Annotated in this window: 68 protein-coding genes, 1 rRNA gene and 1 other annotated feature (2 of these 70 running past the window's edge); of the genes, 67 read left to right on the top strand and 2 right to left on the bottom strand. The window is 51.8% G+C overall.

Annotated elements, in window-relative coordinates; genetic code table 11:
* The 10 genes from RGB73_RS01235 to pssA all read left to right on the top strand — a co-directional run.
* Window positions 1–1,069 (top strand): 23S ribosomal RNA (locus RGB73_RS01235); it begins 1,860 nt to the left of the window's first position.
* A gap of 275 nt (window positions 1,070–1,344) precedes the next feature.
* Entirely contained in the window at window positions 1,345–2,478 is a 1,134-nt protein-coding gene (locus tag RGB73_RS01240; protein ID WP_310768030.1) for an MGDG synthase family glycosyltransferase, read from the top strand.
* Between the two features lie 44 nt (window positions 2,479–2,522).
* Window positions 2,523–3,209, top strand: a complete 687-nt coding sequence (locus RGB73_RS01245; RefSeq protein ID WP_310768033.1) for an HAD family hydrolase — start codon at window positions 2,523–2,525, stop codon at window positions 3,207–3,209.
* A 165-nt stretch (window positions 3,210–3,374) separates the two neighbouring features.
* A complete protein-coding gene (locus RGB73_RS01250) occupies window positions 3,375–3,839 on the top strand; it encodes a CtsR family transcriptional regulator (RefSeq protein ID WP_310768036.1) in 465 nt (154 codons plus the stop codon).
* Window positions 3,840–3,868: 29 nt separating this feature from the next.
* Entirely contained in the window at window positions 3,869–4,387 is a 519-nt protein-coding gene (locus tag RGB73_RS01255) for a protein-arginine kinase activator protein McsA (RefSeq protein WP_310768038.1), read from the top strand.
* Window positions 4,388–4,405: 18 nt separating this feature from the next.
* A complete protein-coding gene (locus tag RGB73_RS01260; RefSeq protein WP_310768040.1) occupies window positions 4,406–5,485 on the top strand; it encodes a protein-arginine kinase McsB in 1,080 nt (359 codons plus the stop codon).
* 64 nt (window positions 5,486–5,549) lie between these two features.
* Window positions 5,550–8,000, top strand: a complete 2,451-nt coding sequence (locus RGB73_RS01265; protein ID WP_310768042.1) for an ATP-dependent Clp protease ATP-binding subunit — start codon at window positions 5,550–5,552, stop codon at window positions 7,998–8,000.
* 105 nt (window positions 8,001–8,105) lie between these two features.
* Window positions 8,106–9,473 carry a DNA repair protein RadA gene (radA, locus tag RGB73_RS01270; RefSeq protein WP_310768044.1) on the top strand — a complete coding sequence of 456 codons (1,368 nt, stop codon included), beginning with the start codon at window positions 8,106–8,108 and terminating at the stop codon, window positions 9,471–9,473.
* Window positions 9,474–9,482: 9 nt separating this feature from the next.
* Window positions 9,483–10,559, top strand: a complete 1,077-nt coding sequence (disA, locus tag RGB73_RS01275) for a DNA integrity scanning diadenylate cyclase DisA (protein WP_310768046.1) — start codon at window positions 9,483–9,485, stop codon at window positions 10,557–10,559.
* Window positions 10,560–10,675: 116 nt separating this feature from the next.
* Window positions 10,676–11,404, top strand: a complete 729-nt coding sequence (gene pssA, locus RGB73_RS01280; protein WP_310768048.1) for a CDP-diacylglycerol--serine O-phosphatidyltransferase — start codon at window positions 10,676–10,678, stop codon at window positions 11,402–11,404.
* Between the two features lie 103 nt (window positions 11,405–11,507).
* Here pssA and RGB73_RS01285 read toward each other — a convergent pair whose 3' ends face one another.
* Entirely contained in the window at window positions 11,508–11,903 is a 396-nt protein-coding gene (locus RGB73_RS01285; RefSeq protein WP_310768050.1) for a nucleoside triphosphate pyrophosphohydrolase family protein, read from the bottom strand.
* Window positions 11,904–12,188: 285 nt separating this feature from the next.
* Here RGB73_RS01285 and RGB73_RS01290 point away from each other — a divergent pair, with 285 nt between their 5' ends.
* The 26 genes from RGB73_RS01290 (at window position 12,189) to RGB73_RS01415 (ending at window position 39,022) form a co-directional block, all read left to right on the top strand.
* The gene (locus RGB73_RS01290) at window positions 12,189–13,277 is read left to right on the top strand and encodes a PIN/TRAM domain-containing protein (protein ID WP_310768052.1); all 1,089 of its coding nucleotides are present in this window, start codon (window positions 12,189–12,191) and stop codon (window positions 13,275–13,277) included.
* Window positions 13,278–13,299: 22 nt separating this feature from the next.
* Window positions 13,300–13,986, top strand: coding sequence for a 2-C-methyl-D-erythritol 4-phosphate cytidylyltransferase (gene ispD / locus RGB73_RS01295; protein WP_310768053.1), 687 nt, complete (start codon window positions 13,300–13,302; stop codon window positions 13,984–13,986).
* A 2-nt stretch (window positions 13,987–13,988) separates the two neighbouring features.
* Window positions 13,989–14,462 (top strand): 2-C-methyl-D-erythritol 2,4-cyclodiphosphate synthase, encoded by a 474-nt coding sequence (gene ispF, locus RGB73_RS01300; RefSeq protein WP_310768054.1) that lies wholly within the window; start codon window positions 13,989–13,991, stop codon window positions 14,460–14,462.
* A gap of 68 nt (window positions 14,463–14,530) precedes the next feature.
* Window positions 14,531–15,997, top strand: coding sequence for a glutamate--tRNA ligase (gene gltX, locus RGB73_RS01305; protein WP_310768055.1), 1,467 nt, complete (start codon window positions 14,531–14,533; stop codon window positions 15,995–15,997).
* 423 nt (window positions 15,998–16,420) lie between these two features.
* Entirely contained in the window at window positions 16,421–17,116 is a 696-nt protein-coding gene (gene cysE, locus RGB73_RS01310) for a serine O-acetyltransferase (RefSeq protein ID WP_310774044.1), read from the top strand.
* Complete coding sequence (cysS, locus tag RGB73_RS01315) at window positions 17,097–18,503, top strand: cysteine--tRNA ligase (RefSeq protein WP_310768057.1); 1,407 nt, start codon at window positions 17,097–17,099, stop codon at window positions 18,501–18,503. The genes cysE and cysS overlap by 20 nt, the downstream gene beginning before the upstream one ends.
* A 17-nt stretch (window positions 18,504–18,520) precedes the next feature.
* Entirely contained in the window at window positions 18,521–18,925 is a 405-nt protein-coding gene (locus tag RGB73_RS01320) for a Mini-ribonuclease 3 (RefSeq protein WP_310768059.1), read from the top strand.
* Window positions 18,926–18,928: 3 nt separating this feature from the next.
* Window positions 18,929–19,684, top strand: coding sequence for a 23S rRNA (guanosine(2251)-2'-O)-methyltransferase RlmB (rlmB, locus tag RGB73_RS01325; protein WP_310768061.1), 756 nt, complete (start codon window positions 18,929–18,931; stop codon window positions 19,682–19,684).
* Window positions 19,685–19,686: 2 nt separating this feature from the next.
* Window positions 19,687–20,211 carry an NYN domain-containing protein gene (locus RGB73_RS01330; protein WP_310768063.1) on the top strand — a complete coding sequence of 175 codons (525 nt, stop codon included), beginning with the start codon at window positions 19,687–19,689 and terminating at the stop codon, window positions 20,209–20,211.
* An 81-nt stretch (window positions 20,212–20,292) separates the two neighbouring features.
* Window positions 20,293–20,943 (top strand): RNA polymerase sporulation sigma factor SigH, encoded by a 651-nt coding sequence (sigH, locus tag RGB73_RS01335; RefSeq protein WP_310768065.1) that lies wholly within the window; start codon window positions 20,293–20,295, stop codon window positions 20,941–20,943.
* A 297-nt stretch (window positions 20,944–21,240) separates the two neighbouring features.
* Window positions 21,241–21,390, top strand: coding sequence for a 50S ribosomal protein L33 (gene rpmG, locus RGB73_RS01340; protein WP_003392018.1), 150 nt, complete (start codon window positions 21,241–21,243; stop codon window positions 21,388–21,390).
* Window positions 21,390–21,638, top strand: a complete 249-nt coding sequence (gene secE / locus RGB73_RS01345) for a preprotein translocase subunit SecE (protein ID WP_310768086.1) — start codon at window positions 21,390–21,392, stop codon at window positions 21,636–21,638. The genes rpmG and secE overlap by 1 nt, the downstream gene beginning before the upstream one ends.
* Before the next feature lie 45 nt (window positions 21,639–21,683).
* Window positions 21,684–22,220: a transcription termination/antitermination protein NusG gene (gene nusG / locus RGB73_RS01350; protein WP_122906789.1), complete on the top strand. Its 537-nt coding sequence runs from the start codon at window positions 21,684–21,686 to the stop codon at window positions 22,218–22,220.
* A 179-nt stretch (window positions 22,221–22,399) separates the two neighbouring features.
* Window positions 22,400–22,825: a 50S ribosomal protein L11 gene (gene rplK / locus RGB73_RS01355; RefSeq protein WP_023558754.1), complete on the top strand. Its 426-nt coding sequence runs from the start codon at window positions 22,400–22,402 to the stop codon at window positions 22,823–22,825.
* Between the two features lie 88 nt (window positions 22,826–22,913).
* Window positions 22,914–23,597: a 50S ribosomal protein L1 gene (gene rplA, locus RGB73_RS01360; RefSeq protein WP_310768090.1), complete on the top strand. Its 684-nt coding sequence runs from the start codon at window positions 22,914–22,916 to the stop codon at window positions 23,595–23,597.
* Window positions 23,598–23,639: 42 nt separating this feature from the next.
* Window positions 23,640–23,799, top strand: a sequence feature (ribosomal protein L10 leader region).
* Between the two features lie 24 nt (window positions 23,800–23,823).
* Complete coding sequence (gene rplJ, locus RGB73_RS01365) at window positions 23,824–24,339, top strand: 50S ribosomal protein L10 (RefSeq protein WP_310768092.1); 516 nt, start codon at window positions 23,824–23,826, stop codon at window positions 24,337–24,339.
* Between the two features lie 57 nt (window positions 24,340–24,396).
* Window positions 24,397–24,759: a 50S ribosomal protein L7/L12 gene (rplL, locus tag RGB73_RS01370; RefSeq protein ID WP_310768094.1), complete on the top strand. Its 363-nt coding sequence runs from the start codon at window positions 24,397–24,399 to the stop codon at window positions 24,757–24,759.
* Between the two features lie 119 nt (window positions 24,760–24,878).
* Window positions 24,879–25,475, top strand: coding sequence for a class I SAM-dependent methyltransferase (locus RGB73_RS01375; RefSeq protein ID WP_310768096.1), 597 nt, complete (start codon window positions 24,879–24,881; stop codon window positions 25,473–25,475).
* A 309-nt stretch (window positions 25,476–25,784) separates the two neighbouring features.
* Window positions 25,785–29,324, top strand: a complete 3,540-nt coding sequence (rpoB, locus tag RGB73_RS01380) for a DNA-directed RNA polymerase subunit beta (protein WP_310768098.1) — start codon at window positions 25,785–25,787, stop codon at window positions 29,322–29,324.
* A 29-nt stretch (window positions 29,325–29,353) separates the two neighbouring features.
* The gene (rpoC, locus tag RGB73_RS01385) at window positions 29,354–32,980 is read left to right on the top strand and encodes a DNA-directed RNA polymerase subunit beta' (protein WP_310768100.1); all 3,627 of its coding nucleotides are present in this window, start codon (window positions 29,354–29,356) and stop codon (window positions 32,978–32,980) included.
* Between the two features lie 139 nt (window positions 32,981–33,119).
* A complete protein-coding gene (locus RGB73_RS01390) occupies window positions 33,120–33,374 on the top strand; it encodes a 50S ribosomal protein L7ae-like protein (RefSeq protein WP_310768103.1) in 255 nt (84 codons plus the stop codon).
* A gap of 120 nt (window positions 33,375–33,494) precedes the next feature.
* Window positions 33,495–33,938, top strand: a complete 444-nt coding sequence (gene rpsL / locus RGB73_RS01395) for a 30S ribosomal protein S12 (protein ID WP_005828873.1) — start codon at window positions 33,495–33,497, stop codon at window positions 33,936–33,938.
* Window positions 33,939–33,992: 54 nt separating this feature from the next.
* On the top strand, window positions 33,993–34,463 hold the full coding sequence (gene rpsG, locus RGB73_RS01400) for a 30S ribosomal protein S7 (RefSeq protein WP_310768106.1): 471 nt from the start codon (window positions 33,993–33,995) through the stop codon (window positions 34,461–34,463).
* 71 nt (window positions 34,464–34,534) lie between these two features.
* Window positions 34,535–36,613, top strand: coding sequence for an elongation factor G (gene fusA / locus RGB73_RS01405; protein WP_310768108.1), 2,079 nt, complete (start codon window positions 34,535–34,537; stop codon window positions 36,611–36,613).
* 121 nt (window positions 36,614–36,734) lie between these two features.
* Window positions 36,735–37,925, top strand: a complete 1,191-nt coding sequence (gene tuf / locus RGB73_RS01410; RefSeq protein WP_310768110.1) for an elongation factor Tu — start codon at window positions 36,735–36,737, stop codon at window positions 37,923–37,925.
* 161 nt (window positions 37,926–38,086) lie between these two features.
* On the top strand, window positions 38,087–39,022 hold the full coding sequence (locus tag RGB73_RS01415) for a DMT family transporter (protein WP_310768112.1): 936 nt from the start codon (window positions 38,087–38,089) through the stop codon (window positions 39,020–39,022).
* A gap of 12 nt (window positions 39,023–39,034) precedes the next feature.
* On the opposite strand, the gene RGB73_RS01420 is transcribed toward RGB73_RS01415, so the two are convergent.
* Complete coding sequence (locus RGB73_RS01420; protein ID WP_310768114.1) at window positions 39,035–39,433, bottom strand: globin domain-containing protein; 399 nt, start codon at window positions 39,431–39,433, stop codon at window positions 39,035–39,037.
* 355 nt (window positions 39,434–39,788) lie between these two features.
* Between RGB73_RS01420 and rpsJ the strand changes: the two genes are divergently transcribed.
* From rpsJ to RGB73_RS01575, 31 genes are all read left to right on the top strand, one after another.
* Complete coding sequence (gene rpsJ / locus RGB73_RS01425) at window positions 39,789–40,097, top strand: 30S ribosomal protein S10 (protein ID WP_005828858.1); 309 nt, start codon at window positions 39,789–39,791, stop codon at window positions 40,095–40,097.
* A 151-nt stretch (window positions 40,098–40,248) separates the two neighbouring features.
* Window positions 40,249–40,878 (top strand): 50S ribosomal protein L3, encoded by a 630-nt coding sequence (rplC, locus tag RGB73_RS01430; protein ID WP_310768117.1) that lies wholly within the window; start codon window positions 40,249–40,251, stop codon window positions 40,876–40,878.
* A gap of 20 nt (window positions 40,879–40,898) precedes the next feature.
* Complete coding sequence (gene rplD, locus RGB73_RS01435) at window positions 40,899–41,522, top strand: 50S ribosomal protein L4 (protein ID WP_310768120.1); 624 nt, start codon at window positions 40,899–40,901, stop codon at window positions 41,520–41,522.
* Entirely contained in the window at window positions 41,522–41,812 is a 291-nt protein-coding gene (gene rplW, locus RGB73_RS01440; RefSeq protein ID WP_310768122.1) for a 50S ribosomal protein L23, read from the top strand. Before rplD ends, rplW begins: the two co-directional genes overlap by 1 nt.
* A 32-nt stretch (window positions 41,813–41,844) precedes the next feature.
* On the top strand, window positions 41,845–42,675 hold the full coding sequence (gene rplB / locus RGB73_RS01445; RefSeq protein ID WP_310768123.1) for a 50S ribosomal protein L2: 831 nt from the start codon (window positions 41,845–41,847) through the stop codon (window positions 42,673–42,675).
* 49 nt (window positions 42,676–42,724) lie between these two features.
* Window positions 42,725–43,006 (top strand): 30S ribosomal protein S19, encoded by a 282-nt coding sequence (rpsS, locus tag RGB73_RS01450; protein WP_092276993.1) that lies wholly within the window; start codon window positions 42,725–42,727, stop codon window positions 43,004–43,006.
* A gap of 29 nt (window positions 43,007–43,035) precedes the next feature.
* Window positions 43,036–43,368, top strand: coding sequence for a 50S ribosomal protein L22 (rplV, locus tag RGB73_RS01455; protein WP_310768126.1), 333 nt, complete (start codon window positions 43,036–43,038; stop codon window positions 43,366–43,368).
* A gap of 13 nt (window positions 43,369–43,381) precedes the next feature.
* Complete coding sequence (gene rpsC / locus RGB73_RS01460) at window positions 43,382–44,044, top strand: 30S ribosomal protein S3 (RefSeq protein ID WP_310768128.1); 663 nt, start codon at window positions 43,382–43,384, stop codon at window positions 44,042–44,044.
* A gap of 2 nt (window positions 44,045–44,046) precedes the next feature.
* Window positions 44,047–44,481, top strand: coding sequence for a 50S ribosomal protein L16 (rplP, locus tag RGB73_RS01465; RefSeq protein ID WP_007787078.1), 435 nt, complete (start codon window positions 44,047–44,049; stop codon window positions 44,479–44,481).
* The gene (gene rpmC / locus RGB73_RS01470; RefSeq protein WP_092276999.1) at window positions 44,471–44,668 is read left to right on the top strand and encodes a 50S ribosomal protein L29; all 198 of its coding nucleotides are present in this window, start codon (window positions 44,471–44,473) and stop codon (window positions 44,666–44,668) included. The genes rplP and rpmC overlap by 11 nt, the downstream gene beginning before the upstream one ends.
* Window positions 44,669–44,690: 22 nt before the next feature.
* On the top strand, window positions 44,691–44,957 hold the full coding sequence (rpsQ, locus tag RGB73_RS01475; protein ID WP_310768132.1) for a 30S ribosomal protein S17: 267 nt from the start codon (window positions 44,691–44,693) through the stop codon (window positions 44,955–44,957).
* 41 nt (window positions 44,958–44,998) lie between these two features.
* Entirely contained in the window at window positions 44,999–45,367 is a 369-nt protein-coding gene (gene rplN, locus RGB73_RS01480; protein ID WP_310768134.1) for a 50S ribosomal protein L14, read from the top strand.
* 49 nt (window positions 45,368–45,416) lie between these two features.
* A complete protein-coding gene (gene rplX / locus RGB73_RS01485; RefSeq protein WP_310768136.1) occupies window positions 45,417–45,731 on the top strand; it encodes a 50S ribosomal protein L24 in 315 nt (104 codons plus the stop codon).
* A 27-nt stretch (window positions 45,732–45,758) separates the two neighbouring features.
* Window positions 45,759–46,301, top strand: a complete 543-nt coding sequence (gene rplE, locus RGB73_RS01490; protein WP_310768138.1) for a 50S ribosomal protein L5 — start codon at window positions 45,759–45,761, stop codon at window positions 46,299–46,301.
* A gap of 24 nt (window positions 46,302–46,325) precedes the next feature.
* Window positions 46,326–46,511, top strand: coding sequence for a type Z 30S ribosomal protein S14 (locus tag RGB73_RS01495; RefSeq protein WP_005828830.1), 186 nt, complete (start codon window positions 46,326–46,328; stop codon window positions 46,509–46,511).
* 27 nt (window positions 46,512–46,538) lie between these two features.
* Window positions 46,539–46,937, top strand: coding sequence for a 30S ribosomal protein S8 (gene rpsH, locus RGB73_RS01500; RefSeq protein ID WP_310768141.1), 399 nt, complete (start codon window positions 46,539–46,541; stop codon window positions 46,935–46,937).
* Window positions 46,938–46,975: 38 nt separating this feature from the next.
* Window positions 46,976–47,512 (top strand): 50S ribosomal protein L6, encoded by a 537-nt coding sequence (gene rplF, locus RGB73_RS01505; protein ID WP_310768143.1) that lies wholly within the window; start codon window positions 46,976–46,978, stop codon window positions 47,510–47,512.
* 33 nt (window positions 47,513–47,545) lie between these two features.
* Window positions 47,546–47,908 carry a 50S ribosomal protein L18 gene (gene rplR, locus RGB73_RS01510; protein ID WP_310768145.1) on the top strand — a complete coding sequence of 121 codons (363 nt, stop codon included), beginning with the start codon at window positions 47,546–47,548 and terminating at the stop codon, window positions 47,906–47,908.
* 18 nt (window positions 47,909–47,926) lie between these two features.
* Window positions 47,927–48,424 (top strand): 30S ribosomal protein S5, encoded by a 498-nt coding sequence (gene rpsE, locus RGB73_RS01515; protein WP_055746222.1) that lies wholly within the window; start codon window positions 47,927–47,929, stop codon window positions 48,422–48,424.
* A gap of 16 nt (window positions 48,425–48,440) precedes the next feature.
* On the top strand, window positions 48,441–48,620 hold the full coding sequence (gene rpmD / locus RGB73_RS01520) for a 50S ribosomal protein L30 (RefSeq protein WP_310768149.1): 180 nt from the start codon (window positions 48,441–48,443) through the stop codon (window positions 48,618–48,620).
* 32 nt (window positions 48,621–48,652) lie between these two features.
* The gene (rplO, locus tag RGB73_RS01525) at window positions 48,653–49,093 is read left to right on the top strand and encodes a 50S ribosomal protein L15 (RefSeq protein WP_310768151.1); all 441 of its coding nucleotides are present in this window, start codon (window positions 48,653–48,655) and stop codon (window positions 49,091–49,093) included.
* Window positions 49,093–50,388, top strand: a complete 1,296-nt coding sequence (secY, locus tag RGB73_RS01530; protein ID WP_310768153.1) for a preprotein translocase subunit SecY — start codon at window positions 49,093–49,095, stop codon at window positions 50,386–50,388. Before rplO ends, secY begins: the two co-directional genes overlap by 1 nt.
* Before the next feature lie 61 nt (window positions 50,389–50,449).
* Window positions 50,450–51,094 (top strand): adenylate kinase, encoded by a 645-nt coding sequence (locus RGB73_RS01535; RefSeq protein WP_310768155.1) that lies wholly within the window; start codon window positions 50,450–50,452, stop codon window positions 51,092–51,094.
* A gap of 7 nt (window positions 51,095–51,101) precedes the next feature.
* The gene (map, locus tag RGB73_RS01540) at window positions 51,102–51,848 is read left to right on the top strand and encodes a type I methionyl aminopeptidase (RefSeq protein WP_310768157.1); all 747 of its coding nucleotides are present in this window, start codon (window positions 51,102–51,104) and stop codon (window positions 51,846–51,848) included.
* Window positions 51,849–51,962: 114 nt separating this feature from the next.
* Window positions 51,963–52,181: a translation initiation factor IF-1 gene (gene infA / locus RGB73_RS01545; protein ID WP_023558720.1), complete on the top strand. Its 219-nt coding sequence runs from the start codon at window positions 51,963–51,965 to the stop codon at window positions 52,179–52,181.
* A 34-nt stretch (window positions 52,182–52,215) separates the two neighbouring features.
* Window positions 52,216–52,329 carry a 50S ribosomal protein L36 gene (rpmJ, locus tag RGB73_RS01550; RefSeq protein WP_003333770.1) on the top strand — a complete coding sequence of 38 codons (114 nt, stop codon included), beginning with the start codon at window positions 52,216–52,218 and terminating at the stop codon, window positions 52,327–52,329.
* A gap of 21 nt (window positions 52,330–52,350) precedes the next feature.
* Complete coding sequence (rpsM, locus tag RGB73_RS01555) at window positions 52,351–52,719, top strand: 30S ribosomal protein S13 (RefSeq protein WP_092277034.1); 369 nt, start codon at window positions 52,351–52,353, stop codon at window positions 52,717–52,719.
* 16 nt (window positions 52,720–52,735) lie between these two features.
* Window positions 52,736–53,137: a 30S ribosomal protein S11 gene (rpsK, locus tag RGB73_RS01560; protein WP_310768415.1), complete on the top strand. Its 402-nt coding sequence runs from the start codon at window positions 52,736–52,738 to the stop codon at window positions 53,135–53,137.
* A gap of 156 nt (window positions 53,138–53,293) precedes the next feature.
* Window positions 53,294–54,238, top strand: coding sequence for a DNA-directed RNA polymerase subunit alpha (locus RGB73_RS01565; RefSeq protein ID WP_049742248.1), 945 nt, complete (start codon window positions 53,294–53,296; stop codon window positions 54,236–54,238).
* Between the two features lie 128 nt (window positions 54,239–54,366).
* Window positions 54,367–54,726 carry a 50S ribosomal protein L17 gene (gene rplQ, locus RGB73_RS01570; protein WP_310768418.1) on the top strand — a complete coding sequence of 120 codons (360 nt, stop codon included), beginning with the start codon at window positions 54,367–54,369 and terminating at the stop codon, window positions 54,724–54,726.
* Between the two features lie 200 nt (window positions 54,727–54,926).
* On the top strand, window positions 54,927–55,548 hold the 5' portion of the coding sequence (locus RGB73_RS01575; RefSeq protein WP_310768420.1) for an energy-coupling factor transporter ATPase. It continues 230 nt past the right edge of the window; the window shows 622 of its 852 coding nt (coding positions 1–622); it begins with the start codon at window positions 54,927–54,929; its stop codon lies off the right edge, out of view.

Below are 55,548 nucleotides of genomic sequence, written 5' to 3' on the forward strand. Positions count from 1 at the left end.
CCTGCCCGGTGCTGGAAGGTTAAGGGGATGAGTTAGCGCAAGCGAAGCTTTGAACCGAAGCCCCAGTAAACGGCGGCCGTAACTATAACGGTCCTAAGGTAGCGAAATTCCTTGTCGGGTAAGTTCCGACCCGCACGAAAGGCGTAACGACTTGGGCGCTGTCTCGGCAAGAGACCCGGTGAAATCATAATACCTGTGAAGATGCAGGTTACCCGCGACAAGACGGAAAGACCCCATGGAGCTTTACTGTAGCCTGGTATTGGAACTTTGTGCATCATGTACAGGATAGGTGGGAAGCTGAGAAGCAGGGGCGCCAGCCTCTGTGGAGCTGTCGGTGGGATACCACCCTTGATGTACGGAGTTTCTAACTCGTCGCCCTGATCGGGCGAGAGGACCATGCCAGGTGGGCAGTTTGACTGGGGCGGTCGCCTCCCAAAAGGTAACGGAGGCGCCCAAAGGTTCCCTCAGAATGGTCGGAAATCATTCGTAGAGTGTAAAGGCAGAAGGGAGCTTGACTGCGAGACCTACAAGTCGAGCAGGGACGAAAGTCGGGCTTAGTGATCCGGTGGTTCCGCATGGAAGGGCCATCGCTCAACGGATAAAAGCTACCCTGGGGATAACAGGCTTATCTCCCCCAAGAGTCCACATCGACGGGGAGGTTTGGCACCTCGATGTCGGCTCATCGCATCCTGGGGCTGAAGTAGGTCCCAAGGGTTGGGCTGTTCGCCCATTAAAGCGGTACGCGAGCTGGGTTCAGAACGTCGTGAGACAGTTCGGTCCCTATCTGTCGCGGGCGCAGGAAGTTTGAGGAGAGCTGTCCTTAGTACGAGAGGACCGGGATGGACGCACCGCTGGTGCACCAGTTGTCACGCCAGTGGCACAGCTGGGTAGCTATGTGCGGACGGGATAAGCGCTGAAAGCATCTAAGCGTGAAGCCCCCTCCAAGATGAGACTTCCCACAGCGTTAAGCTGGTAAGACCCCTCATAGACGATGAGGTTGATAGGTTCGGTGTGGAAGCGCGGCAACGCGTGGAGCTGACGAATACTAATCGGTCGAGGGCTTATCCACACAATCTTGGCAATCATGCAGATCCAGTTTTGATGGAATGAAATAAGCCTCTTTACCGCAAAATGGTAAGGAGGCTTTTTTGTTGGAATCTTCTTTTGGCGAGGAGGCTCACACGATTGGGTGTCCTCGCTTTCACGCTGTTTATGTCGAGAAGTTAGTGCGAATGACCGACAAGTTCCCCCTTGCAGAGCCGAGAGAGGGTAGACTAACATGAGAAGGTACCTGATTCGTTAAGGTAGTATGGGCAAGGTATGGTTTATGAAGGAGAATAAGCAATGAAGAAAATCCTGATCTTTTCAGCTTCGATCGGTAACGGTCATAATCAGGCAGCCAGAGCTATGCAGGAAAGCCTGGCCGAAAATGGCTACACGTCGATGATCATCGATACGTTGGAGTACATCAGCCCGACGTTTCACAAGATCTTGCTGGAAAGCTACATGAACTTGTTGAGGTTGTCACCCAAAATGTGGGGGAGGATCTACCACAATACGGAAAAAAGCAGATTTTTTGATATGAATGTGCTCATGAATAAATTATTGGCAAACAAGCTGAAGAAACTGATCAATAGTGTCCAGCCGGATGCGTTTATCGCGACCCATCCGTTTGCCAGCTGCATGCTTTCTGTCTTGAAGGGCAGAAATGATTGGAAAGAGCCGATCTACACGATTATTACAGACTACACGATCCATCCGTCGTGGATTAATCATCACATCAATTATTATTTCATCGGTCACGAGCAGCTTTACTATCTCGTGGATCTGTATCGGCAAGACCACCAGAAATTCATTCCGATGGGCATTCCGATTATGCGGAAGTTCCGGCTTCCTCTGGATGCCGAACAAATCAGGCAAAAGCTCGGTCTGAAACCCGAGCAAAAAAGCATGATTCTCTCAGGAGGCGGGCTGGGGCTCGGATCGATGGAAAAGGTGCTGGACGGCTTGGAGCAAATGGACATCCCCCTCAAAGTCTTTATCATGACCGGAACCAATGAAAAGCTGTACCGCAAAGTCAGCAGCCGCACCTATCGTCATGAAGTCGTTCCGTTGAAGTTCATCAACAATTTCCATGAGTACCTCGAGACGGCGGACCTGATCGTTACCAAGTCGGGGGGCCTGACCTCAGCAGAGGTGATGAGCAAACGGGTGCCAATGATCATTTACAACCCCCTGCCGGGGCAGGAAGAGCGAAACAGCCACTTTTTGCTGAACAATGGCTGCGCCGTACATGCGAATTTGTCCGAGCAATTGATTTACTTTATCGAAGAATTGCTGTACAGTACATCAAAAGTAGACTACATGCGACGAATGGCGCAAAAAATAGCGAAACCTGACGCTGCCCAGCGCATCGCCGAATTTATTCGAGATGACATGAGCATGATGCAGAGCCAGGAAGGGCTGCAGCTGCCTTGACCTGGCTGGCAGCAGGTCGTCAGAATGGAAGGAAGTGCGGAAGCATGAGCATCCCATACGCGGTCTTGTTTGATATGGACGGCACCTTGCTGCAGACCGAAAAGCTGTCGACGCCGGCTTTTCGCCGGACCTTCGAGAAGCTGCGCGACAGGGGGCTGTGGGACGGGCCGATGCCAAACGAAAGCGAGATTACCAACGTCTTGGGCATGACCATCGATCAAGTATGGAAAAAGCTGTTGCCAGGGGCCAGCGAAGCCGCCATCGAGGCAGCCGATACATATTTGCTGGAAAATGAAATTCAGCTGATCCGCGAGAGGGTAACAGACCTGTACCCAGGTGTCATCCAGACCCTGCAAGAGCTGCATGACAGGGGAATCCCCCTGTTTATCGCCAGCAACGGCCAGGAGGACTACATCGATGCCCTCTGCGACGAATACGGACTGAGACCGCTTATGACCGACCTGTATTCGGCTGGCCGTTTTCGCACGCGGAGCAAAAACGATCTGGTCGCCAAATTGCTTGCAGATTATCAGGTGGAGACAGCCGTCATGGTTGGCGATCGCCACTCGGATGTGGAGGCGGGGAAGAAAAACGGGTTGTTCACCATCGGCTGCGACTTTGGCTTTGCGAACCCAGGCGAGCTCGATCAAGCCGATGTCGTCATCACGAAATTCCCCCAAGTACTCGACCATTTACCAAAAATCGACACCAATAGGCAACGTCAAACATAAACCATTTCCGTCAGGGAGTGGTTTTTTGTCTGGTTTCAAGCGTCTGCATTTTGCCCACAATAGAAGTGTATTCACCACTTGCACGTACCGGCCAAACCCATTATAATTAAAGTCAAAGATAGTCAAAGTCAATAGTCAAACACAGTGAGAATAGGAGGCGATTACTTGCGTAACATCTCGGACATCATCGAACAACACTTGAAAAGCATCTTAACCGAGAGCCCAAACGGTGCGATCGAGATACAGCGAAGTGAGCTTGCCGACCTTTTTCAATGTGTGCCGTCTCAGATCAACTACGTCATCAATACCCGTTTTACCGTTCAAAAAGGGTATATCGTGGAAAGCAAGCGCGGCGGCGGTGGCTACATCCGTATCCGCAAAGTGCAAATTGTCAGCAAGGCACGCTTGCAGGAGCTTTTGACCGAGGAGCTGATTGGCGAGACTATCACACAGAGTGTGGGCAATGCTATCGTTGAACGTTTGTTGGAGGAAGGCTTGGTGAACAATCGGGAAGCCACCTTGATGAAGATCGCTACCTCGCGTGCGGTTTTGACTGTCGATACGGAAGTGAGGGACCGTTTGCGGGCGAATATTCTCAAGCAGATGATCGCTGCCATTTTGTTGAAGTAATGACGCCAAGCGCTAGGAGGGACGATGTGGTGAACTGTGAGGAATGCGGAAAACGACCGGCTACACTTCATCTGACGAAAATCGTCAATGGCGAAAAAACCGAATACCATATTTGTGAGCACTGCGCTCAGGAAAAAGGGGACGTCTTTACCGGCTTCCACAATTTCAGCATCAACAATCTCCTTTCCGGATTGTTAAAGTTTGATCCGATGCAAAAAAGCGTGAAGGAATCGACCTCGACCAAACCGCTGCGCTGCGAAACCTGCGGATTGACCTACGCCCAGTTCAGCAAAAGCGGGCGATTCGGTTGCAGCGATTGCTACACGTTTTTGGGAGATCGGCTGGATCCGCTCTTCCGCCGCATTCACGGCAATACGCAGCATATCGGCAAAGTGCCGGAGCGCACGGGAGGCCAGCTCAAAATCCGCAAAGAGCTGGAGCAGCTGAAGCAGGCCCTGCAGAAGTACGTGGCCAGCGAAGAGTTTGAAAAGGCTGCAGAAATGCGCGACCGAATCCGAGCGCTGGAACAAAAAATGGCCCAATCGTAACAAGGGGAGGTTAGCTGGATGTCGCAACAGCAGTTTATGCAGAACCCGTGGAGCAATTGGATGAAAGGGGAAGGACCTGATTCCGACATCGTCATCAGCACGCGGTTACGCATTGCTCGTAACCTGCGCCAGCACCCTTTTCCGTTGCTTGCGACAGACTCCCAGGGTGAGGAAGTCGTCCGTAAAGTAACGGAAGTGGCCGAGTCGGAAGCCTTGCGCAAACGACATCACCTGCAAGTCATTCACATGGATCAAGTGAACCCTCTGGAGAAGCGGGTCCTGGTGGAAAAGCACCTGATCAGCCCGCACCTGGCGGAGGAGTCGCGCAAAGGGGCGGTTCTGCTTAGTCCAGACGAGTCCGTGAGCATTATGGTGAATGAAGAAGACCACATCCGGATACAGGTTCTGCTGCCAGGGTTTCGGTTGAACGAAGCCTGGGAAATCGGAACAAAAATAGATGACATTTTTGAGAAGCACCTGAACTACGCGTTCGACGAGACACGAGGATACCTGACCAGCTGTCCGACCAACGTCGGTACAGGCATACGCGCTTCGGTCATGCTCCACCTTCCCGCATTGGTCATGACCCAGCAGATTAGCCGGATCCTCCAGGCGATCAATCAAGTCGGACTGGTCGTTCGGGGGATTTACGGGGAAGGCAGCGAAGCGCTTGGCAATCTGTTTCAACTGTCCAATCAGGTCACGCTGGGGATGTCTGAGACAGACATTCTCTCCAACCTGTACGGCGTCGCCAGACAGATCATCGAGCAAGAACGCGTAGCTCGCGCCTACTTGCTCGAACATACCCGTGTCACATTGGAGGACCGCATTTTCCGCTCGTACGGTATCTTGATGTACGCCCGGACGGTGGAATCCAAGGAAGCCGCACAGCGATTGTCCGACGTGCGGCTGGGAATCGATCTCGGCGTCATTTCGGACGTTTCCCCGCTGGTGCTGAACGAACTGCTCGTCACCACCCAGCCCGGTTTTTTGCAGCAGCATGCGGGACAAAAGCTGACACCGGATCAGCGGGACGAACGCAGAGCGCGGTTGATACGGGAACGCATCGCCGACACCGAGCGGCCTGCCGGCACATAAAAATAGGCAACACGCAACAGTTAACCCATAGAGAATAAACACGGTTACCTTGGAGGTGTACGATATGATGTTTGGACGTTTTACAGAACGAGCACAAAAAGTATTGGCGCTTGCCCTGGAAGAAGCGGTGCGACTCGGCCACAAAGACATCGGGACGGAGCACGTGCTGCTTGGATTGATTCGGGAAGGCGAAGGGATTGCGGCGAAAGCCCTGCAGTCGCTTGGGCTTGGTCTCGACAAAATTCAAAGCGAAGTGGAGTCGTTGATCGGACGCGGAACCGAGCAGTCCGGCAGTAATTACACACCAAACTATACACCTCGCGCCAAAAAGGTCATTGAACTCTCCATGGACGAGGCCCGCAAGCTGGGCCATACGTATGTGGGCACGGAGCACATCCTGCTGGGTCTGATCCGGGAAGGGGAAGGCATCGCGGCCAGAATCATGAACAACCTGGGCGTCAGCCTGAACAAGGCCCGTCAACAAGTTCTGCAGCTGCTCGGCAGCTCGGAGATGATGGCTTCCCATCAACCATCCGGAGGCAATCCGGCAGCGAACACGCCGACTCTCGACGGTTTGGCCCGAGACCTGACTGCGATCGCCCGCGACGGCGGACTGGATCCAGTCATCGGCCGCCAAAAGGAGATCGAGCGCGTGATTCAGGTGCTGAGCAGACGCACCAAGAACAACCCGGTGCTCATCGGGGAGCCTGGTGTGGGAAAAACGGCGATCGCCGAAGGATTGGCACAAAAAATCGTAAACAACGAAATTCCCGAGACGCTGCGCGACAAGCGCGTGATGACGCTCGATATGGGAACGGTCGTAGCCGGGACCAAGTATCGCGGCGAGTTCGAGGACCGTTTGAAAAAAATCATGGATGAAATCCGCCAGGCAGGAAACATCATCCTGTTCATCGACGAGCTTCACACCCTGATCGGTGCAGGAGGAGCGGAAGGCGCAATCGACGCTTCCAACATCCTGAAGCCGGCGCTCGCCCGCGGAGAGCTTCAGTGCGTTGGTGCTACCACCCTGGACGAATACCGCAAGTACATCGAAAAAGACGCCGCCCTGGAGCGCCGCTTCCAGCCGATCCAGGTCGATGAGCCGACAGCCGAAGACGCCGTCAAAATTTTGCACGGTCTGCGTGATCGCTACGAAGCTCATCACCGCGTCAAAATTACGGATGAGGCGATTGAGCAGGCAGTAAAACTGTCTGACCGCTATATTACAGACCGTTTCCTTCCTGACAAGGCGATTGACCTGGTCGACGAGGCAGCATCCAAAGTGCGCCTGCAATCGTTCACCGTTCCGCCGAATCTCAAAGAACTGGAAGGCCGTCTGGAAGAAGTACGCAAGGAAAAGGATGCGGCAGTGCAATCGCAGGAGTTCGAAGAGGCAGCCGCCCTGCGCGATCAGGAACAAAAGCTGCGTGAAGAGCTGGATAAAACGAAAAAAGACTGGAAAGAACGCCAAGGCCAGTTGAACATGGAAGTCACACCGGAAGATATCGCCCAGGTGGTGGCGAGCTGGACCGGAATTCCAGTCCTCAAGCTCAAGGAAGAAGAAGCGGAACGCCTGCTGAAAATGGAGGATATCCTCCACAGCCGCGTCATCGGGCAGGAAGAAGCCGTCAAGTCGGTCTCCCGTGCCGTGCGCCGCGCTCGTGCCGGCCTCAAGGATCCGAAGCGCCCTGTCGGTTCGTTCATCTTCCTCGGCCCTACCGGTGTCGGGAAAACCGAGTTGGCCCGCGCTGTGGCCGAGACGCTCTTCGGCGATGAAGATGCGATGATCCGCGTCGACATGTCCGAGTATATGGAGAAGCACTCGACGGCACGTCTGGTCGGAGCCCCTCCAGGATATGTCGGCTACGACGAGGGCGGCCAGCTGACCGAAAAAGTGCGCCGCAAGCCGTACTCCGTCATCCTTCTCGACGAGATCGAAAAAGCGCATCCGGATGTCTTCAACATCTTGCTGCAAGTCCTCGACGACGGTCGGTTGACCGATTCCAAGGGACGCACGGTCGACTTCCGCAACACGGTGGTCATCATGACTTCCAACGTCGGGGCGAGCATGATCAAGAAAAACACGACATTGGGCTTTACCACCGGCGATACCGAGAGAAAGTATCAGGACATGAAGGACAAAGTGATGGATGAGCTGAAGAAGAGCTTCCGCCCTGAATTCCTGAACCGGATCGACGAAGTGATCGTGTTCCACTCCCTGGAACAAGAACACATCGAACAAATCGTATCGCTCATGACCGATGAGCTGCGCAAGCGACTGAGAGAACAAAGCATTGATTTCCAATTGACCGACGAAGCCAAGAAAGTATTGGCCAAAGAGGGCTTCGATCCGGCCTACGGTGCACGTCCTCTGCGCAGAGCGATCCAACGCCACATCGAGGATCGCCTGTCCGAGGAGCTGCTGAAAGGCAATATCAGCAAGGGCGATACCGTCAATATCGACGCCGTTGAAGGCCAATTGGTCGTCAAACGACTGGAAAAATCGAAACGATAGCAAGCCGCGGGCGACGCAAGAATGCCTCCTAAACAGGAGGTATTCTTTTTTTGTACGCCCATGTATGATAAAAATAGAGGATATTATCCAAACGAGGGTGCGACTATGTCAAAGTATAAAACGAAATACGCGTGTCAAGAATGTGGCTATGAATCGCCAAAATGGATGGGCAAATGTCCGGGCTGCAACAGCTGGAACACCATGGTCGAAGAGGTGACGGTGAAGTCGGCTCATCGCCATGAAGGGATGAGCGGAGGACAAAGGCAGTCCGCGATGCCTTTGACTGATGTGGCCAGCGAGGAAGAGCCGAGGATGGACACGACCATCGCAGAATTGAATCGAGTTCTGGGCGGCGGTCTGGTGCCCGGCTCGCTTATTTTAGTCGGCGGCGACCCGGGAATCGGAAAGTCGACGCTGCTGCTGCAGACTTCCTTTGCTTTGGCGCATCAAGGAGCGAAAGTTCTGTATGTTTCCGGGGAGGAATCAGCAAAGCAGATCAAACTGCGTGCGGACCGCCTCGGCACCAAGACGCCTCCGATGTTTGTTCTTGCAGAAAATGATTTGGATTTGATTGAGCAGCATATTAATCAGATAGACCCTCATGTTTTGATTATCGACTCGATCCAGACCGTATTCCACCCCGCCGTCCAATCGGCTGCAGGCAGCGTGGCCCAAGTCAGGGAGGCCACGGCACAGCTGATGAGGATCGCCAAAGGAAAGGGGATCGGCACCTTTATTGTGGGGCACGTTACCAAGGAAGGATCCATCGCCGGGCCGCGCATGCTCGAGCATATGGTGGATGCCGTCCTGTACTTTGAAGGGGAGCGTCACAATACGTTCCGGATATTGCGCGCGGTCAAAAATCGATTTGGTTCGACAAACGAGATTGGCATATTTGAAATGAAAGACCGCGGGCTGGAGGAAGTGTCCAATCCGTCCGAAATCTTTTTGGCGGAGCGTCCCTTTGGCGTGGCCGGATCGACGGTAGTGGCCAGCATGGAAGGCACCCGTCCGGTCTTGGTCGAGCTGCAGGCGCTCGTGGCGCCGACGAGCTTCGTAACTCCGCGCCGGATGGCGACAGGAGTGGATCACCAGCGGGTAGCGATGATCATGGCCGTTCTGGAAAAAAGAATGGGCATGATGCTGCAAAACCAGGATGCTTACGTCAATGTGGCGGGAGGCGTTCGCCTGGATGAGCCAGCCGTAGATCTGGCCATCGCGGTGAGCATTGCGAGCAGCTTTCGCGATCACGCGACCAATCCGCACGACGTGGTCATCGGCGAAATCGGATTGACCGGTGAAGTGCGCGGGGTGTCCCGCATCGAACAGCGCGTCCGGGAAGCGCACAAGCTAGGCTTCAAGCGGGTGATCATCCCGGAAAAAAACATTCGCGGGCTGGACGCTCCGGACGATATCCAGGTAATCGGCGTATCCAATATCGGAGAGGCATTGAACGAGGTGATAAGGGGGTAGGAGCCGAGTATGCAAGACAACAGTAAAAAAAATCCGCAGTTCAGCGATGTGCTTCGCATGGTCGCTCCCGGCACCCCGCTGCGGGAAGGGCTGGAAAATGTCTTGCGGGCAAAGACGGGTGGACTGATCGTAGTCGGCTATGGTCCGGAAATGAAGCATATCGTCGATGGAGGTTTTTCCATCAATTGCGACTTCTCCCCAGCGCATTTGTATGAATTGGCCAAGATGGATGGGGCGATCATAATAAGTGAGGACGCCAAACGCATTTTGTACGCCAATACGCAACTCTTCCCCCCTGCCTCCATCGCCTCCAGCGAGACGGGTACGCGCCATCGGACGGCGCAGCGAACGGCGATCCAGACCAATTCCTTGGTGATCGCCATCTCCCAGCGGCGAAATGTCATCACGTTGTATCAGGGGCATTTCCGCTATGTGCTCAACGAAATTAGCGTCATCTTGGCCAAAGCCAACCAGGCTGTGTCCACATTGGAAAAATACAAGGCCGTACTGGACCAGACCCTGACCAATTTGGGGGCTCTCGAATTCGAGGAGCTGGTCACCTTGTACGAAGTGACCTCGGTGCTGCAACGTGTCGAAATGGTGCTGAGAATCAAGTCGGAAGTGTCCAAGTACATATGCGAACTGGGAGTGGAAGGCAGGCTGGTCAGCATGCAGCTGGAGGAGCTGGTCTCCAACATTGAAGAGGAGGCCCGCATGCTCATCCGCGATTATTGTCGAGATCCCGCACATTCACCCGATCAGGTGCTGCGCGATATGAAAAAGCTGAGCTCGGACGAGATGCTGGAAATCCATTCGTTTTTGCGGGTGCTCGGCTATCCCTCGAACGCCAGCATGCTGGAAGAATCCGTTTCTCCCAGAGGGTACCGCATCCTGCAAAAGATCCCAAGGCTGCCGATCACGATTATCGCCAACCTCGTCGGGTATTTCCACAACCTGCCGCGGATCATGATGGCGACGATCGAGGAATTGGACGAAGTGGAAGGGATCGGAGAGGTACGTGCACGGGCTATCAAGGACGGTCTGAAACGAATTCAGGAGCAAGTGTTCATTGACAGGCACATTTAAAGTAGAATAGGATTAAGGCATTATTTGTATTAAACATTTGCCTAGGGGACCCGGATGCGCATAGCAGGGTCAACAGGACACTCGTCTCCTTCGCAAAAGAAATCAGGAGGTAGTCTATGTTCGTGAAATCGTTACCGAACATACTAACCGTAAGCAACTTGTTTCTGGGAGTACTGGCAATCATTCTGGCGTTTCGGGGCGACGCCTTCGTGGACTACGCAGCGATCACCGTGATCATCGGGATGCTGGCAGACGGTCTGGACGGGCGAGTAGCGCGTATGCTGAATGCGCAAAGCGAGTTCGGAAAAGAGCTCGACTCTCTCTCCGACGTCATTACATTTGGCGTTGCGCCTGCTTTTATCATGTACGTCGTCGTTTTGAATGATTTCAACTGGCTGGGCATCTTGATTACTGCGATCTTCCCGATTTGCGGGGCGCTTCGGTTGGCTCGCTTCAATGTACAGGCCGGCGTTCCCGGCTATTTCATCGGGCTGCCGATCACGGCTGCAGGCGGTGTGCTTGCGACGCTGGCGCTTTATCATCAGGTGTTCAATACGGTATTGCTGGCAGTGAGCATGCTGGTGCTGGCGTTTTTGATGGTGTCGAAGGTCAAGTATCCCAACTTCAAAAAAGTGGGGATTCCCAAGTCGGCTTACTGGATTACACCGATCATCATCGCCATCGTGGTAGTAGTGGCGATCCAGTACCCGCAGCAATTTCCGAAAATCGTCTTTTTGCCGCTTGCCTTTTATGCCCTGTATGGAATAAAAAAAAACGTTGACTTTCTCGTCAAAAAATTTCGCAAGGACAAAAACAAAGAAGAGGAATCGGTTCCCTTCGAATAACGGATGGCAGCAAAAAACCCGCTGGAGCATAGCGGGTTTTTCTATTTCGGTGTATTTTTCCCTGCAACTTTTCGCGGGGTTCGTTCGTATTACGAAGTGGAGCCTAGGAAAGGTTGAAGACACCCAGGGTGTTTAACCGATTGGACTCTTTTTGCAGGACGTCTTCGAGCTTGATATCCGTGATGTTGCACAGAGCGGTGAGATAAAACAGGTTTTTTCCCAGCTCTGCTGTCACTACATCGCGGCAATGCTCGCACAAAGGTCCGTTGAAGTGAGTATCCAGTTGCAATTTGTTTTCTTCCAGGTTTTTGTTGGCATCGTACGTCTGTTTTTTCGCGACTACCTCGACACAACCGCACTCGGTAATGGCTTTGGTCAATGAGCGGTTGATGCGGGATGCAGTTTCCTGAACTTTGGACATGACGTCGAGCACGCTTCGATGTCTGATCAAGAGTTCCGAGACTTGCGCCTGGAAGCCGTCTACACTGCTTTTGTCCATATGGTTCACCTCTGCTTTAGGCTGTTGATATCGTCACAATTTTCGAACATTGTGTTACAGTCATTATAAGAAGGGGCCGGCTCCCTGTCAATTTTCGATCGGTAGGAAACGAATGTTCGAGGTTGACGACAAATTGACAACTATGTTAAAATTTTTGGCTATTTGACATGGTGATTTAAATTTTGCTATATTGGGGGAAATGGTGATGGATAGTTTTCGCCATTTGGCAAGAAACAGGGTTTTACTTATAGGCTTCTGTCTATATTAATAAAAGGAGGTGAAGGCATGGTACGCCGCATAGGAAAAATATTTTTCGTACTCATTGGCGGAGGATTGGGATACCAGTATGGTGCTGACTTGTTCTCTCTGCTCAACAAGCTGTTGAATTTCGGGGAAATAGCAGGGACGCAGTACATCGGTGCGGTTCTCGGTGCCATCGTGTTCTTCTTTTTATCCAATTGGCTCATGGATTATATTTTGAGAGTGATTCGCTGGGGAGAAGAGACACTGGTCAAAATGCCAATTGTGGATGTCATGTTCGGAGCGATGGGGTTGATTAGTGGTCTTATTGTTGCCTTTTTATTATTCCTGCCCATCAGTAAAATTCCGATCCCTTTTATAGGAGATCTGTTGCCGTTGGTCGTGTCCGGTTTGCTCGGTTACCTGGGGTTCCAGGTCGGATTCCGCAAGCGGGATGAAATCATGTCCGTGTTTTCCATCGGACGCAAGGATAAGAAAAAAGACAATGCCACTGCTGCCACCAATGTGGAGAACAAGATTCTCGATACGAGCGTGATCATCGACGGGCGCATCGCAGACATTTGCCGCACGGGCTTTTTGGAAGGCGTGCTGGTGATTCCGGGATTTGTGCTCGAGGAGCTGCAGCATATCGCCGATTCTTCCGACGTGCTGAAGCGCAATCGGGGACGTCGTGGATTGGATATTTTGAACAAGATCCAAAAAGAGATGAAAGTCAAAGTCCAGATCTGGGAAGGCGACTTTGAGGAAGTCTCGGAAGTGGACAGCAAGCTGATCAAGCTGGCCAAGGTCATGAACGGAAAAGTCGTCACGAATGACTTCAACCTGAACAAGGTGTGCGAGCTGCAGGGCGTCTCCGTTCTGAATATCAACGACCTGGCAAACGCCGTGAAGCCGGTAGTCCTGCCTGGAGAAGAAATGAACGTCCAGGTGATCAAGGATGGCAAGGAGCACGGTCAAGGGGTCGCTTATCTGGATGACGGCACCATGATCGTGGTGGAAGGCGGACGCGAATACATCGGCAATGACGTCGACGTACTCGTGACCAGCGTCCTGCAGACATCGGCCGGACGAATGATCTTCGCCAAGCCGAAGCTGTTGGAAAAAGCACTGTAAAGAGACAGGAGAGAGACAAATCGTGGGGACGGGAGTCGTGATCGTCGCCGCCGGATCCGGGAAACGGATGGGCGGAGAGCGAAACAAACTGTGGTTGCCGTTGGCGGGCGAGCCGATTTTGGCCCATACCGTGCGCGTGTTCGCCACGCACGAGAAGATTGACGAGATCGTGCTGGTGGTGAGCAGACAGGACCACGCCGACGTGCTCGCATGGCTCGACCGGGAGAACATTCGCCTGACGGTCGTCCTGGGAGGCGCCGAGCGGCAGGACAGCGTGAGAAACGGTCTGTCCGCCCTCTCTGATGACTGTTCCTACGTTCTCGTACACGATGCCGCGCGTCCTTTCGTGACACGCGAGCAGATTAGCGGTATGATCGGGCAGGTCCAGCACGACCAGGCGACGATCATGGCCGTACCGGTCAAAGATACGATAAAAGTGGTGGGGCCGACGGGAATCGTCGAGTCGACCCCGGCACGTGAAAGCTTGTGGGCTGTCCAAACCCCACAAGCTTTTCGTATGTCTTTGCTGCGAGAAGCGCATCGGGCAGCGGCGGAAGCGGGCAAGGTGGGCACGGATGATGCCATGCTTGTTGAGTGGCTGGGTCATTCCGTGACAGTCATGCAGGGGAGCTATGAGAACATAAAGATCACCACCCCTGATGATCTGTGGTTCGGTGAAGAGATCATGCGGAAGCGAAAGGGAGAGTAGACATGCGTATTGGACAAGGGTTTGATGTGCATCAATTGGTGGAAGGGCGTCCGTGCATCATCGGCGGCGTGACTATTCCGTATGAAAAAGGGCTGCTGGGTCATTCCGATGCCGATGTGCTGCTGCATGCGATCAGCGACGCGATACTGGGAGCGATCGGAGAGGGCGATATCGGCAAGCATTTTCCGGACACGGATCCGGCTTTCAAGGACGCGGATAGCCTGAAGCTCCTCCAGCATGTCTGGGGTCTCGTAAAGGAACGGGGATACCGCTTGGGGAACATGGATGCGACGATCATTGCACAAGCGCCGAAAATGGCTCCGTACATCCCGCAAATGCGCGAAGTGATCGCACGTGTGCTGGAAGCGGACGAGCTCTCGCAAGTCAACGTCAAGGCGACGACGACAGAAAAGCTGGGATTCCCGGGACGCGGCGAAGGAATCGCGGCACAGGCAGTCTGCTTGCTTGTCAAGTAAAGAGGCAAGGTGTAACATAAGGCATTAGAAACATTTTTTCGTTTACATTCATAAGGATGGTGCTACCCATGGCGAAAGAAATCCGCACGCGATATGCTCCCAGTCCTACCGGGCATTTACATATCGGCGGTGCTCGTACAGCGCTTTTCAACTACTTGTTTGCCAAACATCACGGCGGTTCGTTCATCGTTCGGATTGAAGATACGGACCAAACACGCAACAAGGAAAATGCTGACGAAGAGCAAATGAAGAACCTGAAGTGGTTGGGTGTCGAGTGGGAAGAAGGCACGGATGTCGGCGGACCTTATGCGCCTTACCGCCAAATGGAGCGCCTGGACATCTACCGTAAATATATCGATCAATTGCTGGCAGAAGGCAAGGCGTACTACTGCTATGCAACCAAAGAAGAACTGGATGCGGAGCGGGAAGAACAGCTCGCTCGCGGCGAAACGCCTCGCATTCTAGAAAAGCATCGACACGTGACCGAGGAGCAGCGGGCACAGTTCGAGGCGGAAGGGCGCGTGCCATCTATCCACTTCCTCGTCCCGGATGATCGGGAATACGTGGTGGACGACATGATTCGCGGACAGGTGACATTCCATTCCAATGAGATGGGCGACTTTGTCATTTGTCGTCCGGACGGGATCCCTACCTACAACTTTGCTGTCGTGATCGACGACTACCTGATGAAGATCAGCCACGTCATTCGCGGGGAAGAGCACCTGTCGAATACGCCTCGTCAATTGATGATCTACGAAGCGTTCGGGTGGGAGCCGCCGCAATTCGCGCACTTGGCTCTGATCCTGAACCAAGAAGGCAAAAAGATGTCGAAGCGCGACGAGAGCATTCTCCAATTTATCGAGCAGTATCGCGACCTCGGATTTTTGCCGGAAGCGATTGTGAACTTCCTCGTGCTGTTGGGCTGGTCCCCAGGCGGAGAGGAAGAGATTTTCCTCATGGACGATCTCATCAAGCTGTTCTCGATGGAGCGCGTCAACAAGTCTCCGGCTGTATTCGATGCGACGAAGATGAACTGGATGAACAACTTCTATCTGAAGCGCCAGCCATTGGATATGATCACGGATATGTGCATCCCGCACCTGCAAAAGGCTGGATTCATCGAGGAGCCGCTGTCCGATGCGAAAAGAGACTGGGTTCGCAGCATTGTGGGACTGTACCAGGAACAAATGTCGTATTGTGCGCAAATCGTTCCGTTGGCAGCTCTTTTCTTCCTCGACGAAGTGGTGTACGATGAGGAAGCGAGAATGGTTTTGAAAGAGCCGCAATTGCCGGAAGTTCTCACGTCGTTCGTGACACACCTGACGGCACAGGACGAATATAATGTAGAAGCAATCAAAGCGGCACTGAAATCGGTCCAAAAAGAAACAGGGCACAAAGGCAAAGCGCTGTTCATGCCGGTTCGTGTGGCAGCGACGGGGCAGGCCCACGGGCGTGATCTTGCGGAGACGCTGTACCTGCTCGGCAAAGACAAAGTGCTGAGCCGCACCAAGCAAGTGTTGGCCAACGGCGAGTAAGCCATCCGAAGTGCACTGAAACGAAATAGAAGCATGCGAAGATCAGGAGAAGTACGGAGGGATACACGTCCGACAGAGAGGGTGGAAAGGTGAGAGCCACCCGGCGTGCCCCGTCCGGAAATGCGCCTGTGAGCAATGAGCTGAACGTGCCGGTCCGCTTAGGGCGGCATCAGTAGGCGAATCGGCTGCCCGCCGTTATCGGGCCTGTGAGCGAGATCGCCTCTGCCGCCGTGTCTGTGGACTTTGGCTGGAGCCGATCGAAAGCAGAGTGGAACCACGGTAAAAAGCCGTCTCTGTCCCTTCCCATGCGGAGGGGGCAGGGACGTTTTTTATTACAGATAGGAATTTATAAAATTCCTATCCAGTTTAAGGGCAACCGCGGCTCCGCCAAAAAGCTTGGCGTAGCCAGGTTTTCTAATACGAATCAGAGAAAGAGTCAGGAGGTGCCGCCCAATGTTTGCACAATTAAAAGATGACATTCAAGTCGTATTTGAGCGAGACCCGGCAGCGCGCAGTACTTTGGAGGTTGTCATGACGTATTCCGGTTTGCACGCCATTTGGGGGCACCGGATTGCCCACAAGCTGTGGAAAGCGAATTGGTGTACGCTCGCGCGGGCTGTTTCTCAGCTGTTCCGCTTTTTCACGGGGATTGAGATCCATCCTGGCGCGAAAATCGGCAGAGGCTTGTTTATCGATCACGGAATGGGCGTCGTGATCGGGGAGACGTGTGAAATCGGCGACAACGTCACCATTTACCAGGGGGTGACTCTGGGTGGTACGGGCAAGGAAAAAGGGAAGCGGCATCCCACGATCGGCAACGATGTGATTATCGCGACAGGGGCAAAAGTGTTGGGTTCCTTCAAGATTGGCGATAATTCAAAGATAGGGGCAGGCGCTGTCGTATTGCAGGAAGTGCCGCCCAACTCGACGGTAGTCGGAATCAAGGCGCGCATCGTCATTCAGGACGGCAAACGCGTCAAGCACGATCTGGATCATGTGAATCTGCCGGACCCGGTTGCGGATACGATTCGCTATATGCAGCGGGAAATCGATCACCTGCGCAAGGAATTGGATCAATTGAGGGAGGATAAAAAGAACAATGGGCATTCAGTTGACTAATACGCTGACCAGACGGAAGGAACCGTTTGTGACGTTGGAGCCGGGCAAGGTAAAAATGTACGTGTGCGGTCCGACCGTGTACAATTACATTCATATTGGCAATTCCCGTCCGGCTATTGTTTTCGACACGCTTCGCCGTTATCTGCAATATCGCGGCTACCAGGTGACCTTCGTGCAAAACATAACCGATGTGGATGACAAACTGATCCGGGTAGCCAACGAGGAAGGGACGACGGTCAAGGAAGTGGCGGACCGCTACACGGCAGCCTTTAACGAGGACTTGCGCTCCCTGAACGTAATGCCGCCGGATATTCAGCCGCGCGTCATGCAGACCATCCCGGAGATCATCGAATTCGTGGAAGGCTTGATCGCCAAGGGTTATGCGTACGAGAGCGAAGGAGACGTCTACTTCCGCACGGGCCGTTTTTCCGAATACGGAAAGCTCTCGCACCAGCCGCTCGATGACTTGCAGGCAGGCGCAAGGGTGGAAATCAACGAGAAGAAGGAGCATCCGCTCGACTTTGCCTTGTGGAAAGCTGCGAAGCCGGGAGAAGTAGCCTGGGACAGTCCGTGGGGAGAAGGGCGTCCGGGCTGGCACATCGAATGCTCGGCCATGGCGCTGAAGTTTCTCGGCGAGCAAATCGACATTCACGCAGGCGGAACGGATCTGGTGTTTCCGCATCATGAAAACGAAATCGCGCAGTCGGAGTGCTATACGGGCAAGGTGTTCGCGCGCTACTGGCTGCACAACGGCATGCTCAACATCAACAACGAAAAGATGTCCAAATCACTGGGCAACTTCCTTCTGGCCCGGGATTTGGTGCAAAAATTCGGCGGCCAGCTGATTCGCTTCTTCATGTTGCTGGGCCATTACCGCAACCCGATCAACTTCAGCGACGATCTTCTGGAGCAGGCGGCCAATGGACTGGATCGCATCAAGACGGCCTACAGCAACTTGACGCACCGCTTGAGCACCTCCCGGAACGAAGAGCCAAATGGCCAGGCGGCAGAGCAGGCGAAAATCATCAGCGATCTGAGGGACAGATTCATCACTGAAATGGATGACGACCTCAATACGGCGAACGCAATCACGGTTTTGTTCGATGTGGTCAAGGAAGCGAATCTGTACATGCGCCACGAAAATGTAGGGACGCAGGAAATTCAGGCGTACAAAGACCTGCTGCTCGAGCTGACAGGCGTGCTCGGACTCGTTTTGGAGCAAGAGGAAGAGCTGCTGGACAGCGAGATTGATGCGCTGATTGCGGAGCGGACGGAAGCGCGGAAGGCGCGCAACTTTGCACGCTCCGACGAAATCCGCGACCTGCTGGCGGCAAAAGGAATCGTGCTGGAAGACACTCCACAGGGTGTTCGCTGGCGCCGAAAATAAGGGGCCGAAGAGAAGAGATGCAAAAAGAAGAATTGACCCGAGATCCCAATCAAACCAATCCACTGGTGCTTGCCTTTCTCGGTGACGCTACGTACGCCCACTGCGTCCGGTATCATTTGATCGCCAAGGGGCTGGTGAAGCCAAACCAGCTCCACAAAGCGGCAAACCGCTACGTCTCGGCCAAGGCGCAGGCAAACATACTGCTTACGCTCCTGCCGACACTGCCGGAGGACGAGGTCAACGTGGTGAAGCGGGGGAGAAACGCCAAGTCCGGGTCTTCCGCCAAAAACGCGGATATTATCGACTATCGTCACGCGACGGCTTTCGAAGCACTTATCGGGTACCTGTACCTGAGCGGGAAGGAAGAGAGGATTGCGGAAATCGTCCAGCAAGCTTTTGCGATTGTGGAAGGAGAATCATAAAAAATGAGTGAAGAGTGGATTGTCGGGAAAAACCCGGTTATCGAGGCGCTCCGGTCAGGGCGCACCATAAACAAGATCTGGATAGCAGAAGGAACGAACAAAAACTTGATGGCCCCTGTTTTTGCTCTGGCGAAGGAACAGGGGGTCATCGTGACCATGGCCAATCGCAAAAAGCTGGATCAACTCGTTTCCACTGACAACCACCAAGGGGTAGTGGCTTCGGTAGCTGCTTACGACTACGTGGAGGTGGACGATATCCTGAAGCGGGCGGAGGAAAAAAACCAGCCTCCGTTTCTTTTGCTGCTGGACGAGCTGGAAGACCCGCACAACCTCGGCTCCATCATGCGGACGGCTGACGCGGTAGGTGCCCATGGCGTCGTCATTCCCAAAAGGCGCTCGGTGAGTCTGACGGCGACGGTAGCTAAGGCATCGGCCGGCGCCATCAATTATGTGCCGGTCGCGAGGGTCACCAATCTGGTCCGCACGATGGAAGAGTTGAAAGAACGCGGGGTGTGGATTGCGGGGACGGATGCGAGCGCCAAGCAGGATTTCCGGCAAGGGGATTACACGATGCCGCTCGCGATTGTCATCGGCAGCGAGGGAAAAGGCATGAGCCGGCTGGTCCGGGAAAATTGCGATTTTCTGTACAGCCTGCCGATGGCGGGTAACGTCACGTCGCTCAACGCGTCTGTGGCGGCCGCCCTGTTGATGTACGAAGTATACCGTTCCAGGAGTCCACTGCCTACGCGGGTGAAATAAGGATGGCTCAAAGAAAAGCCAAGCAGCTGTTGATCGTGGATGGCTACAATATCATCGGGGCCTGGCCTGACCTGCGCCTCTTGAAAGAGCAGGATCGCATGGACGAGGCGCGTGATCTGCTGGTTTCCAAAATGGCCGAATACCAGAGCTTCACGGGAACGAAGGTCATCATCGTATTCGATGCCTACAATGTCCCGGGAATCGGTCGGCAAGTCGAGGACTATCAGGTCGAGATCTACTTTACGAAGAAAAAGGAGACGGCTGACGAGAAAATCGAGCAGCTCGTCTCCGAATTTCAGAAGAAAAATCGACAGATCTACGTAGCGACTTCCGACTATACCTCCCAGCGTGTCATTTTCGGCCAGGGAGCACTGCGGAAATCCGCGCGGGAGTTGTTGCTTGACATGGAAGTGGCAGGAAAGGAAATCAAGCAGCAAGTCGACAAAACGAAGGAAGAACGCTTCTCCAAGCGCATTGTACTGGATGATGAAATAGCGAAAATATTCGAAAAATGGAGAAGGGAATAACCTGGATTCGGTTGACGCTTTTTTACGGCACATGTATAATAACGCTATCTATGGAGAAACCGGTTGGCGGAGGGATCATTTGTGAGTGTTGACCTCAAGGAGCTAATGCATGCCCAATATGAACTAATGACCGACGAAGAAGTAGTCGACCTGGTTCGCGACAATGACGCCGAGGCTTTGGAGTACTTGATCAACAAGTACAAAAACTTTGTGCGTGCCAAAGCGAGATCCTATTTTCTTATTGGGGCTGACCGCGAAGATATTGTTCAGGAAGGGATGATCGGCCTGTACAAGTCGATTCGCGACTTCCGAGGGGACAAGCTCACTTCATTCAAGGCATTTGCCGAATTGTGCATCACTCGTCAAATCATTACAGCGATTAAGACAGCTACGAGACAAAAGCATATACCGCTCAACTCCTACGTATCCCTCGACAAACCGATCTACGACGAAGATTCGGACCGCACCCTGCTCGATGTGATTTCGGGCACCAAGGTCACCGATCCGGAGGAATTGTTCATCAATCGGGAAGAGTTCGATGATATCGAAGGCAAGATGAGTGAAATTCTAAGCGACCTGGAACGCCAGGTGCTGATGCTCTATTTGGACGGCAGGTCCTATCAGCAAATCGCGGTAGAGCTGAAACGCCATGTCAAATCGATAGACAACGCGCTACAGCGCGTCAAACGCAAACTGGAACGGTATCTGGAAGGTAGAGAGATTCATCTGTAGGGCAGAGAATCTCTCTTTTATTTCATTCCGTGAATGATTTTGCTTTTATGGCTTGACATCCCAGGGAAAAACTGGTCCTTCGATGGAACAAAATGTTTTCCTCTTGTCAAGCCGTTTTGTTGACATGGGTTTTGGGGTGTGATAAATTTGTTTAGGTAGCCATAGACTCTTATCTCTCTGTTCTATGGTTGCTTTGGTGAAATGGTCAGGAAAAAGTAGCGGTTTTCCCGTACTATTTTATTCATCGGGTTACTATCAGCGAATAGCAGGTTTGAAATGAGATGGAGGTGGCAATAAATGCGAGTAAACATCACGTTGGCGTGCACCGAGTGTGGCGAGCGTAACTATATCTCCACCAAGAACAAACGCACCACTACTGAGCGTGTTGAACTGAAAAAGTATTGCTCCCGTGACAAGAAGCAAACCCTTCATCGCGAGACGAAGTAATGGTTGACGCGACGAAGTCTGGGGGTGGCAAAGTGGGTTTTTTAGCACGAATCGGAGCCAGTTTTCGCCGAACCGGTGGATTTTTTGGCGACGTAATGTCCGAACTGAAGAAAGTTCGTTGGCCCAACCGTAAAGAGCTGACGACCTATACGTTAGTCGTTATGGTTACTGTTGTGGTCTTGGCGATTTTCTTCTTCGTCGTTGATTTGGGGATCTCGCGCTTGATCGATTTGATTCTAGGAAAGTAATTTTGCAAGTCTTAGGAGGGACGGACGGTTATCGTCCTGGTGGATATGGAAAAAGCATGGTATGTCGTTCATACGTACTCAGGTTACGAGAACAAGGTTAAAACCAATCTGGAGAAGCGCGTCGAGTCGATGGGCATGGAAGACAAGATCTTTCGCGTTCTTGTCCCCACTGAAGAAGAGGTGGAGACCAAGGACGGCAAAAAGCGCACCGTCACGAAAAAAGTGTTTCCCGGATACGTCCTTGTTGAAATGGTGATGACGGACGACTCTTGGTATGTCGTGCGCAACACTCCTGGGGTTACCGGCTTTGTCGGATCCACGGGCGCCGGTTCCAAGCCGACAGCGCTGCGTCCTGAAGAGGCCGATGCGATTCTCAAGCAAATGGGGATCGAAATTCCCAAGATCAGAGTCGATTTTGCTCTCCGCGATATGGTGCGCGTCACAGATGGTCCGTTTTCCAATCGCACCGGGGAGATTATCGAGATTCACCCGGACAGACAGAAGGTCCGCGTTTTGGTGGACATCTTCGGTCGCGAAACACCGGTAGAGCTAGACTTTACACAAGTTCAAAAATTGGATTAGGATTCAACTTGAAAAGTATCGCTTGATGTGGTACATTTCATTTTGTTTTACAATCCCACAACAATATTTTGGGGTTTCTTGCACTCTCACTATAGATCGGAAGCCTTTTAGGCTTTCACCAAACAGTGGGAGGGGGCATTCCCCCGTAAAACCACATGTGAAGTAAGGAGGTGTCTTACGTGGCTAAGAAGGTTATCCGCGTAATCAAATTACAAATCCCGGCAGGTAAAGCGAATCCTGCACCTCCAGTAGGTCCGGCTCTCGGTCAAGCTGGTGTGAACATCATGGGGTTCTGTAAAGAATTCAACGCTCGCACTGAAAGCGAAGCAGGCATGATCATTCCGGTGGAAATCACCGTATTCGAAGATCGCTCTTTCACTTTTATCACGAAGACTCCACCAGCTGCTGTTCTCTTGAAAAAAGCTGCTGGCATCGAGTCTGGCTCCGGCGTACCAAACAAAACAAAGGTTGCTACGCTGAAGCGTGATAAAGTTCGCGAAATCGCGGAACTGAAGCGCCCTGACCTGAATGCTGCATCCGTGGAAGCGGCTATGCGCATGGTGGAAGGTACCGCTCGTTCCATGGGTATCGTAATCGAAGACTAATAGTCTTGGTGCAAGGGGGCACAGACGTTGTGCCCCCTGTCTGTGGGAGGATTAACCGCTACGACCACATTGAAGGGAGATTTAACTAATGGCCAAAAAAGGTAAGAAATATCAAGAGGCTGCAAAACTCGTAGACAAAAACAAAGTTTACGAAGTGGCAGAAGCGATCGAGCTCGTAAAAAAAGCAGCGACCGCTAAGTTTGACGAAACCGTTGAAGCAGCATTCCGCCTGGGTGTAGACCCTAAGCGTGCTGACCAACAAATCCGTGGCGCAGTTGTACTGCCTCATGGTACTGGTAAAGTTCAACGTGTTCTGGTATTCGCAAAAGGCGAAAAAGCGAAAGAGGCGGAAGCAGCTGGCGCAGATTTCGTAGGCGATGCAGACATGATCGCAAAAATCCAGGGCGGCTGGTTCGACTTTGACGTCGTAGTAGCTACTCCTGACATGATGGGTGAAGTAGGTAAACTGGGTCGTGTACTCGGTCCAAAAGGCCTCATGCCAAACCCGAAAACCGGTACCGTTACATTCGATGTAACCAAAGCGGTTAACGAAATCAAAGCTGGTAAAATCGAGTATCGCGTAGACAAAGCAGGTAACATCCACGCTCCGATCGGGAAAGCTTCCTTCGATGTAGAGAAGCTGGCTGACAACCTGGCTGCGTTGACTGAAGCGCTGAACCGTGCGAAACCAGCTGCAGCAAAAGGCGTTTACATGAAAAATGTAACACTGAGCTCCACTATGGGACCTGGTGTGCGCGTTGCTGTAAAATAATGACACTTGACTTCCTTTCGGGAAGTTGATACGATAGTGCCTGTTGATGAAAAGAATATGCCGTAGACAGAAGGTGCGAGGCTTTCGGGCTGAGCTTAATATCCCTCCGAGGCGTGTAATGTACGAAAGAGGAAACGATTTTTCCTTTGACGATAGAGCATTATGCCCTCGTGAGTCTGCGAGGGCATTTTTCATTTTCTAGGATAGTGCACGGGAGGTGTAAACAATGGCAGAAATTCGTCCAACCGTTATTCGTGAAGAAAAGGTACAAGCGATCAACGAAATCGCTGGCAAACTGCGTGAAAGCCAAACCACAGTGGTGGCTGACTACCGCGGTCTGACTGTAGCCCAAGTAACCGAACTGCGCAGACAATTGCGTGAAGCTGGTGTTGAGTTCCAGGTGTTGAAAAACTCCCTGACTCGTCTGGCTACCGCGAAAGAAAGCCTGACTGAACTGGATCAATATCTGACTGGCCCGAACGCTCTGGCGTTCTCCAAAGAAGATGTAATTGCTCCAGCGAAAATCATCGCTGAATTCGCGAAGAAAAACGATAAGCTGGAAATCAAAGGTGGCGTTATCGAAGGGAAAGTAGTTAGCGCTGAAGACATCAAAGCGCTGGCATCTCTTCCATCCCGCGAAGGTCTCCTTTCCATGCTTCTCTCCGTGCTGCAAGCTCCAATGCGCAACGTTGCACTGGCAGTCAAAGCAGTGGCAGAACAAAAAGAAGGTCAAGGCGCGTAATCGCCTGATCGTCGGATTGTAAAACTAAAACTTTTCCTTGAATGGGAGGATTTCAAAATGTCTAAAGAGCAAATCTTGGAAGCCATTAAAGGCATGTCCGTTCTCGAACTGAACGACCTGGTAAAAGCAATCGAAGAAGAATTCGGCGTAACTGCTGCTGCTCCAGTAGCTGTTGTTGCTGGTGGCGCTGCTGAAGCTGCTGCTGAGCAAACTGAATTCACTGTAAACCTGGTAAGCGGCGGCGCTTCCAAAATCAACGTTATCAAAGTTGTTCGCGAGCTGACTGGCTTGGGTCTGAAAGAAGCAAAAGACCTGGTAGACAACGCTCCAAAAACACTCAAAGAGGGCGTTTCCAAAGAAGAAGCAGAAGCTCTCAAAGCGAAACTCGAAGAAGCTGGCGCACAAGTAGAAGTAAAGTAAGTTAGCTTCCTGAAGGAGATCCCCTTGCCTGCGGCAGGGGGATTTTCTGTACATCTTTGCTGAACGCAGGGGCGCGTTGTCCAAGGCTTTTGTACCGATGAGGAAAGGTGGATCACATCGTGTCAGATCACTACTACACCAATCGACCAGGCGCTGCGCATGACGAACAACAGTTTTCCTTTGTGCTCCGTGGATTCGAGCTGCTGTTTTATACGGATGCAGGGGTATTTTCACGAGACCGAATCGACTTCGGGAGTGTGCTGCTGATTGAAAACATGCAGATTGCTCCTCATGCGCGAGTGCTCGATGTGGGTTGTGGCTACGGTCCCATCGGCCTTACAGCCGCCAAGCTCGCTGCCCAGGGTCGGGTGACGATGATTGACGTGAATGAACGCGCGGTCGATCTGGCTCGCCGCAACGCGGAGCAAAACGGCGTGCAAAACGTCGACATTCGGGTCAGCGATGTTTACAGCGCAGTGAAGGGCGAGACGTTTGACGTCATCTTGACCAATCCGCCGATCCGGGCGGGCAAAGAAATCGTCCACCGCATTTTTACGGAAGGGTACGAGCTGCTCGCGGATGGCGGAGAGATGTGGGTGGTCATCCAAAAGAAGCAGGGTGCTCCGTCTGCGATGAAGAAGCTGCAGGAAACGTACCGGGAAGTCGAGGAAGTGGATCGATCAAAAGGGTACTTCATTTTCCGGGCGGTGAAGTAGTCAAGAAAATGTTTTGAGAAAACTTTTCTTGACGCGCATATTTCAATGTGATAGCATTATAAAATGTCAATATGGGATAAATGTCTATTTTTCTGCAATTCCCTGTCTGTCAAGCATTTTCTCTGTTTTTTCCTGAAGGAGGAATGTTGGAGTAAAAACATGGGAATTCTTTTAAAATAGAGTTTCTCTGGGTTAAAAATGGTCATACTGCTTTAACCCATTTTTCTTTTTGAGGCATTCGTCTGCACTTTTGAAGTGACCGAATGCCAAGTTTCTATGTGTGAAAACACAACCTGAGGGGTGAATAAGTTGGCAGGTAAAGTGATTCAAAGTGGCCGACACCGCCAGCGTCGTACGTATTCACGTATTAACGAAGTGCTGGGCCTTCCAAATCTCATCGAGATTCAGCAGAAGTCCTACCAATGGTTCCTGGATGAAGGTCTGCGTGAAATGTTCCAAGACATTTCGCCGATCCAGGACTTTACGGGCAATCTCGTGCTGGAATTTATCGATTACAGCTTGGGAGAGCCGAAGTACGATGTTGACGAGTCGAAAGAACGTGACGTCACCTATGCGGCGCCTCTGCGTGTGAAGGTACGTTTGTTGAACAAAGAGACGGGAGAAGTGAAGGAACAAGAAGTCTTCATGGGGGATTTCCCGCTCATGACCGAAACGGGAACCTTCATTATTAACGGGGCTGAGCGTGTCATTGTCAGCCAGCTTGTTCGTTCCCCCAGTGTATATTACAACACCAAAGTGGACAAAAACGGCAAGCAGACGTTTACGGCTACCGTGATCCCGAACCGCGGGGCATGGCTGGAGCTTGAGACCGATGCGAAAGACGTAATCTATGTCCGCATCGACCGTACGCGAAAAATCCCGGTAACGGTCCTTTTGCGTGCGCTGGGCTTTGGTTCCGACATCGAGATCCTCAACTTGCTGGGTGAAGACGAGTACATCAAGAACACGCTGGAAAAAGACAATACCGACTCTACGGAAAAAGCGCTGATTGAAATCTATGAGCGCCTTCGTCCGGGCGAGCCGCCGACAGTCGAAAACGCGAAGAGCCTGTTGATCTCTCGCTTCTTCGACCCGAAGCGCTACGACCTCGCTTCCGTAGGACGTTACAAGATGAACAAGAAGCTTCATCTGAAAAACCGCCTGTACAACCAGCGCTTGGCAGAGACATTGGTAGATACCAGCACCGGAGAGATCATCGCCGAAGCCGGCCAAATGATCGACCGCAGACTGCTGGACCGCATCCTGCCAGCTTTGGAAGAGAACGTGAACTTCATCGACGTTCGCACGCATGGCGGCGTTTTGGAAGATGAGTCCATTCATCTGCAATCCATCAACATTTTCTCTCCGATCGAGGATGGCAAGATCATCAAAGTCATCGGAAACGGAAATGTGGATAAATCGTTTAAACACATCACGCCTGCTGATATCGTAGCGGCGATCAACTATTTCATGAACCTCCTGCACGGAGTAGGTTCGACAGATGACATCGACCACTTGGGCAACCGTCGTCTGCGTTCTGTGGGCGAGCTCTTGCAGAACCAGTTCCGCATCGGTCTGTCCCGCATGGAACGCGTCGTTCGCGAGCGCATGTCCATCCAGGATCAGAACCAAATCACGCCGCAAGCGCTGATCAACATCCGTCCGGTGATTGCATCCCTGAAGGAGTTCTTCGGCAGCTCGCAGCTGTCCCAGTTCATGGATCAGACCAACCCGCTGGCAGAGCTGACGCACAAACGCCGTCTCTCCGCACTCGGACCTGGCGGTTTGACTCGTGAGCGCGCGGGCTTTGAAGTGCGTGACGTTCACCACTCTCACTACGGTCGCATGTGTCCGATTGAGACGCCGGAGGGTCCAAACATCGGTTTGATCAACTCCCTGTCGTCCTTCGCTCGCATCAACGACTACGGCTTCATCGAGACGCCTCGCCGCAAGGTAGATCCGGAAACCGGCTTCGTTCTTTCCGAGATCGTGTACCTGACTGCGGATGAAGAGGACGTGTACAACGTGGCGCAGGCGAACCAGCCGCTCGACGAAGAAGGACGCTTCGTCAACGACATGGTTATTTGCCGACGCAAAGGCGAGATCCTGAGCGTGCCGCGCGACAAGGTCGACTTCATGGACGTATCGCCGAAGCAGGTCGTGTCCGTAGCGACCGCCCTGATTCCGTTCCTGGAAAACGACGATGCCAACCGCGCCTTGATGGGTTCCAACATGCAGCGGCAGGCCGTTCCGCTTTTGATTCCGCAGGCTCCGTTCGTCGGTACCGGCATGGAGCACAAAGCGGCGCAAGACTCCGGGGTCGCGATCGTAGCCAAGCATCCTGGTCAAGTAGAGCGCGTTACCGCTCGCGAGATCTGGGTACGCCGCTACAAGGAAATCGACGGCAAGAAGGTGGCCGGCGACCTTGACAAGTACAAACTGCACAAGTTTATCCGTTCCAACCAGGGTACGTGCATCAACCAGCGCCCGATCGTAAGCCGCGGCGACTGGATTGAAAAAGGCGATATCATCGGGGACGGTCCATCCACCGAAAAAGGCGAATTGGCTCTCGGCCGCAACGTCATCGTCGCGTTTATGACGTGGGAAGGGTACAACTACGAAGACGCGATCTTGCTGAGTGAAAAGCTTGTCAAAGACGACGTTTATACGTCTATTCATATCGAAGAATACGAATCCGAAGCGCGCGACACCAAGCTCGGTCCGGAAGAAATCACCCGCGACATCCCGAACGTAGGGGAAGACGCGCTGAAAAATCTGGACGAACGCGGAATCATCCGCGTGGGTGCGGAAATTCAGGACGGCGACATTCTGGTAGGTAAGGTTACACCTAAAGGGGTTACCGAGCTGACTGCAGAAGAGCGACTCCTGCACGCGATTTTCGGCGAGAAAGCGCGTGAAGTTCGCGATACCTCCCTGCGCGTGCCGCACGGCGGATCCGGTATTATCGTAGACGTGAAAGTGTTTACCCGCGAGAACGGCGATGAGCTGCCTCCTGGCGTAAACCAACTGGTTCGTGTCTACATCGCCCAAAAACGGAAAATCTCCGTGGGTGACAAGATGGCCGGACGCCACGGTAACAAAGGGGTTATTGCCCGGATCATGCCAGAGGAAGACATGCCGTTCCTGCCAGACGGTTCTCCGGTTGAGATCGTACTCAACCCGCTCGGGGTACCTTCGCGGATGAACATCGGTCAGGTACTGGAGACTCACCTTGGTATGGCTGCCAAGCTCTTGGGCATCCACGTGGCGACGCCGGTATTCGACGGTGCCCGTCAGGCGGAAGTATTCGAGACGTTGGAAGAGGCTGGCCTCGACCGCGACGGTAAGACCATTTTGTACGATGGTCGTACGGGTGAACCATTTGACCGCCGCGTAACGGTCGGCTGCGTATACATGCTGAAACTGGCCCACTTGGTGGATGACAAAATCCACGCCCGTTCTACGGGACCATACTCTCTCGTTACCCAGCAGCCGTTGGGTGGTAAAGCCCAGTTCGGCGGACAGCGTTTCGGGGAGATGGAGGTTTGGGCACTGGAAGCGTACGGTGCTGCTTACACCTTGCAGGAAATCCTTACCGTCAAGTCCGACGACGTCGTGGGCCGCGTGAAAACGTACGAAGCGATCGTCAAAGGGGAGAACGTGCCGGAGCCAGGCGTTCCTGAGTCGTTCAAAGTATTGATCAAGGAACTGCAAAGCTTGGGTATGGACGTGAAGATCCTGTCCGGAGACGAACAAGAGATTGAAATGCGTGAAATGGAAGATGAGGATGAGGGCAGCGGCGAAAAACTGAATCTCGTTCTCGAAGGCGGAAGCTTGAACGACGAGTAAGATTCCGGTACAAAGGGAGGTAACGCCCTGTGATAGACGTGAACAACTTCGAATACATGAAGATCGGCCTTGCTTCCCCCGATAAGATCCGTTCGTGGTCTTTCGGGGAAGTCAAAAAGCCGGAAACGATCAACTACCGTACACTGAAACCGGAAAAAGACGGCTTGTTCTGCGAGCGCATCTTTGGACCGACCAAAGACTGGGAGTGCCATTGCGGTAAGTACAAGCGCGTTCGTTACAAAGGAGTCGTGTGCGATCGTTGCGGCGTGGAAGTGACCCGCGCCAAAGTGCGTCGTGAGCGCATGGGGCACATTGAACTGGCAGCCCCGGTTTCTCACATTTGGTATTTCAAAGGGATCCCGAGCCGCATGGGCTTGGTTCTCGACATGTCCCCGCGTTCCCTGGAAGAAGTGATCTACTTCGCTTCTTATGTCGTAACCGATCCAGGCGATACGCCTCTCGATAAAAAGCAGCTGCTCTCCGAAAAAGAGTACCGCAACTATCGGGAAAAATACGGCCACTCTTTCCAAGCGATGATGGGGGCGGAAGCGATCAAGCGCCTGCTCGCCGAAATCGATCTGGACAAAGACGTGGAATCGTTGAAAGAAGATCTGAAGACGGCACAAGGACAGCGTCGCAACCGTGCGATCAAACGTCTGGAAGTGCTCGAGGCATTCCGCAACTCTGGCAACCACCCGGATTGGATGGTGCTGGACGTACTGCCGGTAATTCCTCCGGAGCTTCGTCCGATGGTACAGCTGGATGGCGGACGTTTCGCCACCTCTGACCTGAACGATCTGTATCGCCGCGTAATCAACCGGAACAACCGTCTGAAGCGCCTGCTCGAGCTGGGTGCTCCTGACATCATCGTACAAAACGAAAAGCGGATGCTGCAGGAAGCAGTGGACGCGCTTATCGACAACGGTCGCCGCGGCCGTCCTGTCACCGGACCGGGTAACCGTCCGCTGAAATCCCTCAGCCACATGCTGAAAGGGAAACAAGGACGCTTCCGTCAAAACCTGCTCGGTAAACGCGTGGACTACTCCGGTCGTTCCGTTATCGTTGTAGGACCAAACCTGAAGATGTACCAGTGCGGTTTGCCAAAAGAAATGGCGCTGGAGCTGTTCAAGCCGTTCGTGATGAAAGAGCTGGTGGCAAAAGGCCTCGCTCACAACATCAAGAGCGCGAAACGCAAGGTAGAACGCGTTCAGCCGGAAGTCTGGGACGTTCTCGAAGACGTGATTCGCGAGCACCCAGTTCTGTTGAACCGCGCCCCCACCTTGCACCGTCTGGGTATCCAGGCGTTCGAACCAGTGCTGGTGGAAGGTCGCGCGATTCGTCTTCACCCGCTCGTATGTACCGCATACAACGCGGACTTTGACGGCGACCAAATGGCCGTGCACGTTCCGTTATCCGCCGAGGCGCAAGCAGAAGCGCGCATCCTCATGCTGGCAGCGCAAAACATCTTGAACCCGAAAGACGGCAAACCGGTAGTAACGCCATCCCAGGACATGGTGCTTGGTTCTTACTACCTCACGCTGGAGCGTGAAGGCGACCGTGGCGAGGGTACTGTATACCGTGACCCGCACGATGCGATCGCTGCGTATCAGCAAGGCTTCATCAGCCTGCATACGCGCATTGCCCTTCCGGCGAAGATGCTGAACAAAACGAGCTTTACGGAACGCCAGCAGAACGCGCTTCTCGTCACTACTGTCGGGAAAGTGATCTTCAACGAGATCTTCCCGCCTGAGCTGCCGTACATCAACGTGCCGACGAAAGCGAATCTGCAAGACAAGGTTCCGGATGAGTACTTCATCTTTGAAAAAGGCACCAATGTGAAAGAGTTCATCAAAGCTCTTCCAGATCCGGGCGCTGTGAAAAAAGGCTTCCTGGGTACGATCATCTCCGAGTGCTTCCGTCGCTTCGGTACGATGAAATCGTCCATGATCCTCGACAAGATCAAGGAACTGGGCTTCACGTACTCCACGAAAGCCGGTATCACCATCGCCGTTGCGGACATTGCCGTGCCAGGCAAGAAGAAAGATATTCTCGATGAAGCCGACCAAAAGGTTGCGACTGTCATGACGCAGTTCCGCCGCGGTCTGATCACCGAAGACGAGCGCTATGACCGCGTGATTTCCATCTGGTCCAAAGCCAAGGACGAGGTCACCGACGTCCTCATGAAATCCATGGATAAGTTCAATGCGATCTTCATGATGGCCAACTCCGGTGCGCGCGGTAACGTATCGCAGATCACTCAGCTGGCTGGTATGCGCGGTCTGATGGCCAACCCGTCCGGTCGAATCATCGAGCTGCCAATTAAATCCAACTTCCGTGAAGGTCTGACCGTACTCGAGTACTTCATCTCGACGCACGGTGCGCGGAAAGGTCTCGCCGATACGGCGCTGCGTACAGCGGACTCGGGTTATCTGACCCGCCGTCTGGTAGACGTGGCCCAAGACGTGATCGTCCGCGAAAAAGATTGCGGAACGGACAAAGGGATTCGCGTCACAGCGATCAAGGATGGCAAGGAAGAAATCGAGAAGCTGTCTGACCGTCTGGTGGGACGTACATGCTTCGAGACCCTGCGCCACCCTGAAACCAAGGAAATTATCGTTCGCCGCAACGAGGAAATTACCGAAGAAGTGGCCGAGTATATCGAAAAAGTCGGGATTACCGAAGTCTATATCCGCAACGTACTGGCTTGCCGCACCAGCCATGGTGTCTGCAAACTGTGCTACGGACGCAACCTGGCGACAGGCGCCGAAGTGGAAGTCGGGGAAGCGGTTGGTATTATCGCTGCCCAGTCCATTGGGGAGCCGGGTACCCAGCTGACCATGCGTACGTTCCATACCGGTGGGGTTGCGGGAGATGACATCACCCAAGGTTTGCCGCGTATTCAGGAGTTGTTCGAAGCGCGCAATCCAAAAGGTCAGGCCGTCATCTCCGAGATCGACGGGGAAGTCGTCGACATCCGCGAAGGCAAAGACCGTCGCGAAATCGAAGTTCGCGGGGAAGCGGAAAGCAAAGTGTACGCCGCTCCATACGGCGCTCGCATCAAGGTATCTGTCGGTACCAAGCTGAGTGCAGGGGATGAGCTCACCGAGGGTTCCGTCGACCCGAAAGAAATGCTGAAGGTTCGCGGCATGCGTGGCGTTTCCAACTACATCCTGCAAGAGGTGCAAAAAGTGTACCGGATGCAGGGGGTAGAAATTAACGACAAGCACGTCGAGGTGATGATTCGCCAGATGCTCCGCAAGCTGCGCGTCATCGACAGCGGCGATACGGATCTCTTGCCAGGCTCCTATGTAGAAGTACCGGAGTTTGAGCAAGCGAACGCAAAAGTACTGATCGAAGGCAAGAATCCAGCCGTAGGTCGTCCGGTTCTGCTGGGGATTACGAAAGCGTCCCTGGAGACCGACTCCTTCCTGTCGGCAGCGTCCTTCCAAGAGACCACTCGCGTTCTTACCGACGCAGCGATCAAAGGAAAAGTGGACCGCTTGCTCGGTTTGAAAGAGAACGTCATTATCGGGAAACTGGTTCCAGCAGGTACCGGTATGTCCCGTTATCGCAACATCAAAGTGGCGAGCCAAGCCGATTACGAAGCCGAGCTCGAAGCGCAAAACGCGCAGCAAGAAGCAGTTTCTGTCGAGTAGGATTGGCAAAGCGCCCATGCGATTACGTGGGCGCTTTGTTTCCTAAAAAAATAGCAGTTATAGTCGTTGACAATCGAAAGCCCACCTGATATTATATTCAAGTGTGCCTGACATCTGTACTTTGGAGGATATGAGAATCATGTCTTATGAAAAAGTAGAGCGGGCCAAGGAGTTAACGATCGGTATCAAGCAGACGATCAAAGCCGTAGAAACCAACCAGGTCGAAGCGGTCTACATCGCGGTTGATGCTGACAAGCGTCTGACCCAAAAAGTCGAGCTCCTTTGCAAAGAGAAGGGTGTGCCAGTCATCCATGTAGATTCCATGCGCAGATTAGGCAAAGCGTGCGGGATCGAAGTGGGAGCGGCGACTGCCGCGATCAAGAAAAGTGGTTAACGATGTTTTTGTCCGTGTTTACACGATCTGTAAGTTTGGACAAGAACTTTCTATTTGACCAAAAATGACTCACCTGGATCTGTGGTCTTGAGATTGGGTATTAAGAAGGGAGGTAACATCATGCCTACAATTAACCAATTGGTACGTAAAGGTCGCGAGGATAAGGTTGTGAAGTCGAAGTCCCCAGCTCTTCAAAAAGGGTACAACAGCTTCAAGAAAAGCCAAACCAACCAAAGCTCTCCTCAAAAACGTGGTGTTTGCACCCGTGTAGGTACCATGACTCCGAAAAAACCAAACTCCGCGTTGCGTAAATACGCTCGTGTGCGTTTGACTAACGGTATCGAGGTAACAGCTTACATCGGTGGTATTGGCCACAACCTGCAAGAGCATAGCGTCGTGCTGGTGCGCGGCGGCCGTGTAAAAGACTTGCCAGGGGTACGCTACCATATCGTCCGTGGTGCTCTTGACACTGCTGGTGTGAACAACCGTAAACAAGGTCGTTCCAAGTACGGTACAAAACGTCCGAAGCCAGGTCAAGCAGCTGCAGCAGCGAAAAAGAAATAAGAAAAGCGCCCGATCGGCGGCGTGAATTTATAACGAAAAGAAGGAGGGAATACGATGCCTCGTAAAGGTCCTGTAACCCGTCGTGACGTGTTGCCTGATCCTATTTACAACAGCAAGCTGGTTACTCGTTTGATTAACCGCCTGATGTTGGATGGTAAACGCGGTGTAGCGCAAAATATTCTCTACAACGCATTTAACCTCATCCAGGATCGCACAGGTCGCAATCCGATGGAAGTTTTCGAAGAAGCATTGAAAAACGTAATGCCAGTACTGGAAGTAAAAGCTCGCCGTGTAGGTGGTGCTAACTACCAAGTACCGATCGAAGTAAAACCGGAACGCCGTACCACTCTTGGCCTGCGTTGGTTGGTGAACTACTCCCGCACTCGCGGTGAGAAAACCATGGAACAACGCCTTGCGAACGAGATCATGGATGCAGCGAACAACACCGGTGCAGCTGTGAAAAAGCGTGAAGACACGCACAAGATGGCTGAAGCGAACAAAGCGTTTGCTCACTATCGCTGGTAGGAAATTGAATCGGGTGTCCGTCTTGGATACCCGTTTATTCAAAAACTCGAGTATGGAAGGAGCATACCTGAATGGCTCGCGAGTTCTCTTTGCCGAATACGCGTAATATCGGTATCATGGCTCACATCGATGCTGGTAAAACGACCACAACCGAGCGTATTCTGTTCTACACCGGTCGCGTTCACAAGATTGGTGAAGTGCACGAAGGTGCAGCAACCATGGACTGGATGGAACAAGAGCAAGAGCGCGGTATTACCATCACTTCGGCTGCTACTACCGCTCAATGGAATGGCCATCGAATCAACATCATCGACACGCCAGGCCACGTAGACTTCACAGTAGAAGTTGAGCGCTCCCTGCGCGTTCTGGACGGTGCTGTAACCGTTTTTGACGCAAAAGGTGGCGTTGAGCCGCAAACCGAAACCGTATGGCGCCAGGCTGACCGCTACGGCGTACCGCGCATGTGCTACATCAACAAAATGGATATCCTGGGCGCTAACTTCGATATGTGCTTGGAGCAGATCAAAACTCGCTTGGGCGCAAACCCGGTAGCGGTTCAATATCCAATCGGTGCAGAAGACCAGTTCAAAGGTATGGTTGACCTGATCGAAATGAAGGCAATCGTTTATACCGACGACCTGGGCAAAACTTCTGACGCTACTGAAATCCCGGCTGACCTGAAAGACAAGTGCGAAGAGCTGCGTCTGGCACTGGTTGAAGCAGCTGCGGAACAAGACGAAGAGCTCATGATGAAGTACCTGGAAGGCGAAGAGCTGACCAACGACGAAATCCGTGCAGCTCTGCGCAAAGGTACCATTGAGTGCAAACTGACTCCTGTAATGTGCGGATCTTCTTACCGTAACAAAGGTGTTCAGCCTATGCTGGACAACGTTGTTCGCTATCTGCCATCTCCGGTAGACATTCCTGCAATCAAAGGTACTTTGCCTGACAGTGAAGAAGAAGTTGAACGTCCTGCAGACGACAACGGTCCGTTCTCTGCTCTTGCATTCAAGATCATGACTGACCCGTATGTAGGCCGTCTGACCTTTATCCGCGTATACTCCGGCGTTCTGAACTCCGGTTCTTACGTGCTCAACTCTACAAAAGGCAAGCGTGAGCGTGTCGGTCGTATCCTGCAAATGCATGCAAACCACCGCGAAGAGATTCAAACAGTTTACTCCGGTGACATTGCGGCAGCTGTAGGTTTGAAAGACACCACAACCGGTGACACTCTGTGTGATGAAAAGTCTCCAGTAATCCTGGAGTCTATGGAATTCCCAGAGCCAGTTATCGATGTTGCGATCGAACCAAAATCCAAAGCAGACCAAGACAAGATGGGTATCGGCCTGTCCAAACTGGCTGAAGAGGATCCAACGTTCCGTGCTCGCACTGATGAAGAAACCGGTCAAACTATCATCTCCGGTATGGGTGAGCTTCACCTGGAGATCATCGTTGACCGTCTGAAACGCGAATTTAAAGTCGAGTCGAACGTAGGTGCACCACAAGTTGCTTACCGTGAAACATTCCGTAACGCAGCGAAAGTGGAAGGTAAATTCGTTCGTCAGTCCGGTGGTCGTGGTCAATACGGTCACGTTTGGGTGGAGTTCGCTCCTCTCGAACCAGGTCAAGGCTTCCAATTCGAGAACAAAATCGTCGGTGGTGTAGTACCACGCGAATACATCCCAGCTGTTCAAGCGGGTATCGAAGAGGCTATGAAAAATGGTGTTATCGCCGGCTTCCCGCTGGTAGATATCAAAGCTACTATCGTTGACGGTAGCTACCATGATGTCGACTCCTCCGAGATGGCATTTAAAGTAGCAGGTTCCCTCGCACTGAAGGAAGCTGCGAAAAAATGTGGCGCGGTATTGCTCGAGCCAATCATGAAAGTAGAAGTTACAATGCCGGAAGAGTACATGGGCGACGTAATGGGCGACCTGAACTCCCGCCGCGGTCGTATCGAAGGTATGGAAGCTCGCGGTAACGCGCAAGTCATCCGTGCGATGGTACCACTGTCCGAGATGTTCGGTTACTCCACAGTTCTTCGTTCCCGTACCCAAGGCCGTGGCGTTTACTCCATGGTGATCGACCACTACGAAGAAGTACCGAAATTCATCGCTGAAGAGATCATCAAGAAGTCCAAAGGCGAATAATTATCGGTTCCGCTTTATCTTGAAACAGGAAAGGTTTACAATATGAGAGGGACAATCCCTGATAGGGTAAACCTTTCTTCAACCTATAAAAACCCTTATTAATAAGGAGGCTTTAGCTCTCATGGCAAAAGAAAAATTTGAGCGTAATAAACCACACGTTAACATTGGTACCATCGGTCACGTTGACCACGGTAAAACTACCCTGACTGCTGCCATCACAACTGTATTGGCACAACAAGGTAAAGCAAAAGCAATGAACTATGCTGCAATTGACGCTGCTCCAGAAGAAAAAGAGCGCGGTATCACAATCAACACTGCACACGTTGAGTATGAAACCGAAAACCGTCACTATGCACACGTTGACTGCCCTGGACACGCTGACTACGTGAAAAACATGATTACCGGTGCTGCTCAAATGGACGGCGCTATCCTGGTTGTATCCGCAGCTGACGGCCCAATGCCACAAACTCGCGAACACATCCTGCTGTCCCGCCAAGTAGGCGTTCCTTACATCGTAGTATTCATGAACAAATGCGACATGGTAGACGATGAAGAGTTGCTCGAACTGGTTGAAATGGAAATCCGTGACCTGCTGTCTCAATATGAGTTCCCAGGTGACGATACTCCAGTAATCAAAGGTTCCGCTAAAGAAGCTCTCGACAACCCAACTGGTGAGTGGGCTAAGAAAATTGGCGAACTGATGGACGCTGTTGACAGCTACATCCCAACTCCAGAACGTGCAACTGACAAACCATTCCTGATGCCAGTTGAGGACGTGTTCACAATCACTGGTCGTGGTACAGTTGCTACCGGTCGTGTAGAGCGCGGTATCGTTAAAGTTGGTGACCAAGTAGAAATCGTTGGTCTGGCTGAAGAAACTCGTTCCACTACTGTAACTGGTGTTGAGATGTTCCGCAAATTGCTGGATCAAGCTCAAGCTGGTGACAACATCGGTGCTCTGCTCCGTGGTGTTGAGCGTAAAGACATCGAGCGCGGACAATGCTTGGCGAAACCAGGTTCCGTGAAACCACACACCAAGTTCAAAGCAGAAGTTTACGTTCTGTCCAAAGAAGAAGGTGGACGTCACACTCCTTTCTTCGCTAACTACCGTCCACAATTCTACTTCCGTACTACTGACGTAACAGGTATCATCCAACTGCCAGAAGGCGTTGAAATGGTAATGCCTGGCGACAACACCGAGTTCACCGTTGAACTGATCGCTCCAGTAGCGATGGAACAAGGTACTCGCTTCGCTATCCGCGAAGGTGGCCGTACAGTAGGCGCTGGCGTTGTAGCTTCCATCGAAGGCTAATTACATGCCGATAAACCCGACAACCTCGTGTTGTCGGGTTTTTGTTTTTTGTTCGTGAACCATTATCAGATCTTTGCATGACTCCCATCAAAATGATTCAAACTGGCCCTTTCAAAGAATGTGCTACAATACGAGCAGGATTTGGATGGGGGAAATCATCAATGAAAAGTAATGAACGATGGTTGTATGTGATGTTGGCCGGAGTAGTGATGCTGTGGGGATTAAACGTCGTGATGGTGAAGTATTTGACCACATTCCCGCCATTGTATGTAGCTGCGATCCGCATGACGATCGCCGGAGTGATATTGTTGCCGATCGTTTATCGATACCGAAGCCACTTGCGGCTGGGGAAGGCCAACTGGTTCCTGCTGGCAGGGGTCGGGGCGAGCTCGATTGCGCTGCACCAAATGACGTTGGCGACCGGAGTTCAGTACACCACAGCCGGAAATGCTTCGCTCATTCTTGGGTTGAACCCGCTTGCTACGGCTTTGCTTGCGATGCTGCTGCTCGGGGAAGGAATGTCATGGCGAAAAGCTGCCGGCATTGCAATCGGCTTTGCCGGCGTGTTGATCGTCGTTATCTCACAGCATGGCGGGATCCACATGAATGGCTGGGGAGACGCGATCATGTTTTTCTCCATGCTGATGTACGTCACGGGAGGTTTGCTCATCCGAAAGCTGGCCTTGCGGGGAGTCCCTGTCTTGTTGATTACTGTTTTGTCTCAAATGTTCGGCGTGATGTTTCTTTGGATAGCTGCTCTGGCGGCTCAGCCGGCTTCCTATTATATCAATCTGGAGGTATCGCCATTCCAATGGCTGGTCATTTTGGCTTCCGCTGTACTGTCGACGGCACTTGGTTCCGTAGGATGGAACTATGGCATCCGGCAGCTCGGCGCCAGCCGTACAGCGATGTTTTTAAACGGGATGCCGCTGGCGAGTCTGTTGTTTGCCGCACTGTTTTTGGGTGAGCGGCTTCAGCTGGTGCACGTGTTGGCGCTGCTGATGATCGTGTGTGGTGTTACCCTGGGCTCCCGCGGCCAGAAGAAGGTGGAGCCCGTGCCAACGGTGGTGCCGTCCGATCTTACGACAAAAGCGTAGGGACAGTGATCCCTACGCTTCTTCATTTTGATCCCACTGGTTGACCATATGATGGGCAGTGAGTCGCAGGCGGTCAAAAATGTGCTCGCGAATCTCGCCTTCCAGTCCCGCCTCATCCATCGCCTTTTTCATGCAGGAGAGCCAAGCCTCCGCTTGCACGGGACCAATGGGAAAACGCATATGGCGCGCACGCAGCATCGGATGGCCGTGCAGATCCGAATACAGCGTCGGGCCGCCTAAAAATTGTGTGAGAAACTGATACTGGCGCTCTTTCACATGAGTGAAGTCTTCGGGAAAGAGGCGGGCCAGGTCAGGGTGTGCCTTGACGTGGTCATAAAAAATATCGACAAGGCGGGCCAACGTCTCTGCCCCGCCGATGATCTCATACGGGGTGCGATTGTCGTACGTCACGCGTCCAAACCTCCATTTCGGTAACAAATCCACTCTAAGTATAACGTCTTCCTTCTATTATAGATAGGTTCGGACAGGAGTTGGCAACCAATCCCGCTTGCGTTTCCCGTAGGATCTTTGTAAGATGGTCAAAGTGAGTCTGCCAAGCAGGCTCGCATGTACAAAAAAAGCGAGGCTGCCTAAGAAAAAACTTGCGTTGCCTATTGCTTTTTAGTACAATAGTGAATGTTGGTCATGGACTTGCGATGATGTGGGAGGTTGCTGACACACCCGGCCCCTTTGCCATGACCGGGGTGCAGGATATTTCCACGGAGAAATGTCTGTTTAGAAAATGGGCGAAAAAGGAGGGACTAAAATGGCAAAGCAAAAGATTCGTATTCGTTTGAAGGCGTATGATCACAAAATCCTCGATCAATCCGCAGAGAAAATCGTGGACACTGCGAAGCGTTCCGGTGCTAATGTATCCGGTCCGATTCCACTCCCTACGGAGAAAGCTGTTTACACTATCCTGCGTGCGGTTCACAAGTACAAAGATTCTCGTGAACAATTCGAGATGCGTACACACAAGCGTTTGATCGACATTTTGAATCCAACTCCACAAACGGTAGATGCTTTGATGCGTCTGGATCTGCCATCTGGCGTGGATATTGAAATCAAACTGTAAGTGTAGGTCCCAAAACGCGATACACGCGCAGGCGTTGTCTTGCTAAGCGCGTTATACCAAGCAACAAACCCCTGAAATGGCACCCCTGCGCATCGGTGGGGACTTGATACAACATAACATGTTTTTGAAATAAGCACAGGAGGTGGCACTAATGACCAAAGGAATCTTAGGGAAAAAACTTGGCATGACTCAAGTTTTTGGTCCAAACGGAACAGCGATCGCTGTAACGGTTATCGAGGCTGGTTCTAACGTGGTTCTTCAGAAGAAAGACGTGGAGAACGACGGTTACGAAGCGATCCAAATCGGCTTCGAAGACAAAAAAGAACAGCGCGCTAACAAGCCGGAAAAAGGACATGCAGCGAAAGCTAACACTGCTCCTAAGCGCTTCGTTCGCGAAATTCGCGGAGTAAACCTCGCTGACTACGAGGTTGGTCAAGAGTTGAAAGTAGACATTTTTGCCGAGGGAGAAATCGTTGACGTTGCCGGCGTAACCAAGGGTAAAGGTTTCCAAGGTGCGATCAAACGTCACAACCAATCCCGCGGTCCTATGGCTCACGGTTCGCGTTACCACCGCGGTCCAGGTTCCATGGGTGCGATTGCTCCAAACCGCGTATTTAAAGGTCAAACACTGCCAGGTCAAATGGGTGGCGACAACGTAACCATTCAAAACCTGGAAGTAGTAAAAGTAGATACTGAGCGCAACCTGATCCTCGTAAAAGGCTCCGTGCCTGGTCCGAAAAACAGCTGCGTATTGGTATCGACGGCAGTCAAAAGCAAATAGTTAGGAAAGGAGGAACTGACATGCCGAAAGTAGCTCTTTATAACCAAACTGGTTCTCAAGTTGGCGAAATCGATCTGGCAGACAGCGTATTCGGTATTGAGCCGAACAACGCCGTTCTGTACGATGCGATCGTGATGCAACAAGCATCCCAACGTCAAGGTACACACGATGTAAAGAACCGTTCTGAAGTACGTGGCGGTGGCCGCAAGCCATGGCGCCAAAAAGGTACAGGTCGCGCACGCCAAGGTTCCATTCGTGCTCCACAATGGAAAGGTGGCGGTGTTGTATTCGGTCCGACTCCGCGCAAATACGGTTACAAACTGAATCGTAAAGTTCGCCGTCTGGCTCTGAAATCCGCTCTGTCCACGAAAGTTCAAAACAACGAGCTGCTGGTATTGGACGCTCTGAACTTCACAGCTCCAAAAACCAAAGAAATGTCCGCTGTTCTGAACAACCTGAAAGTAGATCGCAAAGTGCTGATCGTTACCTCCGAGTATGATCAAAACGTAGCGCTCTCTTCCCGCAACATCCCAGGTGCAAAATTCGTAGATGCTGCAGGCATCAACGTTCTGGATCTGGTTGCGCACGACAAGGTAATCGTAACCAAAGAAGCGGTTGCTAAAGTAGAGGAGGTGCTCGCATAATGAAGAGCCTTCACGATGTTATCAAGCGCCCTATCATTACCGAGCGCACCACTGACATGATGGCTGAGAAGAAGTACGTGTTCGAAGTACCTCTCAAAGCCAACAAAACAGAGATCAAACAAGCGATTGAAAAAGTATTCGGCGTAAAAGTGGAAGCAGTTAACACCGTTCGTGTACCTGCGAAACCAAAGCGCTACGGAAAATACTCCGGTTACACATCCGAGTGGAAGAAAGCGATCGTTACGCTGACTGCTGACAGCAAAGAATTGGCCTTCTACGAGGGCGTATAACCTCGACGACTACCGAAAAGGAGGGTATTCAAATGGGTATCAAAAAGTTTAAACCGACTTCTCCTGGTCGTCGCCAAATGACGGTTTCTACTTTCGAGGAGATCACCACGTCGACTCCCGAAAAATCCTTGCTGGCGCCTCTTTCCAAAAAAGCTGGACGCAACAACCAAGGTAGAATTACCGTTCGTCATCAAGGTGGCGGTCACAAACGCAAATACCGTATTATCGACTTCAAGCGCAACAAGGATGGCATCGTAGGTCGCGTAGCTACTATCGAGTACGATCCAAACCGTTCCGCTAACATTGCACTGATCAACTACGTTGACGGTGAAAAACGTTACATCCTCGCTCCTCACAACCTGAAAGTGGGCGATGAGATTGTATCTGGTGCAGATGCCGACATCAAAATCGGTAACGCACTGCCTTTGGAAAAAATTCCAGTAGGTACTACCATCCACAACATCGAGCTGAAACCAGGAAAAGGCGGCCAATTGGTTCGCGCTGCTGGTACTTCCGCTCAACTGCTCGGCCGTGATGGCGAGTTCGTAATCGTACGCCTTTCTTCCGGTGAAACCCGCCGCATTCACAACGTATGCCGCGCTACCGTCGGTCAAGTAGGTAACCTGGATCACGAACTGCTGAACATTGGTAAAGCAGGACGTTCTCGTTGGTTGGGTATTCGTCCAACTGTTCGCGGTAGCGTAATGAACCCGAACGATCACCCACACGGTGGTGGTGAAGGCCGCGCTCCAATCGGACGTAAAGCACCTGTTACTCCTTGGGGTAAACCAACTCTGGGTCTCAAGACTCGCAAGAAGAAAAACAAATCCGATCAGTACATTATCCGCCGTCGCAAGAAGTAAGCTAGGCTGATACTATAACCGAACGCCTTTGGCGAAGGGAGGTTCACTAATGGGACGTAGCTTGAAAAAAGGTCCTTTCGTGGATGACCACTTGATGAAAAAAGTTGACGAGCAAAATGAAAAGAACGAGAAGCGCGTGATCAAAACCTGGTCCCGTCGTTCCACCATCTTCCCTCAGTTCGTAGGACACACTTTCGCAGTGTACGATGGTCGCAAACACGTACCTGTATATGTTTCGGAAGACATGGTTGGTCACAAATTGGGTGAATTCGCACCAACTCGTACCTTCAAGGGTCACGTCGACAACGACAAGAAATCCAAGAAGCGCTAATTTTCTCTTGACAGAGAGGAGGTACAAAGATGGAAGCAAAAGCAGTTGCTCGCAATATTCGCATCGCGTCTCGTAAAGTCCGCCTTGTGGTAGACTTGATCCGAGGCAAGCAAGTCGGTGAAGCGCTGGCGATCTTGAAACACACGCCGAAAGCAGCTTCTCCAGTTGTTGAAAAGCTCCTGAAGTCGGCTATTGCAAACGCTGAGCACAACTATGAGATGGATCCAAACAACCTCGTAGTGGGCAAAATCTTCGTAGACCAAGGTCCTACGTTGAAGCGTTTCCGTCCGCGCGCTATGGGTCGCGCTAGCCGCATCCATAAACGCACGAGCCACATCACCGTGGTACTAAACGAGAAATAAGGAGGGATTACGTGTGGGTCAAAAGGTAAGCCCGGTCGGTCTTCGGATCGGTGTCATTCGTGACTGGGAGTCCAAATGGTACGCTGACAAGGACTTCGCGACACTGTTGCACGAAGACTTGAGAATCCGCAAGTTTGTAAAAGGGCGTCTGAAAGATGCTGCAGTATCCACAATCGAAATCGAACGCGCTGCAAATCGCGTGAACGTAACGATTCACACCGCTAAGCCTGGTATGGTAATCGGTAAAGGTGGTGCAGAGGTTGAAACTTTGCGCAAATCTTTGACTGATCTGACTGGCAAACGCGTTCACATCAACATCAACGAAGTAAAACGTCCGGATCTGGATGCTACTCTGGTAGCTGAAAACATCGCACGCCAATTGGAAAACCGCATTTCCTTCCGCCGTGCGCAAAAGCAATCGATCACTCGTACGCTGCGCGCTGGTGCAAAAGGTATCAAAACCTTGGTTAGCGGTCGCCTTGGCGGTGCTGACATCGCACGTTCTGAAGGTTACAGCGAAGGTACTGTTCCGCTTCACACCCTGCGTGCCGACATCGACTACGGTACTGCTGAAGCACATACCACTTATGGTCGCATCGGTGTAAAAGTGTGGATCTATCGTGGAGAAGTCCTTCCAGCGAGAAAGAACGTCGCTACTGAGGAAGGAGGCAAGTAATCATGTTGACGCCAAAACGCGTGAAACACCGTAAACAACACCGCGGGAAAATGGCTGGTAATGCAAAAGGCGGTACTACTGTTGCGTTCGGTGAATACGGATTGCAAGCATTGGAACCATCTTGGGTAACGAACCGTCAGATCGAGGCAGCTCGTATTGCGATGACTCGTTACATCAAACGTGGTGGTAAAGTCTGGATTAAAATTTTCCCTGACAAACCAATTACACAAAAACCGCTCGAAGTACGGATGGGTTCCGGTAAAGGTTCTCCTGAGAAATGGGTAGCGGTAGTGAAACCAGGCAAGATCATGTTTGAACTTGCTGGGGTTCCTGAAGAAGTCGCTCGCGAAGCTATGCGTCTGGCTATGCACAAACTGCCAATCAAGTGCAAGTTCGTGAAGCGTGAAGAAGTGGGTGGTGACGCACATGAAGGCTAATGAGTACCGTAATTTGACCACTGCCGAGATCGAACAAAACGTTGCTTCTTTGAAAGAAGAATTGTTCAACCTTCGTTTCCAGTTGGCTACGGGTCAACTCGAAACCACATCTCGCATCAAACAAGTGCGTAAGGATATTGCTCGTGCGAAAACCATCCTGCGCCAGAGAGAATTGGGAATCGGCTAATTATAGGAAGGAGGTTTGAACGATGACCGCAGATCGTAATATGCGTCGAACTGTAGTAGGTCGCGTTGTTTCCGACAAGATGGATAAAACCATCGTGGTTCTTGTTGAAACTTACAAGACACACCCTCTGTATGGCAAACGCGTGAAATACTCCAAGAAGTTCAAGGCTCACGACGAGAACAATACGGCAAAAGTGGGCGACATCGTAGAATTGATGGAAACTCGTCCGCTGTCCAAAGACAAACGTTTCCGTTTGGTACGTATCGTCGAAGAGGCAGTAATCGTATAAGTCAGATTTTCGGATATTAATTCCGAAAGGAGGAACAGTAAATGATCCAAACTCAGACGAGATTGGCGGTTGCTGACAACTCCGGTGCAAAGGAACTCATGTGCATCAAGGTTCTGGGTGGTTCCGGTCGCAAAACGGCGAACATCGGGGATGTAATCGTGTGCTCCGTTAAATCCGCTACACCCGGCGGCGTTGTCAAGAAAGGTCAAGTAGTTAAAGCGGTTGTAGTTCGCACAGTAAGCGGCGTGCGTCGTCAGGATGGCTCTTACATCCGTTTCGACGAGAATGCAGCTGTGGTCATCAAAGAAGATAAGTCCCCTCGTGGTACCCGTATCTTCGGACCTGTGGCTCGTGAGCTCCGCGAGAAAGATTTCATGAAGATCATCTCTCTGGCTCCAGAGGTTATCTAATTGAACGGAAAAACTCAGGCAGTTTGTTCGATAGGAGGTGCACCAAGCGATGCACGTTAAAAAAGGCGACACTGTTCTCGTAATTGCGGGTAAAGATAAAGGCAAAAAAGGTCGCGTTCTCGCTGCTTATCCGAAGAAAGAACGCGTTCTGGTTGAAGGTATCAACCTCGTTAAGAAACACAGCCGTCCGTCCCAAGCAAACCCGCAAGGTGGCATTGTGACACAAGAAGCGGCGATCCACGTTTCCAACGTATCTTTGATCGATCCGAAGTCCGGTAAAGCTACTCGCATCGGTTACAAAGTATTGGAAAACGGCAAGAAAGTTCGGTACGCGAAAAAGTCTGGCGAAGTACTCGACAAGTAGTCAGGTCGGAAAGGAGGATGTCCTTAGATGGCAACAAGATTGAAAGAAAAGTATACCAACGAAATCGTGCCTTCCTTGATGAGCAAGTTCAGCTACACTTCCATCATGCAAGTGCCGAAAGTTGAAAAGATCATCATCAACATGGGTGTTGGCGAAGCGGTAGGCAACGCTAAATCCTTGGACTCTGCAGTTGAAGACCTGCAAACCATTGCTGGTCAAAAACCTGTAGTGACTCGCGCTAAGAAATCCATCGCTGGTTTCAAACTGCGTGAAGGTATGCCGATCGGTGCGAAGGTTACCCTGCGCGGCGAGCGTATGTACCACTTCCTCGACAAGTTGATGAACGTATCTCTTCCGCGTGTTCGTGACTTCCGTGGAATCTCTTCCAAGGCTTTCGACGGCCGCGGTAACTACACACTCGGTCTGAAGGAACAACTGATCTTCCCTGAGATCGAGTACGATAAAATTGACAAAGTACGCGGTATGGACATCGTAATTGTCACTTCCGCGAAAACGGACGAGGAAGCACGTGAATTGCTGACTCAAATGGGTATGCCATTCCGTAAATAAACCCACTCGTAAGGAGGGAAGAATGTGGCAAAGAAATCTATGATCATCAAGCAACAGCGTCAGCCGAAGTTTGCAGTACGCGCGTACACTCGTTGCGAGCGTTGCGGACGTCCTCACTCCGTATTGCGCAAATTCAAACTCTGCCGTATTTGCTTCCGTGAACTTGCTTATAAAGGTCAAATTCCAGGCGTGAAAAAAGCAAGCTGGTAATTTGAAACGGGAAGGAGGTTTTCTCTCATGGTTATGACTGATCCAATCGCAGATATGTTGACACGTATTCGTAACGCCAACATGGTTCGCCACGAGAAAGTGGAAATTCCGGCGTCCACCATTAAGAAGGAAATCGCGCGCATTCTGAAAGAAGAAGGCTTCATCCGCGATGCGGAGTTTGTTGAGGACAACAAACAAGGAATCATCCGCGTATTCCTGAAGTACGGTGCTGATAACGAGCGCGTAATCACAGGTCTGAAACGTATCTCCAAACCAGGTCTTCGCGTGTACGCTAAGAACAACGAAGTACCTAAGGTTCTGGGTGGCCTCGGTTGCGCAATCATCTCCACATCCGCTGGTGTAATGACGGACAAGCAAGCTCGTCAAGCAGCAGTTGGTGGAGAAGTACTTGCATACGTTTGGTAATCAAACAGAATAGATGAAAAGCACAGGAGGTGCACCACATGTCTCGTGTCGGTAAAAAACCGATCGTGGTACCTGCAGGCGTTACCCTCACTCTGAACGGAACTGAGCTGACGGTAAAGGGCCCTAAGGGTCAACTCGTTCGTAACTTCCATGAAGATATCAAAATCAACATCTCTGAGAACGAAGTAGTAGTAGAGCGTCCAAGCGACAACAAGCTGCATCGTTCCCTTCACGGTACGACTCGTGCGCTGGTTGCCAACATGGTAAAAGGCGTATCGGAAGGCTTCACCCGCACTCTGGAGCTGGTCGGTGTAGGTTACCGCGCAGCGAAATCCGGATCCGGTGTAACACTGTCCCTCGGTTTCTCCCACCCAGTAGAGGTAACTCCTGAAGCGGGTATCGAGATCGAAGTGCCAAACCAAACCACTCTGGTGGTTAAAGGGATCAACAAAGAGCGCGTTGGTCAAGTAGCCGCTGAAATTCGCTCGCTGCGCAAACCTGAGCCATACAAAGGCAAAGGGATCAAGTACAGCGATGAAGTGGTTCGTCGTAAAGAAGGTAAAAAGGGTAAATAAGCTCGTTAGCTTCATGAGAAAGGAGGCCGCTTAATGTTTACGAAAGCTGATAAAAACAAAGCTCGGAAAAAACGTCACCTGCGTATCCGCAGACGCGTGATCGGTAACGCCGTTCGTCCACGCCTGAACGTATTCCGTTCTTCCAAGCACATCTACGCTCAACTGATTGATGATGCGACCGGTGTAACTCTGGTATCTGCATCTTCTCTGGATAAAGAGCTGGGCCTGAAAAACGGCGCCAACGTGGAAGCTGCAGCAGCAGTTGGTACACTGATCGCTAAGCGTGCACAAGAAAAAGGTGCAACTGAAGTGATCTTTGACCGCGGCGGTTACATCTATCATGGACGTATTAAAGCACTGGCAGAAGCAGCTCGTGAAGCTGGTCTGCAATTCTAACAACAAGGAGGGTAAGGAATGCGTATCGACCCTAGCAAATTAGAGCTCGAAGAAAAAGTAGTCGCTGTTAACCGTGTAGCGAAGACGGTTAAAGGTGGACGTCGCATGAGCTTCAGCGCCCTGGTTGTTGTGGGTGACCGTAACGGCCATGTAGGTGCTGGTATGGGTAAAGCTCAAGAAGTTCCAGACGCCATTCGCAAAGCGATTGACGATGCTAAGAAAAAATTGATCCGTGTACCAATGAGAGGAACGACTGTTCCACACGAAGTTCTGTGCCAATTTGGTGCCGGTAAAGTTCTCATCAAGCCTGCTTCCGCGGGTACTGGTGTAATCGCGGGTGGACCTATCCGTGCCGTACTCGAACTGGCTGGTGTGGGCGACGTACTGAGCAAATCTCTCGGTTCGAACAATCCTATCAACATGGTCAACGCTACGCTGGAAGGCCTGGGCCGTCTGAAAACAGCGGAAGATGTCGCGAAGCTGCGCGGTAAGACTGTTGACGAGTTGTTGGGTTAATAAGGAGGGAATGAACATGGCAAAATTGCAAATCACCCTCAAACGCAGCCTGATCGGACGTACTGCTGATCAGCAAGACACTGTAAAAGCACTGGGTCTTCGCAAAATCAACTCCACTGTGGTGAAAGAAGATAACGCCGCAATCCGTGGAATGGTTTTTAAAGTGAAGCACTTGGTTGAAGTGAAAGAAGTATAATTGAACATCTCAAGAGTTAGGAGGTGCAACGTATGAAATTGCATGAACTGCAACCTGCAGAAGGATCCCGTCACACACGTAAGCGCATCGGTCGCGGTATCGGTAGCGGTACTGGCAAAACTGCCGGTAAAGGTCACAAAGGTCAAAACGCTCGTTCCGGTGGCGGCGTACGCCCTGGTTTCGAGGGTGGTCAAAACCCATTGTACCGTCGTCTGCCTAAGCGCGGTTTCAATAACATCAGCCGTAAGGAATACGCGATTGTTAGCCTGGACGCGCTGAACCGTTTTGAAGAGGGTACTGTCGTAACACCTGAGCTTCTGAAAGAAACAGGTGTTGTAAGTGCGCTGCGCGATGGTGTTAAGGTTCTTGCTAACGGCGAACTGACAGTGAAGCTGACTGTAAAAGCTCACAAGTTCTCCGGAGCTGCTGCTGAGAAGATCGCACAAGTCGGTGGAACAACCGAGGTGATCTAATGTTAGCGTCCTTAACTAACATTTTTAAAATTAGCGACCTGCGTCGCAAAATCCTATTTACGCTCATGATGCTGGTCGTATTCCGGATCGGAAGCTTCGTGCCGGTACCTAACGTAAACGTCGAGTTGTTTCAGCAGAATTCCAACCACTTGCTCGGCATGTTGGACACCTTCTCCGGAGGGGCGCTGAAAAACTTCTCGATCTTTGCCATGGGTATCATGCCGTACATTACGGCATCGATCATCATGCAGCTGTTGTCGATGGACGTGATTCCAAAGCTGACGCAATGGGCACGTGAAGGTGAGATTGGTCGACGCAAGATCGCTACGGTTACCCGCTACAGCACCATTGTCCTCGGGCTGATCCAATCGGTCGGGATGACAATCGGATTTAACAATATGGCGCCTGGCTTGCTCAAGGATACGTCCGTTGGCAGCTACGCACTCATTGCGTTAACGCTGACTGCAGGTACCGCGTTCTTGATGTGGATGGGTGAACAGATTACTGAGAAGGGAATCGGGAACGGGATTTCGATCTTGATCGTATCCGGGATTATCGCGAACATCCATAACGGAATCGCGACGATTTACTCGACTCAGTTTGCTGATCCATCCCAAAACATTTTCTTCAGCATTGTAAAAGTTGTGATTATCTTGGTAGTGATCCTCGCTATTATTGTCGGGGTTATCTTTATGCAGCAAGGTGTTCGCAAGATTCCAGTGCAGTATGCCAAGCGCGTGGTTGGACGCAAAATGTACGGTGGTCAATCCACCCACATTCCGCTGAAAATCAACTCTGCGGGTGTTATTCCTGTGATCTTTGCCATCTCGCTGGTGATTTTCCCGTCAACAATCGCACAGTTCTGGGTGGATCCATCCGGAACAGGGATTGCCAACTGGATTTATCAGAACTTCCAAGTGAGCTCCGGTTTGGGTATGACGCTATACGCGATTCTGATTATCGGGTTTACTTATTTCTATACCTTTGTACAGATCAACCCTGTGCAAATGGCAGAGAACATGAGGAAAAATGGCGGTTACATTCCTGGTATTCGGCCCGGTAAAAACACTGAGGTGTACATTACTCGTACGTTGAACCGTTTGACGTTGGCGGGGGCTCTCTTCCTGATGCTGATTTCCATCTTGCCGTTCTTCTTCAGCAAGCTGGCAAATCTGCCGCAGTCGATTTATATCGGTGGTACTTCGCTCTTGATCGTAATCGGGGTCTCCCTGGATACGATGAAGCAGATCGAAAGCCAGATGATCAAACGCCACTATCAAGGGTTCATCAAGTAATACCTGGGTTTTTACAGAAAAGCCTCTGTAAGCTTTTCTTTATGGGACGGAGGGAATGGACGTGAATATAATTCTGATGGGGCTGCCTGGAGCCGGCAAAGGCACACAGGCAGAACGAATCGTTGAAGAGTTTGACATCCCGCACATTTCGACTGGTGATATGTTCCGAGCAGCGGTCAAGAACGAAACGCCGCTCGGACTTGAGGCCAAATCCTACATGGATAAAGGCCTGCTCGTTCCTGATGAGGTCGTCATCGGGATCGTGCGGGAACGTCTGTCGATGGACGACTGCGAAAAAGGTTTCCTTTTGGATGGCTTCCCTCGTACCGTTCCACAGGCAGAAGCGTTGACAGCTACCGTAAAGGAGCTGGGACGTGAGATCGATCACGTCATCAACATCAACGTTCGTCGGGAACTGCTGATTGAACGTCTGACTGGTCGCTGGATCTGCCCAGTATGCGGGGCTAGCTATCATACGATGTTCAACCCTCCAAAAGAGGCGGGCGTGTGTGACAAAGATGGCGGCAAGTTGTATCAGCGTGACGATGACAAGCCGGAAGTGGTTGCACAACGTCTGGATGTCAACATCGCTCAAACACAACCGCTCATCGATTATTACTCCGCTCAGGGGCTCCTGCGAGATATCAATGGGGAACAAGATATCCAGGTCGTGTTTGCGGAAATTAAGTCGTTGCTAAGAGGGTAATTGCCGAATGATTATCCTGAAGTCGAAAGCAGAGCTTGAGGTTATGCGCGAAGCTGGTCGTATCGTCGCACTCACCCATCAAGAACTGGCCAAGGCGATCAAGCCTGGTGTCACGACGAAGCAATTGGACGAAATTGCCGAGACGTTTATCCGTAGCATGGGAGCAATTCCATCGTTTAAAGGCTACGGTGGCTTTCCAGGAAGTATCTGTGCTTCAGTCAATGAAGAACTCGTACACGGGATCCCAGGAAAACGTACGTTGCAAGAAGGAGACATCATCAGTTTGGACATTGGTGCCCAGTTTCAGGGCTTCCATGGAGACTCCGCTTGGACGTATCCGGTTGGCACGATTTCCACAGAAAATCAGAATCTCTTGCGAGTGACAGAAGAGTCGCTGTACAAGGGGCTTGAAAAAGCCGTACCGGGTGCACGGTTGTCTGATATCTCTCATGCGATTCAGGTTCATGCAGAAGCTGCCGGCTTCACTCTCGTTCGCGAGTATGTGGGGCATGGGATTGGGCAAAACTTGCACGAAGATCCGCAGGTTCCGAACTACGGGCCTCCCGATCGAGGTCCACGGTTGAAACCGGGCATGGTGTTGGCAATTGAGCCAATGGTAAATGCCGGCGAACGTTATGTCCGCACATTGGAGGACAATTGGACGGTAGTAACAGTGGATCGGAAAACATGTGCTCATTTTGAACACACCATCGCGATTACGGAAGATGGCTATGAGATTTTTACACGGGCGTAAACGGGAATTCCTTGGATTGGGATTGTCGTCCAACGTGTCGACGATAAGTTCGTTGTGTGATCATTTCGCAAAACTCATGGTCTGACTGAAGAGCAGAAGAAAGGAGAGTTTACCATGGCAAAAGATGATGTAATTGAGGTGGAAGGTACGGTAATCGAGCCTTTGCCGAATGCTATGTTTCGGGTAGAATTGGAGAATGGACACAAGATCCTTGCTCACGTCTCCGGAAAAATCCGCATGCACTTTATCCGTATCCTGCCTGGGGATAAAGTAACTGTTGAACTGTCGCCGTACGACTTGACCCGCGGTCGTATTACGTACCGCTATAAATAGTAAGCAAAACCCCTAGAAAAGGGAGGCAAGAACCATGAAAGTGAGACCTTCGGTTAAACCGATCTGCGAGAAATGCAAGGTTATCCGTCGTAAAGGTAACGTAATGGTTATTTGTGAAAATCCTAAGCATAAGCAAAAACAAGGGTAAACAAGGAGGTGCTTTTTACACATGGCACGTATTGCAGGCGTTGACTTGCCGCGTGAAAAACGCGTTGAAGTCGCTCTTACCTACATCTTTGGTATTGGCCGCCCCACGTCTCAAAAAATTCTGTCCGCCACTGGCGTAGATGTGAACACTCGCGTTCGTGATCTGACAGAAGACGAAGTTGCAAAACTTCGTGAGTACATCGACAAAACCGTGAAGGTGGAAGGCGATCTCCGCCGTGAGATTTCCTTGAACATCAAGCGCCTGATGGAAATCGGCTGCTTCCGCGGTATCCGTCACCGTCGTGGACTCCCTGTTCGCGGTCAACGTACTAAAACAAATGCTCGTACGCGCAAAGGCCCACGCCGTACAGTAGCAAACAAGAAGAAGTAAAGGAGGGTAATCTGACATGGCGAAAAGAAAACAGGCTACAGCTACTCGTACCCGTCGTCGCGATCGCAAAAATGTGGAAGTCGGCGTAGCACACATCCGCTCCACGTTTAACAACACGATCGTAACCATCACCGATCCACACGGAAATGCGATCTCTTGGTCCAGTGCTGGTGCCCTCGGCTTCAAGGGCTCCCGCAAAAGCACTCCGTTTGCTGCGCAAATGGCTGCTGAAGCGGCTGCTCGTGTGGCAATGGAGCACGGCATGCGCTCTTGCGAAGTGTCCGTAAAAGGACCGGGCGCTGGTCGTGAAGCTGCGATCCGTTCCCTGCAAGCCGCTGGTCTTGAAGTGAACATGATCAAAGACGTGACGCCAATTCCGCACAACGGTTGCCGTCCACCAAAACGTCGCCGCGTGTAACTGGTTTATATTGTTCAGAACATGTCCATACTAGAATGGTAAATTCTGATTTATAGCTTGTCATGCACGCAAACGGTAAACCGCCGGGGAAATTCCTGAGTGGGCACGTATGCGGCCCACCCAAGGATTTCGACGTTTTGAAGGAGGGTTTGTTTAATGATAGAAATAGAAAAACCGAAAATCGAGGTTGTGGAAGTTAGCGACGACAACTCGTATGGTAAGTTTGTGGTAGAACCTCTGGAGCGTGGCTACGGTACTACCCTCGGCAACTCGCTTCGACGGATTCTCCTTTCGTCCTTGCCAGGCGCAGCAGTTCGTACCGTGCAAATCGACGGGGTTCTTCACGAATTCTCTACGGTTGAAGGCGTCGTTGAAGATGTAACCGAGATCATCCTGAACATCAAAGGCTTGGCGCTGAAGATCCATTCCGATGAAGAAAAAGTAATCGAGATCGATGCAGAAGGCGAAGGCGTTGTCAAAGCGGGGGATATCCGTGCTGACAGTGATGTGGAGGTCTTAAACCCTGATCTTCATATTGCAACGTTGGCCAATGGCGGCCGTCTGCACATCCGCATGACAGCTGGACGTGGTCGTGGTTATGTTCAATCTGATGGAAACAAATCGGAAGACCTGCCAATTGGTGTGATTCCGATCGATTCGATCTACACGCCGATCAAGCGCGTCAACTATCAAGTGGAAAACACCCGTGTAGGGCAAATGACCAACTATGACAAGTTGACCCTTGAGGTTTGGGCAAACGGCAGCATTAGTCCGGAAGAAGCCGTGAGTCTCGGCGCCAAAATCATGACGGAGCACCTGAACCTGTTCGTCGGTCTGACCGATGAGGCGAAAGATGCGGAAATCATGGTGGAAAAGGAAGAAGACAAGAAAGAGAAAGTGCTCGAGATGACGATCGAAGAACTGGATCTTTCTGTTCGTTCCTACAACTGCTTGAAGCGTGCCGGCATCAACACCGTGCAAGAGCTCACGCAGAAGACCGAAGAGGACATGATGAAAGTGCGCAACCTGGGACGCAAATCTCTGGAAGAGGTACAAGAAAAGTTGGCTGAGTTGGGACTGTCCCTCCGCAGCGACGACTAGAGACATAAGTCACCCTAGGGCACGCTCTGTTCTCTCGAGTACATCCCCAGACCAGGGGATTACAGATCTGGCATCGCAGCTGCAGAGCGATCTGCGAGCGCGGCCAGCTTGAAAAAGGAGGTAAGAACATGGCATACCGTAAATTGGGTCGTCGTAGCGATGCTCGTAAAGCGCTGTTCCGCGACTTGGTAACTGACCTGATCATCAACGAGCGCATCGAAACTACGGAGATGAAGGCGAAAGAACTGCGCCCAATCGCTGAAAAAATGATTACGCTCGCGAAACGTGGCGATCTGCACGCTCGTCGTCAAGTAGCTGCTTTTGTTCGTAAAGAAGTGGCAAACGCTGAAGGACGCGATGCAGTTCAAAAACTGTTCGATGAACTCGCTCCTCGTTTTAAAGAGCGCAACGGCGGATACACTCGTATCCTGAAAGCCGGCCCTCGCCGCGGCGACGCTGCTCCGATGGCGTACATCGAATTCGTGTAAGAGGTTCATACAAACTGGTCGTTTCACCACGGACCAGGGACTCGTTCTCTGGCCTGGAAAACAACCGCGAAAAGGGTGGGGGCAGATCTGGTCATAGGCTGGACTCTGATTCAACCCTTTTTTCCTTTATGGAGAGAAGTGTAGCTTCACCCTTTCGCTGCTCATATCCCTGTGAAGGCTGGGGAGGATGTGAACGCCTCATGAATGAGGAGAGCTTGCTGGCATTTCGCGATGTATCCTTTTCGTACGACGGTGACGAGGGTCAGCGGGTACCGGTCCTCAAAAGCGTGGACCTGACGTTTGAAAAAGGCTCGTTTGTTTCCGTGCTCGGGCACAATGGATCGGGCAAATCTACGCTGGCAAAGCTGATGAACGCCCTGCTATTGCCGGAGGATGGCGTGGTACTGGTCAGCGGTTTCGATACCAAAGACGGAGAAGTGCTGTGGGAAATCCGCCGCCACGTCGGGATGGTCTTTCAAAACCCGGACAACCAGATTGTCGGAGCCACGGTCGAGGATGATGTGGCGTTTGGCCTGGAAAACATGGGGGTAGACCCGCAGGAGATGCGCAGACGGATTGACGATGCGTTGCAGTCTGTCGGCATGGAGAAGTATTTGCTGGCACAGCCGCATCGCTTGTCCGGAGGGCAGAAGCAGCGGGTAGCCATCGCGGGCATCATGGCGATGAGACCGTCTGTAATCATCTTGGATGAGGCGACAGCCATGCTCGATCCGCAGGGCAGACAGGAAGTCATGCTCCTCGCACGCCGTCTCAATCAAGAAGAGGGCATCACAATCATCAACATTACCCATTTTCCCGAAG

Origin of the sequence: Brevibacillus brevis, from assembly GCF_031583145.1 — a bacterium.
GTDB lineage: Bacteria > Bacillota > Bacilli > Brevibacillales > Brevibacillaceae > Brevibacillus > Brevibacillus brevis_E.

Excerpts from the sequence above, each read along its gene's own strand:
- disA (WP_310768046.1), top strand. The coding sequence starts at position 9,483 with ATGCAAGACAACAGTAAAAAAAATCCGCAGTTCAGCGATGTGCTTCGC.
- radA (WP_310768044.1), top strand. The coding sequence starts at position 8,106 with ATGTCAAAGTATAAAACGAAATACGCGTGTCAAGAATGTGGCTATGAA.
- rpsQ (WP_310768132.1), top strand. The coding sequence starts at position 44,691 with ATGACCGCAGATCGTAATATGCGTCGAACTGTAGTAGGTCGCGTTGTT.
- secY (WP_310768153.1), top strand. The coding sequence starts at position 49,093 with ATGTTAGCGTCCTTAACTAACATTTTTAAAATTAGCGACCTGCGTCGC.
- rpsK (WP_310768415.1), top strand. The coding sequence starts at position 52,736 with ATGGCGAAAAGAAAACAGGCTACAGCTACTCGTACCCGTCGTCGCGAT.
- rpsH (WP_310768141.1), top strand. The coding sequence starts at position 46,539 with ATGGTTATGACTGATCCAATCGCAGATATGTTGACACGTATTCGTAAC.
- fusA (WP_310768108.1), top strand. The coding sequence starts at position 34,535 with ATGGCTCGCGAGTTCTCTTTGCCGAATACGCGTAATATCGGTATCATG.
- gltX (WP_310768055.1), top strand. The coding sequence starts at position 14,531 with ATGGCGAAAGAAATCCGCACGCGATATGCTCCCAGTCCTACCGGGCAT.
- rplA (WP_310768090.1), top strand. The coding sequence starts at position 22,914 with ATGGCCAAAAAAGGTAAGAAATATCAAGAGGCTGCAAAACTCGTAGAC.
- pssA (WP_310768048.1), top strand. The coding sequence starts at position 10,676 with ATGTTCGTGAAATCGTTACCGAACATACTAACCGTAAGCAACTTGTTT.
- RGB73_RS01565 (WP_049742248.1), top strand. The coding sequence starts at position 53,294 with ATGATAGAAATAGAAAAACCGAAAATCGAGGTTGTGGAAGTTAGCGAC.
- infA (WP_023558720.1), top strand. The coding sequence starts at position 51,963 with ATGGCAAAAGATGATGTAATTGAGGTGGAAGGTACGGTAATCGAGCCT.
- rplW (WP_310768122.1), top strand. The coding sequence starts at position 41,522 with ATGAAGAGCCTTCACGATGTTATCAAGCGCCCTATCATTACCGAGCGC.
- RGB73_RS01415 (WP_310768112.1), top strand. The coding sequence starts at position 38,087 with ATGAAAAGTAATGAACGATGGTTGTATGTGATGTTGGCCGGAGTAGTG.
- RGB73_RS01245 (WP_310768033.1), top strand. The coding sequence starts at position 2,523 with ATGAGCATCCCATACGCGGTCTTGTTTGATATGGACGGCACCTTGCTG.
- RGB73_RS01260 (WP_310768040.1), top strand. The coding sequence starts at position 4,406 with ATGTCGCAACAGCAGTTTATGCAGAACCCGTGGAGCAATTGGATGAAA.
- RGB73_RS01290 (WP_310768052.1), top strand. The coding sequence starts at position 12,189 with ATGGTACGCCGCATAGGAAAAATATTTTTCGTACTCATTGGCGGAGGA.
- rplQ (WP_310768418.1), top strand. The coding sequence starts at position 54,367 with ATGGCATACCGTAAATTGGGTCGTCGTAGCGATGCTCGTAAAGCGCTG.
- rpsE (WP_055746222.1), top strand. The coding sequence starts at position 47,927 with ATGCGTATCGACCCTAGCAAATTAGAGCTCGAAGAAAAAGTAGTCGCT.
- RGB73_RS01240 (WP_310768030.1), top strand. The coding sequence starts at position 1,345 with ATGAAGAAAATCCTGATCTTTTCAGCTTCGATCGGTAACGGTCATAAT.
- rplR (WP_310768145.1), top strand. The coding sequence starts at position 47,546 with ATGTTTACGAAAGCTGATAAAAACAAAGCTCGGAAAAAACGTCACCTG.
- RGB73_RS01330 (WP_310768063.1), top strand. The coding sequence starts at position 19,687 with ATGGCTCAAAGAAAAGCCAAGCAGCTGTTGATCGTGGATGGCTACAAT.
- rpsJ (WP_005828858.1), top strand. The coding sequence starts at position 39,789 with ATGGCAAAGCAAAAGATTCGTATTCGTTTGAAGGCGTATGATCACAAA.
- rpmJ (WP_003333770.1), top strand. The coding sequence starts at position 52,216 with ATGAAAGTGAGACCTTCGGTTAAACCGATCTGCGAGAAATGCAAGGTT.
- nusG (WP_122906789.1), top strand. The coding sequence starts at position 21,684 with ATGGAAAAAGCATGGTATGTCGTTCATACGTACTCAGGTTACGAGAAC.
- cysS (WP_310768057.1), top strand. The coding sequence starts at position 17,097 with ATGGGCATTCAGTTGACTAATACGCTGACCAGACGGAAGGAACCGTTT.
- rplC (WP_310768117.1), top strand. The coding sequence starts at position 40,249 with ATGACCAAAGGAATCTTAGGGAAAAAACTTGGCATGACTCAAGTTTTT.
- secE (WP_310768086.1), top strand. The coding sequence starts at position 21,390 with ATGGTTGACGCGACGAAGTCTGGGGGTGGCAAAGTGGGTTTTTTAGCA.
- ispF (WP_310768054.1), top strand. The coding sequence starts at position 13,989 with ATGCGTATTGGACAAGGGTTTGATGTGCATCAATTGGTGGAAGGGCGT.
- rplV (WP_310768126.1), top strand. The coding sequence starts at position 43,036 with ATGGAAGCAAAAGCAGTTGCTCGCAATATTCGCATCGCGTCTCGTAAA.
- rplB (WP_310768123.1), top strand. The coding sequence starts at position 41,845 with ATGGGTATCAAAAAGTTTAAACCGACTTCTCCTGGTCGTCGCCAAATG.
- rplX (WP_310768136.1), top strand. The coding sequence starts at position 45,417 with ATGCACGTTAAAAAAGGCGACACTGTTCTCGTAATTGCGGGTAAAGAT.
- rpmC (WP_092276999.1), top strand. The coding sequence starts at position 44,471 with ATGAAGGCTAATGAGTACCGTAATTTGACCACTGCCGAGATCGAACAA.
- tuf (WP_310768110.1), top strand. The coding sequence starts at position 36,735 with ATGGCAAAAGAAAAATTTGAGCGTAATAAACCACACGTTAACATTGGT.
- rlmB (WP_310768061.1), top strand. The coding sequence starts at position 18,929 with ATGAGTGAAGAGTGGATTGTCGGGAAAAACCCGGTTATCGAGGCGCTC.
- rplF (WP_310768143.1), top strand. The coding sequence starts at position 46,976 with ATGTCTCGTGTCGGTAAAAAACCGATCGTGGTACCTGCAGGCGTTACC.
- RGB73_RS01265 (WP_310768042.1), top strand. The coding sequence starts at position 5,550 with ATGATGTTTGGACGTTTTACAGAACGAGCACAAAAAGTATTGGCGCTT.
- rplD (WP_310768120.1), top strand. The coding sequence starts at position 40,899 with ATGCCGAAAGTAGCTCTTTATAACCAAACTGGTTCTCAAGTTGGCGAA.
- rpsM (WP_092277034.1), top strand. The coding sequence starts at position 52,351 with ATGGCACGTATTGCAGGCGTTGACTTGCCGCGTGAAAAACGCGTTGAA.
- rplO (WP_310768151.1), top strand. The coding sequence starts at position 48,653 with ATGAAATTGCATGAACTGCAACCTGCAGAAGGATCCCGTCACACACGT.
- map (WP_310768157.1), top strand. The coding sequence starts at position 51,102 with ATGATTATCCTGAAGTCGAAAGCAGAGCTTGAGGTTATGCGCGAAGCT.
- rplP (WP_007787078.1), top strand. The coding sequence starts at position 44,047 with ATGTTGACGCCAAAACGCGTGAAACACCGTAAACAACACCGCGGGAAA.
- rpsL (WP_005828873.1), top strand. The coding sequence starts at position 33,495 with ATGCCTACAATTAACCAATTGGTACGTAAAGGTCGCGAGGATAAGGTT.
- RGB73_RS01390 (WP_310768103.1), top strand. The coding sequence starts at position 33,120 with ATGTCTTATGAAAAAGTAGAGCGGGCCAAGGAGTTAACGATCGGTATC.
- RGB73_RS01285 (WP_310768050.1), bottom strand. The coding sequence starts at position 11,903 with ATGGACAAAAGCAGTGTAGACGGCTTCCAGGCGCAAGTCTCGGAACTC.
- rplJ (WP_310768092.1), top strand. The coding sequence starts at position 23,824 with ATGGCAGAAATTCGTCCAACCGTTATTCGTGAAGAAAAGGTACAAGCG.
- rpmD (WP_310768149.1), top strand. The coding sequence starts at position 48,441 with ATGGCAAAATTGCAAATCACCCTCAAACGCAGCCTGATCGGACGTACT.
- rpsS (WP_092276993.1), top strand. The coding sequence starts at position 42,725 with ATGGGACGTAGCTTGAAAAAAGGTCCTTTCGTGGATGACCACTTGATG.
- RGB73_RS01320 (WP_310768059.1), top strand. The coding sequence starts at position 18,521 with ATGCAAAAAGAAGAATTGACCCGAGATCCCAATCAAACCAATCCACTG.
- rplE (WP_310768138.1), top strand. The coding sequence starts at position 45,759 with ATGGCAACAAGATTGAAAGAAAAGTATACCAACGAAATCGTGCCTTCC.
- rpsG (WP_310768106.1), top strand. The coding sequence starts at position 33,993 with ATGCCTCGTAAAGGTCCTGTAACCCGTCGTGACGTGTTGCCTGATCCT.
- rplL (WP_310768094.1), top strand. The coding sequence starts at position 24,397 with ATGTCTAAAGAGCAAATCTTGGAAGCCATTAAAGGCATGTCCGTTCTC.
- rplN (WP_310768134.1), top strand. The coding sequence starts at position 44,999 with ATGATCCAAACTCAGACGAGATTGGCGGTTGCTGACAACTCCGGTGCA.
- rpmG (WP_003392018.1), top strand. The coding sequence starts at position 21,241 with ATGCGAGTAAACATCACGTTGGCGTGCACCGAGTGTGGCGAGCGTAAC.